This window comes from Bradyrhizobium sp. UFLA01-814 (genome assembly GCF_046718885.1).
In the GTDB taxonomy this organism is placed as follows: Bacteria; Pseudomonadota; Alphaproteobacteria; order Rhizobiales; family Xanthobacteraceae; genus Bradyrhizobium; species Bradyrhizobium elkanii.
The window spans coordinates 1-56,474 of the sequence record NZ_JAQOSR010000015.1; the positions used below are offsets into that span (position 1 = coordinate 1).

Consider the following 56,474-nt stretch of genomic DNA (forward strand, 5'->3'; position numbering starts at 1 on the left):
CAGGGAATAAGGCTTGCCCATCCATGCCGGCCTCCTATCCAGCCAGCATGGTGAATCAGAAACACACTGATTTGGGAATCCCAAATCGATTCAACCTAAACCCATCCCGCTTTAGGCGAAGGCGGAAAATCCCGCGCCAGGGAATATCGATCACCCCGGCCCTTGTAGGTCCTCATCCTGAGGAGCCGCGAAGCGGCGTCTCGAAGGATGTGGCCCGAGTGGGGCCTCATGGTTCGAGACGCGCGAAGACGCGCTCCTCACCATGAGGGAACGAAGCGCGTCAGCTGACACCGAGGAAATCGCGCTTGCCGATCTCGACGCCGTTGTGGCGCAGGATGTCGTGCGCGGTCACGGCGTGGAAGTAGAAGTTCGGGAACGAGAACGCGCTGAGGAATTGCTGGCCCTTCAGGGTCATGGTGCGATCGGGGCCGATCGGGAAGGTGACGTCCCGCGCGTCGGCGCCGTCGAACTGCGCCGGCTTGAACGACTTCACATAGTCGATGGTCTTGGCGAGCCGCTGCTTCAGTTCACTGATGCTCTTCTCGGTGTCGGGCGTCGACGGCACCTCGTTATGGGTCAGCCGCGCGCAGCCGCGTGCGGCGTGATCGCAGACCAGCTGCACCTGCTTGGTCAGCGGCAGCATGTCGGGATAGAGCCGCGATCCCAGCAGCACCTCGGGCGCGATCTTCTTCGCCTCGCAATGCGCCTCGGCCTTGGTCAGCTCGCCGGTGAGGCTGTTGAGGATCTGCAGGTAGGCGGGGACGACGGCGTCATGAAAGGACATGTGATGCTCCCTGTTCTGATGAAATCCGGATGTTACCGAACGGCGATGCTGCAAGTGGGGCGGCAAGGGGAAGAATACAACTGCGGGAGGCTGTAACACTTGGTCAAATATTTCGCGCAGCACCTGTCTTGGACCCGTCATCCTGAGGTGCGAGCGCAGCGAGCCTCGAAGGATGTACGGCCCGGCTGGTGGCCGTCGACCCTTCGAGGCTCGCTCCGCTCGCACCTCAGGGTGACGGATCGTACGAGGTCGCGTAGCCCGGATGGAGCGCAGCGCAATCCGGGGAGGCGCATCGGGGCTTGTCCCGGATTTCGCTGCGCTGCATCCGGGTTACGGAAAATGGGCGTTTGCTCTACCGCATCTCCGGTGCCGCGGCATCGGCGGCCGGCTGAGTGCGGGGCCCGCCGCGCATCCGCGCCAGGAGCTCCGCGGTCGGCCAGGAATCCGCCGGCAGGCCGTATTTCATCTGCATCGCCTTCACCGCGCTGCGGCTTGCCTGTCCGAGCACGCCGTCGATCTTGCCGACGTCGTAGCCGGCGCGCGCGAGCAGTCCCTGCAGCTCCTTGATCTCGCCAAACGGCAGTTGCGCGACCGGTGCGTGCGGCCGCTGCATCGGCGGCGCGCCCGCGATGCGGCCGGCGAGATAGCCGGCGGTGGTGGAATAGATCAGCGAGTTGTTCCACTCGGTGTAGGCGGCGAAGTTCGCATAGGCGAGGAACGCCGGACCCATCCGGCCCATCGGCAGCAGCAGCGAGGCCGGCATCTCGTCATTCGGCAATGGCTTGCCGTCGGTCGAGCTGACACCAAGCGACGCCCATTTCGAGCGCGGCAACTTGATGGTGAGATCGGCCTGGTCCCACGGGAAGTTTGCCGCCTGCGGCACGCGCACCTCCTGCAGCCACGGCTCGCCGCGCCGCCACTTCAATCCGGTGGCGATGTAGTTGGCGGTTGAGCCGATCACGTCGGGGCCGCTTTGCAGGAGATTGCGGTGGCCATCGCCGTCATAGTCGACCGCGTAGTTGAAATAGTGCGTCGGCAAGAATTGCGTCTGGCCGAGCTCGCCGGCCCATGAGCCGATCATCTCGTCGGGCGTCAGGTCGCCGCGCTCGATGATCTTCAGCGCGGCGATGGTCTCGCCCTGGAACATCTCGGAGCGGCGGCAATCATAGGCCAGCGACACCAGCGATTTCAGCGTCGGCAAATTGCCCATCTGGACGCCGAAATCGCTCTCCAGCCCCCAGAACGCGGCAATCACCGCCGGCGGCACGCCATACTCCTTCTCGGCGCGCGCGAACGCGGCGGCATAGGTCCGGATGTATTGCTGGCCCTGCTGCATGCGATAGTTCGCGGCCATGCGGCCGGCGAACTGGGTGAATATCTGCCCGAACACGCGCTGGCCGCGGTCGCGGTTGACGATGCCCTGGTCGTAGATCAGGTAGGGCGCGGCCTCCGCGATCGTGCGCTGCGAGACGCCGGCGGCGACCGCCTTCTGCTTCAGCTCGGCGAGGAAGCGATCGAAGTTTTGCCCGTTGTGGCAAGACGCAGCCCTCGGCGAGGCGACGGCGGCAGGGCGCGGCCTGACTGGCGCGGGATTCAAGGGGCTGGGCAGCGGCTGCTGCGCCGAGGCGAGGGTAGAGAGCGCCAGCGCCCCCGCGATCGCTGCGATCATGATCGGGGCGCGGAGGGGAGAGGCTGGCATCGATGTCACCGGCTGGAAAGAAGGGAAACTGAAGCCCAATCTGCATACACCAGGGCGACACCGGGCAACAACGGGGGTGCCGCTCTTAGACCAATTGGGCTGAGGTAGGTTGAGCCGCCGCCGCTATGATCGGCCGGTGATTCGCGGGCAGGGGTGTCGGCGGATCGATTACGCCCGGAGGGACCCATGTGGAGTTTTCTCGAGCGTCTCTTGGATTCGTCAACGTTTTCGCCGCACGGCATCTGCCTGTTGTGGGAACCGGAGCTGATCTGGCTCCACGTGATTTCAGACGCGATCATTGCCGCTTCGTATTTCTCGATCCCGTTTGCGCTGGCGATCCTCGTCTCCAAGCGGCGCGATTTCCAGTTCGGCTGGATGGCCTGGCCGTTCGCCGCGTTCATCCTCGCCTGCGGCCTCACCCACGTGTTCTCGATCTACACGCTGTGGGTGCCGATCTACGGTCTCGAGGGCCTGCTCAAGGCGCTCACCGCTGTCGCCTCGATCTTCACCGCCGTGCTGCTCTGGCCGCTGATCCCGCGGATCCTCGCGATCCCGACCGAAGAGCAGTTGCGCGAGGCGCATGTCGCGCTCGCCGAGGAGGGACGGCAGCGCCAGCGCTCGGAATTCCTGCTCGAGCGTTTCCGCGAGGCCGAGGCCAATGAGAGCAAGATCCGCCAGGCGCAGAAGATGGAAGCGGTCGGCCAGCTCACCGGCGGCATCGCGCACGACTTCAACAACATCCTCACCGTCATCACCGGCACCATCGACATCCTGGCCGACGCTGTCACCCACAACCGCCAACTCACCGAGATCACCTCGCTGATCCGCGACGCCGCCGAGCGCGGCGCATCGCTGACGCGGCATCTGCTCGCCTTCGCGCGCAAGCAGCCGCTGCAGCCGAGCGACGTCGACGTCAACGCGTTGATGGTCGACACCATCGAGCTGCTGCGGCCGACCATCGGCGACCGTGTCGACATCGATTTTCACTCCGCACCCGATCTGCCGCGCGCACTGGTCGATGGCAACCAGCTCGTCACCGCGATCATCAACCTTGCGCTCAACGCGCGCGACGCGATGCCGAAGGGCGGCCGGCTGACGATCGAGACCCGCACCGCCGAGCTCAAGCCATCAGACGTGAACGGCCATGACGGGCTTGCCGCCGGCGATTATGTCGCGATCGCGCTGACCGACAACGGCCGGGGCATTGCGGAAGCCGACCTGGCCAAGGTGTTCGAGCCGTTCTTCACCACCAAGGACGTCGGCAAGGGCACCGGGCTCGGGCTGAGCATGGTCTACGGCTTCGTCAGGCAATCCAACGGCCACGTCGTGCTCGACAGCGAGGTCGGCCGCGGCACCAGGGTGATGCTCTATCTGCCGCGCGCGGCGGTGGTCTCGCCGGCAGCAGTGCCCGAGCGGCGGCAGCCGGACGCGCGCGGCGCGCGGGAAATCGTGCTTGTCGTCGAGGACGACAAGCTGGTGCGCTCTTATGTGCTGACCCAGATCGAGAGCCTCGGCTACACCACGCTGTCGGCCAATGATGGCCGCGAAGCCCTTGCCGTGCTCGACAGCGGCGCGCCGATCGATCTCTTGTTCACCGACGTCATCATGCCGGGCGCGATGAACGGGCGCGACCTTGCCACCGAAGCGCGGAAGCGCCGCCCGGGTCTCCGCGTCCTCTTCACGTCGGGCTATACCGATGACGCCATCGACCAGGACGGCAAGCTCGAACAGGGCATCCTGTTCCTGGCAAAACCCTACAGCCGCGCCGAGCTCGCCCGCATGTTGCGCATCGCACTGCGCGAGGAGGAGACGGTGATCGCGCAGGAGCCGGCGGCGTAGCGCGCTTCCGTAACCGGCGGCGTAGGCACGATCTCGTAGCCCGGATGAGCGAAACGATATCCGGGGCGGTGCCCCCGCATATCGCTTCGCTCATGCGGGCTACGAACGGCGCCGCACATGACCAATCATTAACCCCCGCCGCGTCGCTGCGACGCACTGGTTCCCCTTGCGGCTTCAGCGTCAAAATCCCTACCTGAGCGGCGTCAGTTGTGGCAGCATTCCGCTCGCCGTGAGGGAACAACGATGAACTATTTCCGCACCGCGCTCCTGCTTGCCGGCCTCACCGCCCTGTTCATGGGGGTCGGCTATCTGATCGGCGGCGGCACCGGCGCCGTGATCGCGCTGATGGTCGCGGCTGCGACAAATCTGTTCGCCTACTGGAATTCCGATCGCATGGTGCTGTCGATGTACGGCGCCCATCAGGTCGATGCGGGCTCGGCGCCCGAACTCTACAATCTCGTCGCCGAGTTGGCGCAGCGCGCCGCGCTCCCGATGCCGCGCGTGTTCCTGATGGACGAGGCGCAGCCCAATGCGTTCGCGACCGGCCGCAATCCGGAGAACGCGGCGGTCGCCGTCACCACGGGCTTGATGCAGCAGCTCAGCCGCGAGGAGCTTGCCGGCGTGATCGCGCATGAGCTTGCGCATATCAAGCATCACGACACGCTGACCATGACGATCACGGCGACGATCGCCGGTGCGATCTCGATGCTGGCGCAGTTCGGCATGTTCTTCGGCGGCAACCGCAACAACAACGGCCCCGGCATCGTCGGCTCGATCGCGATGATGATCCTGGCGCCGCTCGGCGCCATGCTGGTGCAGATGGCGATCAGCCGCACCCGCGAATACGCCGCCGACAATTACGGCGCGCGCATCGTCGGCCAGCCGATGTGGTTGGCCTCGGCGCTCGCGAAAATCGAGAACGCCGCGCATCAGGTGCCGAACATGGAGGCCGAGCGCAATCCGGCCACCGCGCACATGTTCATCATCAACCCGCTGTCGGGCCACGGCGTCGACAACCTGTTCGCGACCCACCCCTCGACCGCGAACCGCATCGCCGCGCTGCAGCAGCTCGCCGCTGAGCTCGGCACCCAAACCGCGCCGCGGCCGGCCGGCGGAAGCTATCCGCCGCGCAGCCCATGGGGTGGATCCGGCCAGCGCGGGCCGTGGGGGTAGGCGAGGTGAGGTGGGATTGAACGGCAGCCGCGAAGGCGGTGTGCTCCCTCGCCCCGTTCTTACGGGGAGAGGGTTGGGGTGAGGGGCTGTCTCCGCAGATGCGGCGATAGCTGCATTCGCGGAAGCTCCCCCTCACCCGGAACGCATCTAGCGATGCGTTCCGACCTCTCCCCGCACGCGGGCGAGGTGAAGTGGAGCCGCTGCTACGCGCTCGCGGCGTCCAGCCGTTCGACCTGGTCCTTGCTCAACTCAAGTTTGGTCGCCGCGACCAGCGTTGCGACCTGCTCGGGCCTGGTGGCGCTGGCAATCGGCGCGGTGACGGAGGGTTTTGCCATCAGCCAGGCGAGCGCGACCGCGGCCGGCTCAGCGCGGGTTTCCGCGGCGACCTCGTCGAGACCGACCAGGATGCGCATGCCGCGCGGGTTCATGTATTTTGGAATGCTGCGTGCACCGCGCGGGCTCTTGGCGAAGTCGCTCTCCGAGCGATATTTGCCGGTCAAAAACCCTGCGGCGAGCGAGAAGAACGTGATCACGCCGACGTCGTTCGCCTCGCAGACGCGTTGCAGCGCGCCTTCGTAGCTCGAGCGCTCGGCGAGGCTGTATTCGGGCTGCATGCTCTCGTAGCGCGGCAACCCATTTGCCTTGGCAATGTCGAGCGCACTTTGGAGCCGCTCCGCCGAGAAGTTCGAGGCGCCGATCGCCCTGACCTTGCCGGCCTTGATCAGTCTCTCGTAGGCCGCGAGCGTCTCTTCCTGCGGTGTCGTCTCATCGTCCTTGTGGGACTGGTAGAGATCGATGAAATCGGTCTGCAGCCGCCGCAGCGAATCCTCGACGGCGCGCGCGATGTAGTCCGGCTTCAGCCCGACATTGCCGTCTCCCATGTCCATGCCGACCTTGGTGGCGAGGATGACGCGGTTGCGGTTGCCGCGCGCCTTGATCCATTTGCCGATGATGGTCTCGGATTCGCCGCCGCTGTGGCCCGGCACCCAGCGTGAATAGACATCCGCCGTATCCAGGAATGTCAGCCCCTGATCGAGCACGGTGTCGAGCAGGCGAAACGACGACGTCTCGTCCACGGTCCAGCCGAATACATTGCAGCCGAAGCACAGGGGAGGAACAGTGAGGCCGGAGCGGCCGAGCGCGCGATGCTTCATGAGTTTTCTTTCGCTCGTTCTTGGTGGCGGGCGCCGGACACTGAGGCAGATCGCCCTTGTTTGCAAGGCGTTGGTGCCTGTCGCGTGATGTGAGGCAAAGGGTGCGGGTGAGGTCCGGGTTGGTCGTGGACATACCATGCTCGCTCGTGTGTCAGGCAGGCTGCCCTACGGTGCCACCTCGATAGAGCGCGATTTCATTTGCCGGATATTTGATGTAGATTGCGCAGTGAGCTGCCACCGGTTGCGCCGAAATCCGGAGAATGAGCGGCAGCGCGACTGGCCATCGGCAGGCCATTTCTTCCCATTTTTCAGTACGAAATGCTCTGCCCGGGCCGCGTGCCTGGGTGAATGTTTTTTCATTCCAACCAAATGGAGCGATTGCCATGCATTTCTGCTTCTCTGGTGAATACACCCCGCGTTCCCTGAACAACATCATGGAAAACCCGACGACCAATCGATACGAGGCCGCGAAGAAGTTGATCGAGGCCGCCGGCGGAAAGCTGATTTCGATGTACAGCACGGCGACCGATGGTCCCGGCGTGATGGTGATCTTCGACGTGCCGGATCCGAGCTTCGCGCCTGCGGTCAGCGGCGTGGTCGTCGCGGCCGGCGCCATGCAGAATGTGAGGCTGATCCGGCTCTTTACCCAGGACGAGATCAAGGTGGTGCGTCAGCACGCGACCAAGCTCAAGGCCGCCTACACGCCGCCCGGCGGCTAGCAGACCGAGCGATCCAAAACGGCGCAGATCGATCTGACGCTGTTGTCTCTCTCGCGCGGCGGCGCTTTCCGGCGCGCCGCGCGAAGGCGAGGGCCGTTGCGCGCCACAGATCCGGGGCGCGGTCGACGGATGGGCAGTCGCTCAGGCGGATGTCCTGCGCGCATGCCGGCTCGCAAGCCCCGGCTGGTTGTGCCGTCGCATGACGTCCGCCGCCTCGCTCGGCCTCCGCTTCGGCAAGACGAGCGCAGCACGCGTTAAGGCGCGATGAGATCAGGGCGTGTACTCATGAATTCTTCGCGTCCGCTTTGATCTCGGAAGCTGACGTTGAGGCCGACATCGCCGTATGTCGGCCTTGGGCCAATAAGCAACATCCAAAGAAGTTCAGTTGACTACGTGCGGGCCTCAAAGTTCATGTTGAACGGCGTCTCGGTCGCGCGACCGAACTACTTAGAGCCCGCCCCTATAACGCATGCTCGCATGTCCAGCCCTTCTTAGCGGACGACTAGCAAATGCGACAGGGGATGCGAAGTATCGCCTTGGCCGACCAGCGCCGCTTGGGGATGGAAAAATCACACCCCCCGCTTCTTCAGACCGAGCCCCTCGAACTGCGTCTTCTGCTCGTCACTCAGGTTCCAACGGAAATCGTCGACCGCGTCGTTCACGCTGATGATCGCCTCTCTCATCGCTTCCAACCGCGCCTTTGCGGCCTTAAGGCGGGCCGGCGGGGTGAGCGCGTCCTTTGGCGGGCATGGGTTTAAGGCTTCCATGGTGCCCATCGTGGTATCCTGCACCACTTCGAGCGCGGCCCGTTGCGTATCGTTCAGTTTCAGGCTGGCGACGATGTCGTCGAGGGGCCATTGCTGGGCGACGAGCTGGCGGTATTGCTTTTCGGCCTGTTGCTCGTCTTGCGGTTCACGGCTCGCCTGGCAGGCGGCGTCCTGCATCTCCTTCAGCTTCGCGGCCGCAGCGTTAGCGCGGCGGTCGCGTTCGGGCGTGTTGAGCTGGGCCTTCTGTTCATCGCTTAGGAGATCGTAGAATTTTTGAAATGGCGGCATAACGGTCGCAACTGCGCTCAGCATCGCGTTGACGCGGCTCTGCATGGCCGCGAGTCGCTCCAGCGCGGTGGTTGCGGTCTGTGCTGGACAGGAAGCGCGGATGGTGTTGCCGGCGGAAATCCAGGCGCTCGCGAGCTCGTCGAAGGCTGCGCGCTGCGCCTCGTTCGCCGCGACCGCCAGGCCGATCCGCTCGAGGGGAAGGCCGGTCGTCTCGGCGGTGTCGCCGCTACAGAATTCCTGCACCGAGGGCGCTTTGCGATGCCGCCTCCCGGCGGGGCGCTCGGCCGCAAACGCTGAGAGATCGCTCGCAGCGTAAGGCGAGAAGATCGCGGCGTAGAGATCGCCGTAGCCATAGGCCCAGAAGCCGCTGCCATCATTGAGAAGTACGTAGTCATAGAGATCGCTATAGGCAAACGGCCAGAAGAGCGGACCGACCCAGCCGTATGAACCGTCGGAGTGCTGCCACCAGCCTTGCGCAGCTCGGCCGCCCTGCCAGCCGGCCAGCGCGGCGACGGCAGTGAGCTGCGCGCGCTCACTCGGGCCGATCGACTCGGCGGCGGGGCGAAGATCTTGCGGTCTTAGAGCAGCCATGCGGACGCGGCTGTGGCGCGCCGCCATGCGTGCGTGGCGGAGACCTGCGACCGACAGCACGCCGGCCATCGCGAAGCGCGCGACACTCACGGGGCCGCCAACGCGCAGGCGGAAACCCGCGTCGGCCGCGCTCGGCAGCGCTCCCAGAACGCCAATTGCAACGCCGGCCGCAGCCATTCCAAGGCGGGACTTTGACATGATCTCTCCCTCGGTCTCTCCCTTGGCGGCCCAGGCCACATCGCGTCACAAATATGACTCGCAGCGGAACCGAAAGTTCCTCCCGCCGTTTTCATTGGGTGAACCTGCGGTCAGGTCACGACGTCAACGGATTAGTCGCGTCGAGTACACGCGCTGGGTCGAATCGTCATCGCGCTTTAGTTTGGTGTGTGATTCGCGCAAACGCGTTGTCGCGAGGGAAAGCCGCTTCGCACTTTTCCGGATCCTGCTTTAGCGCACGTCGTCCTCGGTCGAATCCTCCTCCGTTTTCGGCGGCCAGGCGCCGCGCCGGACCAGCGCCTCGTGCAGGCGATGTGCACGCTGTTCGTCGCGCCCGATGGCTGCAAAGGTGGTCGAGGGCGCGATCAGCAAGGACGGCTGGTGCAGGGCCTTTGCCGCGATGGATTGAGCCTTGGCTCACAACTCCCGCGCATTCGAGAACGCGAACGAAGACACCCGCCGCGTGGTCTCGTCCAGGATCAGGGTGCGCGTGATCGGCGGCTCGGCGCGCTGGCTGCAATTCTCGCGCTCGCAAAGCCGGCAGTTGACGCCGATCGGGGTGCCCTCGACCTTTTCCAGATCCATGCCGGTGGCATAGACGAGTTTTGCCGCATGACGGATCTCGCAGCCGAGCCCGATCGCAAAGCGCGGCTGCGGCTGCGGGTAGGGCGCCACCGGCCGGCGCACCATCTGCGCGATCGAGAAGTAGCGCGTGCCATCCGGCAATTCGATCACCTGGCTGAGCAGGCGATCCGGCATGTCGAAGGTCGAGTGCACGTTCCAGAGCGGGCAGGTGCCGCCGAACTTGGAGAACGGGAAGGTGCCCGAGGAAAACCGCTTCGACACGTTGCCGGCATTGTCGACGCGGAGCAGGAAGAACGGCACGCCGCGCGCGTTCGGCCGTTGCAGCGTGGTGAGGCGGTGGCAGACCTGCTCGAAGCCGGCGTTGAAGCGCTGCGCCAGCACATGGACGTCGTAGCTCAAGGCTTCAGCTGCGGAATGAAACGCCTGATAGGGCATCATCGCGGCGGCTGCGAAGTAATTGGCGAGCGTGATGCGGTAGAGCCGGCGCGCGGTGTCGTCGAGCGGGCCGGCGCGGCTGACGATGGCGTCGATCGCGGCGCCGCACTCGACAAAGCCGATCTGCAGCGCAAGCTGGAAGCTGCGGCCGGAGCTGTCGACCAGTTCGGAGATCAAGAGCTGCCGGCGGTGCCGATCGAAGCGGCGCAGCGTCTCGCGCATCACGTCGACCGGCATCACGCGGGTCAGGATCGAATGTCTTTCGCGCAAGCGCGTAGTCAGCGCCGTGAACAGGCCTTCGGTCGGCACGTTGAGCTCGTCGCGCAAATTCTCCGCGGCGGTCTCGAGCTCCGGAAAATAGTTGCGGTTGGCCTCGATCAGGTCGCGCACCCGCTCGATCGGATTGGCGTCGAATTGCGAGCCTTCGCGGTCGGCCATCTGCGCCGCCACCAGCGTCTCGCCGCGGCGCGCCTCGGTGTAGGCGGCGTAGAGCCGCTGCAGCGCATGCGTCACGCCGGGGCAGAGCTCGGCGAGGTCGCGCAGCTCCTGCTTCGGCAGGTCGATCTGGCGGAACAGGGGATCGGAGAATATCTCGTTGAGTTCCGCGAAGAAGCGATCCTCGTCAGCGGTGGCGAGGTCGCGCAAATCGAGGTCGTAGGTCTCAGCCAGCCGCAGCAGGATCTGCGCCGTCACCGGGCGCTGGTTGCGCTCGATCAGGTTGATGTAGGAGGGCGAGATGCCGAGCCCCTCGGCGATCTGGGTCTGCGACAGCCCCAATTGCTGGCGGATCCGCCGGAAGCGCGGACCGACGAACAGCTTCTTTCCGGACTCACCGGGCATGGCAGGCTTTCTGACCTATTTTGTGACAAAATTCACAAATCGACATTTATTACAAGTTCAGATGTTACATGACATCACCAATAAAAAACAAGGCATCTATACGAACTTCGCGTTTTCGCGTTTACCTCCTGACACGCAGTCCGCAATGCTCTGTCAAGAATGTCGATCCGGCGAGCAGGTTGCGGGGATCAGGTGCAGGCGGCTGGACAAAGGCAGCCCGATTTTTTGAAGGAGACTGACGATGAGCAAGGGCAGCAATTTCTGGGTGATCGGCGGCGAGTTCGGGTCGATGAACTTCCACAAGCTGGTCGAAGGCTCAGCCCAGGTCCGCGGTCCGTTCAAGACCCGCAAGGAAGCCGAAGAGTGCTGGAAGGAAGTCTCGGAAGAGAGCCGCCACAAGGCTGGCGTGCGCTTCTCCATCGTCGAGGAGCCGTCGCGGGTTTCGGCCTGAACGAGCATGATCGGGAAAAGTGGGAACCGGTTTTCCCTCGCGACTAACGCAAGCGTTTGCGCGGAGATCATGCTCAAACAAGAGATGACGTCGCGATACGCAATCGCATCCTAACGCAGCTAAGAAAACGTCCAAGGACGGCGGCCCCATCCGGTTTCATCCGGGTGGGGTCGACCGCTTTTGGGACAGCGTCAGGTCTTTGATCTGGGGATAAGTGGCGGTCTAAGTGCTTGGGAACCAACGCCCTTTGCGGACATCTTGGTTGCTGATAGGTTAATGCGCAGGAAACCCGTCACCACGAGACCGCAAGGCATGTCCGATCCGCAGAACACCGGCAGCGAGGCGCGCGAGATGCGGCCGACGCTGCGAGAGGCGCTGCGGCGGGCGCGGATCGAGGCGGCCGATCGCACCGGTGTCGTCGTCGAGTTGCGCGACGCCGAGGTGGCGCGGCTCGAGATCCTCAACGATGCGCTCGATCCGCTGTTCGCGCAGGTGCCGGACAAGGTCGATCTGTTCGACCGCGGCATCAGCCAGGGCGAGACGCCGCGGCTGTGGATCGACGTCGTCGCGCATGTGTTGATGGGGCGCGACAAGCGGATCTACCGCTTCGTGCAGGACACGAGGTTCGGCCGCATCGTGCTCGCCGAATCGCATGACGTCGCCGCGATCGTCGATGCCGTCACTGATTATGTCGCGCGCCGCCTGATCGAGCGCGAGCATGCGATGGTGGCAACGCCGCTTCCGGTTGCCGAGCCGCCGGCGCCGCCGCCCGTCCCGGTGGTGGCGCCGAAGCGCCGCGGCGGGATCGGCATGTTCGTGTTCGGCTTCGTCATGGGCGCGCTCGCGCTGTTCGGTCTCGCGCTGTTTGCGAGCTTGCAAAACTTCTAGCCGCTCAACGGGCGGGGGCATCGTGGTCATAACACCCGCCTCGGCATTTTTCGGCGTCCTGGCGGCCGCCGCGGTGGTCGGCAGCGCCGTGCTGTTCGGCAAGTGGCAGACATTGCGGCGCGCCGAATACATCCGCACCTTTCACTGGCCCGCGGGCCTGTTGGCGCGGCTCGAGAAGCGTCACCCCGGCTTCACCCGCAAGGACAGCGCGCTGGTCTCGCGCGGCCTGCGGCAGTTCTTGCTCGCCTATCTGATGAGCGGCAAGCGTTACGTCTCGATGCCCTCGCAAGCGGCCGACGACCTCTGGCACGAATTCATTCTCTACACCCGCGAGTATGATGCGTTCTGCCGCCGCGCCTTCGGCAGCTTCCTGCATCACACCCCCGCGGTCGTTCTGGTGAAGGAGCGGCGCAGGAGCAATGAGGGGCTGCGGCGGGTTTGGTGGTATTGCTGCAAATACGAGAACATCGATCCGGTCAGGCCGACCCGGCTGCCGCTGCTGTTTGCGCTCGACGCCAAGCTGAACATCGCGAACGGCTTCATCTATCACACCGACTGCGAGGCGCTGCGCCGCAGCGGCATCGGCGGTAGCAGTCCCTATTGCGGCGGCGATTTCTCCGACGCGTCGATCGACGGATCGTCAGCGGGTTTCGGCGATGCCGGCAGCGACGGGAGTGGTGGCAGCGATGGCGGTGACGGCGGCGGCGATGGTGGCGGCGGTGACAGCGGAGGCGGCTGCGGCGGTGGGTGTGGCGGCGGCGGGGGCGGCGATTAGGACAGTCGTACTTGCTTCAATTCGCGAATGCCGTCGTGATCGCCGAGGCCGCGCACGGTCTGCTCGCAGCGCCAGGCATTGCCGTCACGCTCGATCAAGAACAAATTGTAGGCCGCCGCCGGATAGTGCTTGCGCGCAAGCGCCGATGCCGACGGCACGCCGATCGCCGGGATCTTCCGCTCCGGGCCGTCGAACCACATCGTCGAATGGATGTGGTCGTGGCCATGCAGCACCAGCTCGACGCCGTGGCGCCTGAGCAGCGCGAGCAGCTGATGCGAATCGGTCAGGCGCTTGGCGCGGCCGTCGGAGTGCAGCGGGTGATGCACCAGGAGGACGCGGAAGGCGTCCTCCCGCGACAGCTGCGCGAGGATCGCATCAAGCGCATCGAGCTGGGGATGGCCGAGCCAGCCGGTCGCCATCAGCGGTGGCGTCGGCACCGCCGAGGAGACGCCGATCAGCGCCAGCGGCCCGCGACGGCGCACGAACGGAAAATGCGTTGCCGCGCCATCGGCGTCGCCGCGCAGATAGTCGCCGAAGTGACTGACGAAGCGATGCCGGGTCGCGCGCACATAGGCGTCGTGGTTGCCGGGGATCACGGTGACATCGGCAGGCGAACCCACGCCCTCCAGCCATTGCCGGGCCGGATTGAACTCGGCATCCAGCGCCAGATTGACGAGGTCGCCGGTCACGGCGATATGGTCCGGCTGCTGCGCCTGCATGTCCGACACCAGCGCGTCGAGCACGTCGCGGCGGTGATATTTGTGACGGTTGCGCGTCCAGTTCAGGTAGCCGAAGGCGCGCTTGCCGGCCAGATCGCGCAGCCGAGCCGCCGGCAGCGGCGGCAAATGCGGGTCCGACAGATGCGCGAGGCGGAACGCCGCCATCATGCGATTCCCTTCGGATTGTCCGCGAAAAGTGGCCGGCAGCCGGTCATGTCGTGCTATCCCGAACGTCCTGCCCTGTATTGGCAAGAGCTGCGCAGGCGCGCAAGGATCAAAGCACGGATCAAACACGATGATGTCGAGGGTTCAGTGACGGTCCTGCTCGATTTACGCAAGCGCTACGAGCCGCAGATCAGGTGGGTGTTTCATTTCTACTGGCGGCTGGTCCGCAGCATGACGCTCGGGGTCCGCGCCGTCGTGCTCGATGCCGACAACAGGGTGTTCCTGGTCAAGCATAGCTACGTCCATGGCTGGTATCTGCCCGGCGGCGGGGTCGAGGTCGGCGAAAGCTTTATCGAGTCGCTGCGGCGCGAATTGGAGGAGGAGGGGCGGATCGAGCTCAAGGGCGAGCCGGTGCTGCACGGCATCTTCCACAACAGCCACGTTTCGCCGCGCGATCATGTTGCGGTCTACGTCGTCAGGAACTACCGGCAGGACCGCCTGCCGGAGCCGAATCGCGAGATCGTGGCCTGCGGCTTCTTCGATCCGGCTGATCTGCCTGACGAGACCACCCCCGGCACGCGGCTGCGGATCGCGGAGGTGCTCGAAGGCAGGCCGCCGACGGCGACATGGCGGTGATGGACCGCGCCCGCGCCAGATGCTATCCCGCGCCCCACAATGACCGAATTGTCCCTGACCATCTTGCCCGAGACCCCGAAAGACGCCCAGGCGATCGAGCGCCTGCACGAGCGCACCTTCGGGCCCGGCCGCTTCGTGCTCAGCGCCTACCGGCTGCGTGAGCATGTCGATCATCTGCTCGATGTCTCCTTCACGGCGCGGATCGGCACGCTGCTGGTCGGCTCGGTGCGCCAGCTGCCGATCACGATCGGCGATACGCCGGCGCTGATGCTTGGGCCGCTAACGGTCGAGCCGCCGTTTCGCAGCCGCGGCGTCGGCCGTGCGCTGCTCGAGCGTGCGATCAACGACGCCCGCGCCAAGGGCCACCGGCTGATCGTGCTGGTCGGCGACGAGCCATACTACGCGCGGGTCGGCTTCAAGCCGGTCCCGAAGGGGCAAATGACCATGCCCGGTCCGGTCGATTACAGTCGCCTGCTTGTCATGGAACTGGTCGACGGCGCGGCCGAGGGCGTGTCCGGACCGATCCAGCCTGACTGGAGCAAGGCGATCTGACGTTCTCGCGAGCGTCGCCGGAACTGTTGCGCGCTATCGGAAACTAAAGCACAGTTGAGGCAAGCGCCGGGACAAGACCGGCGCATGTCATATCAACAGGGAGAGTGCGCGTCATGATCAAGGTCAGTGTGATGTATCCGAACAATCCAGGCGCACGCTTTGATCACGACTATTATCGCGACAAGCACATGCCGCTGGTGAAGGCGCGCCTCGGCGACGCATGCAAATACTACACCGTCGACAAGGGGCTCGCCGGCGGCGCCCCAGGGCAACCCGCAACCTATGTCGGAATGTGCCACATCTTCTGCGACTCGGTTGAGGCCTTCGCGGCCGGCATGGGCAAGCACGCCCAGGAGATCATGGGCGACATCCCGAACTACACCGATCAGCAACCGGTGATCCAGATCAGCGAAGTCGTCGTCGGCCACTGATCGTCGACGCGGGCGGCAAGGCTCACACGCTCGTCCATCGGACATGTTCGTAGCCCGGATGAAGCGAAGCGAAATCCGGGATCGGCAACCGCGGACACAGTGTTCCCGGATTGCGCTGTTCCCGGATTGCGCTGCGCTCCATCCGGGCTACGCGATAAATCCCTCTGCCGCGAACGGCAGAGGGACCCGCTTGGCTCAGAACTTCAGGTTGGCGAACGCTCGCACGCCGAGGCCCGGCATCAGCACCTCGTCCTTGGTGTAGGAGACGGAGTTGCGGATGTTCTGGTTGAGCAGATTGTTGCCGACCAGACCAAGCGTCATCTCGCGCGCGCCGATCCATGACGAATTCAGCTTGGTGTTGTAGGTGATCTCCGCGTTGAGGAGATTGTAGCCCGCGGTCGGAGTCTCTCCGATGACAGCGATGTCGTTCTGCGCGAAGGCGTGCACCAGATTGATGCGGGTCAGCCAGTTGCTGTCGCGCCAATAGAAACCGCCGCCGAGCCGCACCGGTGGAATCCGCGGCACGTTGCTGCCGTCGGTGAAGGTGGCGCGCACCACGTCGAACTGGTTCTCGATGCCCCAGATGCCGCCGTTGAGCGGGCCGATGTCGAACTGGCTCTGGAATTCGGCGCCGCGGAAGATCGCGTCACGCTGCGAATAAACCGCCTGCCGCGCCTCGTTGTTGGGATCGCCATTGCCGCAGGAGTCGAAATCGTCGCCGCACATCACCCCGGTCAGGCGGCGATAGATGAAGTTGCTGAAGCGGGTGTAGTAGGCGGTGGCCTCGAAGCGGAACGGTCCGGTCGCCTTGCGCAGGCCGATCTCGACCGATTTCGCGGTCTCGATGGTCAGGTTCGGATTGCCGATGTCGAAAGTCGCGGTCGCATCATGCGCGCCGCGCGAGAACAACTCCGCAGGCTTCGGCGCGCGTTCGACATATTGCGCCGTGATGCTGCCGACGAGATCGCCGGGCAGGTTCTGCAGCAGCCCGATGCTGCCGCTGACCGGCGTGTAGGATGGATTGCGCGCGATCGAGCTCTGCGGTGCGCCGTCGGGGAGATAGTCCGCCGGGAAGTTCGGCATCGATCCGTGCAGGTCGACATGCTCGATGCGGCCGGCGATCTGCGCCTTGGTCGAATCCGTGAATTTGAACTCGTTGAACACGTAACCGGCGACCCGGTTGTTGTTGTTCGGACTCCACAGGCCGTTGAACAGCGAGGTCGGATCGTCCGGGCTCGGCGCGGTCAGTTCCTGATGCCCGGCCTGCACGCCGAACGCGGTCGTCACCGTGGCGAAGCGCGCGTTGAACGGCATCATCTGCACCTCGACGCGGGCTTCCTGCTCCTTGTTGGTGAAGGTCTGCCGCACGCCGTCGCTGAACAGGTCGGTCGGATCGGCAAGGCCGAGCTCGTTGTGGTGATAGTCGGTCGCGCCGACCCAGAACCGCACGGCGTCGATCGCTGCAGCGTCGGGCCGGTACTCGCCCTTGACGGCGATCTTGGTCTGGTGCGCGTCGATCCGGGTCTGATGATCGGCGCCGTCGATGCCGGGGATATGGTAGAGCGAGTCGTTCTGGGTGATCGCCGCGCCGATATAGCCGCCCTGGAAGAAATAGGAGGCGCCGACCGACGCGCCGTCCGACTGCGTCGCGGAGTTCGGCTGACGGCCGTTGAATGGCTGGCCGGGCACAAATAAATAAGGATAGCTGGGGATGCTGTAGTCGCTGGTGGTGCGGCCATAGACATCGGCATGCACGGCGACATTGTTGCCACCGGCGTCCAGCAGCATGCCGCCCTCGACGCCGCGATTGACCGAGCTGACCGAGGTGCGGGTCTCGACATTGAGGCAACCCGGCGCGCCGGCGTCGGCCAGCGGAGCCTTCACCGGCAATCCGTAGGACTGAAACGGCGTCGCCGCGCAGGTCGGCATCGCATCGGGAATCCGGTTGTTGGTGGCGCTGACGACGCCGCCGATCGAGGTCGAGCCGTAGCGCAGCGCGGCCGGGCCGCGCACCACTTCGATCTGGTTGGTCGAGAGCGGATCGATCGGGACGAAATGATCCTCGCCGAGATCCGACACGCCGCCGCCGCCAAGACCGTTTTCGACGATGCCGACGCGGTTGACGTCGAGGCCGCGGATGATCGGCCGGCTCGACGCGCCGGGCGCGAAGCTCGAACCGGTGATGCCGGGCTTGGAGAACAGGAGATCGCCGAGCGCGGCGGCGCCGGATCGCCGCAGTTCCTCGTTGGGTATCACGGTGACGGTGGCGAACTGATCGGTAACCACAGGCAGCACGCCCTGCTGCGGTGCCGGCGCGGGTGCCGCAGGCGCCGGTTGCACGGCCGCGGCGCGTTCGCGGTTGCGGCTCGGCGCGGCCCGGACAACATGGCTCGGCGTGCGCGTTGGCGCGGTCCGGTGCCGTTGGATCGGGCTCGGTGCCGTCACGGTGATGTCAGGGAGTTGCGTCGGCGTGTCGTCGGCCAGCGCATTGTGGCTCATCGCGCCCAGCAATAGCCAGCTCACGCTCCCGATGTGGAGTGCTCGTTTCTTCTGAAGTGTCATTGTCCCGATCCAGGCCCGTCGAAATAACGGATCGATTCCGATTTGCCCCGCTGGCGCAGGCCGCAAATGTGACGCGGCCGTCCGCTCAGGGCGTGCAGCAATCAGTCGATGTCAGGACAGGGGAGGTGCGCGGGAGTGGAAGGCCGCCGGCGCCGATTTCAGATGGGCGAATTCGGCATTGGTGGTGCGGAACAGAAGCTCGATCGCTTCCGGCAGCAACAGCACCGGCGGCGCCGTGAACAGCATGCTGCTCGCAAGCGAGATGACGGCGCAGATCGCGCAATTGTCGGCCGGATGCCGGTCGTTGTCGTGATTGGCGGGCTGTGGCGTCCCGGTCACCTGGACCGCGAGGTCCGGCGTCGCCGAGGTCCCGATATAGGCGAGATCGACCAGCGACAGCCCGGTCTGGACCGCGGGCGCCGCTTGCGCGGCCGCGATCGGATGGAAATGCCCGAACGACAGCATGAACTGGACGGCGAGCGCGAACAGCGCCAGCCGCGAGCCAGTCTTGATGTGTCGCCGGAACCACTGCATGCCGATAACGCCCACCCAATCGGGAGCGCATCAACACCCCAGCGCCCCGATGTTACATTATAACATCGGATGGCGTGCGCGATGTCAACCAGCGTTCAGACAAACCGTGTCGATGCGTTGCCTGTGTGTGCTTGATGCAACGCAGACGTGAGCCCGGCCGGGCTCAGCGTCCCTCGCGCAGCCATGTTGCCGCGAATGCGCCGAGCAACAGTAGCAGGCCGACCAGTCCGGCGAACATCGGCAGCACGCCGACACCCTTGACGACGCTGGCGTCGCGCATCTTGACGCCGAGCCAGCCGTCGCCGCGGAAGATCGAGGAGGAGCGCACCGGCACGACGCGCGGCATGTCGAGGCTCGAACCGTCGACGATGCGCCGTGCATCGCCGCCGGTCGTCTGCGCCAGCGGCTTCAGCATCTCGGTGGTCGAGGTGACCTCCGAGAATTCCTTCGGGTTGGTCGGGCCGACATTGATCAGCGCCTTCAGCGTGCCGTCGGTGGCCTGCCACAGGCCGAGCTCGTTTGCGGGCAGCGTCGCGCGCCACTCGCCGGTATCGCCGGCGGTGAGCGTCAGTTCGCGCGTGGTGCCGCTCGGCGAGGTCACGGTGACCGGCGAGACGGTGTCGGCCATGGTCTGGCGCACCACCATGAGATCCTTGCCCTGCACCTGCATGCGCAGCGCCTCTTCATCGAGGTCGGGCTGCTTCATCAGCCAGTGCGACACCCGCCGCAACAAATCGAGATGCGGGCCGCCGCCCTCGTAGCCGCGCGCCCACAGCCAGATGTGGTCGGAGAGCAGCAGCGCGACGCGGCCTTCGCCGAAGCGCGACAGCAGCAGCAGCGGCTTGCCGTCGGCGCCGGTCATGACCGGCGGATTGATCGCGTTGCGGGTATCGACGGTGCGGAAGAACCGGCTCCAATGCGGCGGCTCGGCATTCGAGCCTTCCAGCCCGCGCGTCACCGGATGGCGCTTACCGGCATCGCTCAGATGCGCGTAGAACGGCTTCTCGGTCACGCCGACCGGTTCGGCCGGCAGCACCGAGTCCAGCGGCGTGCGCCAGATGCTGGTGGTCGAGGCGTAGTCGGGGCCGGCGGACACCAGCACCGCGCCGCCGGCGCGGACGTAGCGCGCGATGTTGTCGAAATAGGCGATCGGCAGCACGCCCTGGCGGGCGTAGCGGTCGAAGATGATCAGCTGGAATTCGTTGATCTTCTGCTGGAACAGCTCGCGGGTCGGAAATGCGATCAGCGACAGCTCGTTGATCGGCGTGCCGTCCTGCTTCTCCGGCGGACGCAGAATGGTGAAGTGCACGAGATCGACGCTGGGGTCGGACTTCAAGAGGTTGCGCCAGGTGCGCTCGCCGGAATGCGGCTCGCCGGAAACCAGCAGCACGCGCAGCTTGTCGCGGACGCCGTCGATCGCGACCACGGCGCGGTTGTTGACCGGCGTCAGCTCGTTCTCGAGCGGCGAGGCCTCGATCTCGACGATGTTGGGTCCGGCGTGCTTGATGTCGATGTCGACGCTCGAGGTCTGGCCGCTGGTCAGCGTGCGCTCGTTGATCACTTCGCCGTCGCGGCGGACCGTGACCTTGGCGCGCTCGCCGGTGACGCCCTGGTCGTCGAGCCGGAAGGTGATGGTCTGGGTCTGGCCGACGATGCCGAAGCGGGGCGCGGCAGTGATCGCGATGCGGCGGTCGCGCTCGTCCTTGCGGCCAGTGATCAGTGCGTGGACCGGCGCCTGGAAGCCGAGCGCCTGGGCGTTGGCCGGAATATCGTGCACGCGGCCATCGGTGATCATGAAGGCGCCGGCGACGCGCTCGACCGGAACATCCGACAGCGCCGACGTCAGCGCGCCGAACAGTTTTGTGCCGTCGGTCTCGCCATCGGCCTGACCGGCCTCGACGACGCGGACCTCGAGGCCCTTGATCTGCTTCAGGCTGTCGACCAGCGCCTGCCGCGCCTTGTCGGTCTCCTGGTTGCGCGTGCCGAAATTCTGGCTCGGGCTCTTGTCGACCACGACGGCCGCGACCGAGGACAGCGGCTCGCGGTCCTCGCGGGTGAAGGAGGGATTGGCCAGTGCCAGCAGGATCAGCGCCAGCGCCGCGACCCGCACCGCGGCGCCCCGTGCGCGCGACACCAGGAGCAGCACGGCGATGACGACGATCGCGCCGAGCGCGAGCCACAGCACGAGCGAGGGAACCAGCGGTGTGAACGCGATGCCGTAGTTCATATCATTGTCCCAGCCGCTCGATCAAAGCAGGCGCGTGCACCTGATCGGCCTTGTAATTGCCGGTCAGCGTGTACATCACGATGTTGACGCCGGCGCGGAAGGCGAATTCGCGCTGGCGCGGCTCGCCCGGCGTCAGCGGCAGCATCGGCTGACCGTCGGGGCGGATCGCCCAGGCACCGGCGAGGTCATTCGACGTGATGATGATCGGCGAGACGCCGTCGCCGCCGCGTGCCGGGCGCTGTGCAGCCTCGTCGTCGTCCTCGCGCGGCAATGCCTCGACCCAGGTCTGGCCGGAGTTGAAGCGGCCGGGGAAGTCGCGCAGCAAATAGAACGTCTTGGTCAGCACGTGCTCGCGCGGCACCGGCTCGAGCTCGGGCACGTCGAGGGTCGACAGCAATTCGCGCAGCGTCTGCATGCCGGGCGTTTGCGATGAGCCGCTGTCACCCGGCGGCGCTTCGACGGCGTCACGGGTATCGAAGATGACGGTGCCGCCCTGCTTCATGTAGGCGTCGATCTTGTTGATGGCGTCCTGCGGCGGCTTCGGCGCGCCCGGCACGATCGGCCAGTAGATCAAGGGGAAGAACGCCAGCTCGTCGCGCGCGGGATCGATGCCGACCGGATCGCCGGCCTCCAGCGCGGTGCGCTGTCCGAGGAACAGCGTCAGTCCGGACATCCCCGCCTTGACGATGGAATCGACGTCGGCATTGCCGGTGACGACATAGGCCAGCCGCGTTTGCGACACCGCCTTGATGGCGAAATCGTCGCTGCTCTCCGCCCGTGTCGACGACGGTGCGAACGTCACGAGTATCAAGGCGAAGGCGAGCACGGCCGGTGCCGCGCGCCGCCGGATCAGCGCGGCGAGGCCGCCGCCGAGCATGGCGACCACGATCGCATCGAGCAGGAACAGCGCCAGCGCCGTCGACAGCATGATGCCGCGCAGGTCGCGCGGCTCGGCGTTGGTGTAGCTCGCACGCGTCGCGCGCAGGGCCGAGGTGTCGAGCGGCGCGATACGATCGGCGGAGGCGAGCGTGTTGACCGCGATCGGGCTCTCGGCCGTGCCGTAGAAGCCGGGCGGATGGTCGGCGGTGCCGCGATCGCGATAGTCTGCCGACATCGGCTTGGCGCTCGAGGGCGGCGGGCCGAAGACGCCGAAGCCGTCGAGCGTGCGCAGCGGCGCAACCGTCTCGGCGTTGGGATCGCTGGCGACGCCGGGGCCGGGCTTCGAGGTATAGCCGGACATGTCGATCAGCCGGCGCAGCATCTCAACGAAGGTGCCGGACATCGGCAGATCCGACCAGCGCATGTCGGCGCCGACATGGAACAGGCTGACCACGCCCTTGCCGCGACGCTCGCCGGTGACCAGCGGCGTGCCGTCCTCCAGCGAGGCCCAGCTCTTGGTCGCGAGCACGGCGTCGGGCTCGGCCAGCACCTGGCGGTTGACGGTGATGTCCTTCGGCACGGTGAGGCCGGCGAACGGGCCGTCGGCGGCGAACGAGGCCATGTGCTGCGGCTTCTCCCAGGTCAGGCTGCCGCCGAGCGTGCGTCCGCCGCGGCGCAGCTTGACGGGAACGAGGTCGTCATCGGCCTGGGCGAGGCGGGGACCTGCGAAGCGCAACAGCACGCCGCCTTGCTCGATCCAGGCATTGAGCCGGTCGCGGATCTCCGGCGAGAGCGTGCCGACGTCGGCCATCACGATCATCGGCAGCCGCTGGTCGAGGAATTGCCCGATCACCTGCTGCGGCGCGCCGCGATCGCCGAGCCTGACGTCGGCGAATGGCGACAGCGCGCGGGAGAGATAGAAGGTTGACGCCAAGAGCGGCTGCGCGGTGTCGTTGCTCGCACCCGAGACCACGCCGATGGCGCGGCGGCGCCAGCGCCGGTCGAGCAGCTGCACGGCGCCGGCCGAATGCTCGCCAGAGATTTCGAGTCGTGCGATGTCATTGCGCAACTCGACCGGAAGATCGAAGGCGGCGTCGGTCTCGCGATCCTGCGGTCCGAATGTGTAGCGGGCCTCGCCGATCGGCGAGCCCTTGGCGTCGACCGCGCGCACCGTTCCCGCCGCGATGCCGCTCTCGGTGCGCAGCACCTTCACCGTCATCTTGGCGGCGGCGTTCTCGGCCGCGACCAGCGCCTGCGCCGACTGCGCTCCGCCCGCATAGATCGTCAGATTGCGGCTCTCGATCACCTTGCCGAGCCCCTCGGTGAATTCGCTGGCGCGGCCGGTGTCGACGCCGTCGGACAGCCAGGCGATGTCGCAATCGCCGGTCGATTTGAGGAAACGTTCCAGCGCGCTGAGGGTTTCAACCCGATCGACCGAGTAGGGCTTTGGCGCGAGCTGGCGCAGCGCGACGCGCGCGGCGCCGGCCGGCATCAGCGTGATGTCGCGCGCGGGCTCGGACAGCGGCACCAGCGCGACACCGCGACGGTCGCTGTCGGCGTTGGCGACCAGTTCGTCCGCGGCCCTGATCCGCGCATCCCAGCTCGAGGCCGCGCTCCAGCCGTCGTCGAGCAGGATCACCAGCGGCAATTTGCCGGCGGCGACGCCGGTCTGCGGATTCCAGATCGGGCCGGCGGCGGCGAAGATGACGAGCGCGGCGGCGGCGAGCCGCAGCAGCGTCAGCCACCACGGCGTGCGCGACGGCGTCTCCTCCTTGGGCGCGATGTCGAACAATAGCCGCGTCGGCGGGAATTCGATCCGGCGCGGCCGCGGCGGCATCACGCGCAAGAGCCACCACAGCACCGGCAGGCTGACCAGCCCCAGCAGCAGCAGCGGTTCGGCAAAGGAGAGGGGGAGGCCTGCGATCATGCGCTGCGTCCCGCCTTGACTGTTGAGCGGCCGCCGCCGCCCTTGCTCACCATCATGCCGGCATGCAGGAACAACAGCAGCTCGGCCGCGGAGCGGCTGGTGGTGTGGGTCGAGAACAGCCAGTCGAGCCGGTTGGTCTCATTGCGGATCTGGTCGCGATGCAGCGCGACGCGCGCGACATAGTCGCTCGCCCAGCTCTCGGCGCGGCCCGCGGTGATGACACTGCCGGCTTCCGGCTCGACGAATTCGACACGGCCGGAATAAGGGAAGGTCTCTTCGGCCGGATCGACGACCTGGATCATGGCGCCGTGCGCGCCGGAGGAGGAAAGCCCGGCCAGCATCGCCGTGATTTCTGCTATCGGCGACCAGAAATCCGACAACACGACGACTTCGGCCAGCGACGACGGCACGAAGGACGGCGGCAGGCTCGCGCGCGTCTTCTCGTCGTGCAACATCGCTTCCGCCATCTTGTCGATCACGTTGAGGCTTGCGGTCGGGTTCATCAGGCCGGGAATGCCGACGCGTTCTCCGCCCGCAACGAGCAACTCGGCGAGCGCGAAGGCTACGATCAGTCCGCGCTCCAGTTTGCTGTCGCGCGCCTCGCGCGAGGCAAAGGCCATTGAGGGCGAGCGGTCGGGCCAGATCCACACCGTGTGCGCGGCTTCCCACTCCTGCTCGCGGACATAGAGATGGTCGTCGCGTGCCGAGCGGCGCCAGTCGACGCGCTGCGACGGCTCGCCGGAGACGAAGCGGCGGTATTGCCAAAAATTTTCGCCCGAGCCGGCGCGGCGGCGGCCGTGCAGGCCATGGATGACGTTGGCGGCGACACGGCGGGCCTCAAGCACCAGACGCGGCAGCGACGCGGCGAGCGTTCGGCTTTCGCCATCGGCACGTCGAACCGCAAGGATCTCCTCGTTCTGGTGCCTGTTGTCTGCGGCCATCAACCGATCCGGGTCTTCAGTTGCTTGATCACGTCGGGAATGGTGCGGCCCTCGGCGCGTGCCGAGAAGGTCAGCGCCATGCGGTGCTTGAGCACGGGCTCGGCGAGATCGAGCACATCGTCGATCGACGGCGCGAGTCTTCCATCGAGCAATGCACGGGCACGCACCGCGAGCATCAAGGCCTGGCTGGCGCGGGGACCCGGTCCCCATGCGATCAGCTTGCCGGCCTCGCCGCCCTCGGTGCCGGGACGCGCGGCGCGGACCAGCGTCAGGATCGCCTCGACCACGGAATCGCCGACCGGCAGGCGCCGCACCAGGCGTTGCGCGGTGAGCAGCGTCTCGGCGTCCATCGACGGCGTGGCACGCGCTTCTTCGGCGCCGGTGGTTTCGAACAGGATGCGCCGCTCGGCGTCGCGATCGGGATAGTCGACGTCGATTTCCATCAGGAAGCGGTCGAGCTGCGCTTCGGGCAGCGGGTAGGTGCCTTCCTGCTCGAGTGGGTTTTGGGTCGCGAGCACGTGGAACGGCTTTGGCAAATCATGCCGCGCGCCGGCAATGGTGATGTGCTGCTCCTGCATGGCTTGCAGCAGCGCCGACTGGGTGCGCGGGCTGGCGCGGTTGATCTCGTCGGCCATCAGCAGCTGCGCGAACACCGGACCTGCGATGAAGCGAAACGAACGCTTGCCGGCCGAGCTCTCGTCGAGCACTTCGGCGCCGAGAATATCCGACGGCATCAGGTCCGGCGTGAACTGAATTCGCTTGGCATCGAGGCCGAGCGTGACGCCGAGCGTTTCGACCAGCTTGGTCTTGGCGAGGCCGGGCACGCCGATCAACAGCGCGTGGCCGCCGGACAGGATCGTCACCAGGGTGTTTTCGATCACCTGCTCCTGGCCGAAGATGACGGTGGAGACCGCTTCCTTGGCGGCCTTGATCTGCCCCGCGACCTGCTCGGCCGAACGGACGATCACATCCTCCAGTTTCTCGACGCTGTCTGCACCAGCCATTCGATCCGCTCCTTCTTGACGATGCGCGCACATTGGCGCGCCGTCATCTGTCGTCATCACCTGTCGTCATCTTGGCCCTCATGCTAAACCTGAGCGAAGGCCATGTATTCGTTGAATTAAACTATCCCCACCTTATCGGTGTTTCAGGGTATGAACGGCATCACGATGTGGCGAGAATGACATCCCGACCACATCTCAGGATATGTGCACCAAACGTGCCAGATTGAAGGTAGGAAACCTTAAGGCAAACAATGGCGAAGCAAGGGCAGAGCGATTCCGGCAGGGAAACTACGGGCCTCGGGAGCAAGGGTCTCGAAGGGCTCACCACGGCCGCCAATCAAGCTGCAACATCCGGTCCGGCCGGACGCAAGGGCCTGCCGCCGGTTCACCTGTGGAATCCGCCATTCTGCGGCGATCTCGACATGCGAATCGCGCCTGACGGCACCTGGTTCTACATGGGAACGCCGATCGGCCGCCCCGCGCTGGTGCGGCTGTTCTCCACGATCCTGAAGCGCGAGGACGGCAAGCACTTTCTCGTGACTCCGGTGGAGAAGGTCGGCATCCGCGTCGACGACGCGCCGTTCCTTGCCGTGGAAATGCAGACCGGGGAAGACGCGCGCGGCCGCCTGCTCAGGTTCCGCACCAATGTCGACGATTGGGTCGATTGCGAGAAAGGCCGCGGCCTGAGATTCGAGGCGGCCGAGGACGGCGGATTGACGCCCTATCTGCATGTCCGCGCCGATTTGTGGGCCAAGGTCACCCGCGCGCTCTATTACGATCTGGTTGACATGGGCGAGCAGCGGATGGTCGATGGTCAAGAGATGTTCGGTATCGAGTCCGGCGGCGAGTTCTTCGCGATGGCCGATGCCAGTCAGGTGAGGGACGCACTTTGAACGAGCCGTTGCTGAAGGTGGAGCCGGCGACGATCAGCTCGACGGAATTCTTCGCGCGGGCCCGCACGCGGCTCACTTTCGATGTGCCGCCGGGCCTGGTCGATCCGCATATCATTCCGCGCACCGGAGACTCCGGCAACGACCGCATGCTCGAGATCGTGGCGCAGGAGCAGCCGGTGCGGCCGGCCGCGGTGCTGATCCCGGTGGTCGATCACCCCGAGCCGACCGTGCTGTTGACGCAGCGCTCGCCCAATCTGTCGAGCCATGCCGGCCAGATCTCGTTTCCCGGCGGCAAGATCGACGCCACCGACGCCTCGCCGCTCGATGCCGCGCTGCGCGAGGCCTGCGAGGAAGTCGGGCTGAAGCGGGAATTCATCGACCCGGTCGGCTATCTCGACCTTTATGGTACCGCGTTCGGCTTCCGCATCCTGCCGACGGTCGCCAAGGTGAAGCCGGGATTCACGCTTGCGATCAACGAGGCGGAGGTGGTCGATGCGTTCGAGGTGCCGCTCGCCTTCCTGATGAATCCCGAGAATCATCAGATCCACACCAAGGAATTCCGCGGCATGGACCGGTCCTATTACGCGATGCCGTTCGCCGAGCGCTACATCTGGGGCGCGACCGCGGGCATCCTGCGGGTGTTGTATGAGCGGATCTATCTGTCATGATCCGCACGGTATTGACCGAGATCGGAATCTTTCTGGTCCCGTTCGCGGTCTATGCCATCTTCCTCATCGCGACGCGGTCCGGCGTGACGCTGCCGGCGTCATGGCCGCTCGACATGCTGGCGAAGCTGACGCTGGTGGCGCTGGTCATGGTGATCGTGAGCTTCGTGCTGCTGGCCGAATTGACCGGCGCGCCGCCGAACTCGACCTACGTTCCCGCCCATATCGAGAACGGCAAGCTGGTGCCGGGAGTTGAGAAATGAGCGAGGTGCGCCTGTTGTCCGACGCGCCATGGCTCGCTTCCGGGCCCGCGGCGCACGTGCTCGGCCTGCTCAATGCCGATGGCGAGGAAGCGCGGGTGATCGGCGGGGCCGTGCGCAACGCCTTGATGCAGATTCCGCTCGCCGATATCGACATCGCCACCACGGCGCTGCCGGAGGAGGTGATCCGCCGCGCCAAGCGGGCGGGCATCAAGAGCGTGCCGACCGGCATCGAGCACGGCACGGTGACCCTGGTCGTCGACAGCCAGCCCTTCGAGGTGACGACGCTGCGCGAGGATACCGAGACCTATGGCCGCAAGGCCAGGGTGGCGTTCGGGCGCGACTGGGTGCGCGACGCCGAGCGGCGCGACTTCACCATCAACGGCCTGTCGGTCGACGCCTCGGGCGTCGTGCACGATCACGTCGGCGGCCTCGCCGACATCGAAGCGAGGCGCGTGCGCTTCATCGGCGATCCCGCGCAGCGGATTGCCGAGGACTATCTGCGCATCCTGCGCTTCTTCCGTTTCCATGCCGCCTATGGCGCGGGCGAGGTCGATCGCGCCGGTTATCTCGCCTGCGTCAGCGGGCGCGCCGGATTGGCCGGCCTCTCGGCCGAGCGGATTCGCATGGAGATGCTCAAGCTCGTGGTCGCGAACGGCGCCGCGAGTGCAGTGGTCGCGATGAGTGACGGCGGCTTGCTGCAGCCGCTGTTCGGCGGCGTCGCCTATACCGGCCCGTTCGCGGCGATGATCGAGATCGAGCAACTGATGAAGCTCGCGCCGAGCGCGATGCGAAGGCTGGCCGCGCTGACGGTCGCCGTGACCGAGGACGCGCGGCGCATCGCCAGCCGGCTGCGGCTCTCCAACGCCGAGGCCAAGGCGCTCGATTCGATGGGGCATCGCTGGTGGCGCCTGCCCGGCATGGACGAGGCGCACGCCAAGCGCAGGCTCTACCGGCTCGACGAGGGGCCGTATCGCGACCGGTTGCTGCTCGCTTGGGCGCGCACCGGCGCGGGCCAGGATGTCGATCAATGGCGCGCGCTCGCCACGCTGCCAGAGCGCTGGCGCGCGCCTCACTTTCCCTTGAGGGCGTCGGATTTCGTCGCGCGCGGCATTGCCGAGGGACCGGCACTGGGGCATGTACTGACCTTGGCCGAGGATGCTTGGCTAGCCGCGGATTTCCCGCTGGATCCGCAGGTGTTGTCTGGCATCGCCGACCAGACCGTTTCCCGTTTCACCCGCGATCATCGGCTTTGAATTTCCTCTCCGGCTTCGCAGATATCTCGCTCCTTCAAATTCTGCTTGTCGCAGCCGTTGCGCTGTTTGCTTCCGTGATCGGTGGTCTTGCCGGCTATGGCACCGGCGCCCTGATGCCGCTGGTGCTGGTGCCGATGGTCGGTGCCGAGCCGGTCGTGCCGATCATCGCGATCTCGTCGATCTTCACCAATTCGAGCCGCTTCGTCGCCTTTGTCAGGTTTGCCGACCGCCGCAAGGCAATCATCGTGATCGCGGCGGCGCTATGCTCCACGGCGCTCGGCGCCTACGGCTATACAAGGCTGACCAGTGCCGGCGCCTCGCTCGTGATCGGGAGCATGCTGATCCTGAGCGTGCCGCTCAGGCGGCTGTTGCGCAAGCACAGCGTCAGGATCGGTGAGCGGGGCCTTGCGGCCGGTGCCGTCGGTTATGGCGTCGTGGTCGGCGGCACCGCGGGCTCGGGCGTCATCCTGCTGTCGCTGCTGATGGCGGCCGGGCTCGAAGGCGCCGCCGTGGTCGCGACCGATGCGGTGATTTCGCTGACAAGTGCCGCGGTCAAGATTTCGGTGTTCGGCTTGACCGGCGTCATCACCGCGCAGGTGCTGGCGCTTGCGCTGCTGATCGGCCTGGTCGCCATACCCGGCGCGTTCCTGGCCAAGGCCTTTGTCGAGCGGATGCCGGTGCATATCCACACCGCGATCCTCGATGCCGCCGTGGTCACCGGCGGCGTGGTGATGATTGCAAGCGCGCTGCGCGCGCTCTGACGGGAGGCGGAGGCGATGCTGCCGGCGCCTGCCAGTCAGCATCGCGCCAACGGATCTCACGCCGCCTTGCGCTTCTTCTTGCGGTCGCCGTCGTCGTCTTCGTCCTCGTCGTCTTCTTCCTCGTCGTCCTCGTCTTCGTCGTCTTCCTCTTCATCGTCCTCCGGATCGAGCTCGGTCGATTCGAGTGCGACGAGCGGCAAGGTTTCGCGAAACAGGTCGCCGTCCGTGCCCATCCACAGACACGCGACCTTGTCCTCGTCGATTTCGACGACCGTGATCGGATGGCCGCCGGACTTCAGCATGACGACATCGCCTGGTTTCAGTTCCATGATTTTCCCTCCGCGCTGGATGACGCGGACGGCAGGCTAGCGACCGGTGATGACAGTCAAATCACGGCCGGCGGCAGCTTGAATGGAATTGACGTGGAAAACGGCCGCGATGCGCTATTTGCGCGCGGCAGGAACCAGTTCGCTCAGCGAGCGGATGATGCGGTCGGGCTTGATGGTCGATCCCGGCGGCAGCCCGACACCGTGCACGTCCATCCAGATCGCATAGATGCCAAGCCGCTGCGGCGCCACGACTTCCCACTCGAGATTGTCGCCGATCATCCAGGTGTCGGATGCGGTGACGCCGAGTGCTTCCATCGCGTGCAGGTAGGCGCGCTCCTCCGGCTTGCCGAAGCCGTGCTCGCCCTCGATCTGGATGTGATCGAAGCGATGGCCGAGCGCGAAGCGCTCGACCTTGGCGCGCTGCATGTCGGCGGCGCCGTTGGTGACCAGCGCGAGCTTGATGCCGAGCGCCTTCAAGGCATCGATCGCTTCATGCGCGCCGGGGAAGACGAACATCTCCTCCTCGCGATAGGCGGTGAAGCGATCGGCGATGCGGTCGGCGAGATCGTCCGGCAGCGCGCGGTGACCGGCCGCCGCAAGCGCCGCGAAGCCGCCCTTCACGGTGAGCCGTCGCGCCTCGCCGAGCTTGATCCGCCAGATCGGCTCGGCGGTTGACCAGAATTGCCGCGCATAGGCCAACAGCGCCGTCGCGACCTGATCCGGGGGCAGGGGCGCCAGCTCCGCGGCGAACTCCGTGGTGATCGTGTTCCAGGCGATCTCGGGGCGTCCATAGGCCGACAGGATGGTGTCGTCCATGTCGATCAGCATCGCGCGCGGCAGGTTCATCACGGCCATTTCACCTCCGGCGGCAGCGACGACAGGATCGAATCCACATTGCCGCCGGTCTTCAGGCCGAAGATGGTGCCGCGATCATAGAGCAGGTTGAACTCGACATAGCGACCGCGGCGGACCAGCTGCTCGTCGCGATCCTCCGCGCTCCAGGCGGCCTCGAAATTGCGCCGCACCAGGTCGGGATAGATTTTCAGGAAGCTGCGCCCGACGTCCTGGGTGAAGGCGAGATCGGCCTCCCAGTCGCCGCTGTCGTGCCAGTCATAGAAGATGCCGCCGATGCCGCGGGCTTCCTTGCGGTGCGGCAGGTAGAAATAGTCATCGCACCATTTCTTGTACTTGTCGTAGTCGGCGACGCCGTTCGGCCCGTTGCACGCCTCCTTCATCGCGGCGTGGAAGGCGACCGTGTCGGGGTCCTCCTGGGTGCGCCTGCGGTTCAGCACCGGCGTCAGGTCGGCGCCGCCGCCGAACCAGGCCTTGGTGGTGACGACGAAGCGGGTGTTCATGTGCACGGCAGGCACGTTCGGATTGCGCAAATGCGCGATCAGCGAAATGCCCGAGGCCCAAAATCGTGGATCGTCGGCGGCACCTGGAATCTGCGCGCGGAATTCGGGCGCGAACTCGCCGTGCACGGTCGAGCAGTGCACGCCGACCTTTTCGAACAGCCGGCCCTTCATGATCGACATCACGCCGCCGCCGCCCGGCTTGCCGGTGTGGTCGGTGCGGTCCCAGGGGGTCCGCGCGAACCGGCCGGCGGCGCCGGGATAAAGCCTGGATGGGGCGTCGTCCTCGAGCTTCTCGAAGGCCGCGCAGATGTCGTTGCGCAGCGCCTCGAACCAGCCGCGCGCACGCGCCTTGCGGTCCTCGATGATGGCGGGGTCTGTTGGCAGCATGACTAACCTTGCGGGCCGAAGTAGGTGCAGCTCTCGTTGCAGCTGTCGCGATGGACGCTGACGCGGCTCAGCTTGCCTGCGTGTTGCAGCCGCTCCCAGATGAAGCGCGACAGATTCTCCAGCGTCGGCACGCCGATCGCCTCGATCTTGTTCAGGAACTTATGGTCGAGCGTCTTCTGCACCTCGGCCATCGCGCGTTCGAGCAGGCCGAGATCGATCACCATGCCGGTTTTCGGGTCGGGCGTGCCGCGCACCGTGACTTCGGCGCGGAAGGAGTGGCCGTGAATCTCCTCGCTGGCGGTGCCAAATGTCGTTCCGGACAGCGCATGCGCAGCCTCGAACCGAAACGCTTTCGTCAATTCCCACATCTCGTTCAACAATCCGATTCTGTTAGTTCATCTAATCCCGAGCGTCTTGTGCGTCTGCACGCTAAGGCGCCATTGCGGGTGCTTCAGGCAATAGGCGATCGCCCGCTCGGTATTCTCGATCACGTCGGGGCCGTCCATCGGCTGCAGCGAGAAGCGCTCGAAGGCGAGGCCCGCGAAATCCTCCGGAGTGTTCTCCACCTGCGGATAGACCAGTTTGAGCTCGTGCCCCTTGCGCACCACGAGCTCGGCTGCAGCCTTGGGACTGACGCAGATCCAGTCGAGCCCGTCGGGCGGGGCGATGGTGCCGTTGGTCTCGATCGCGATCGCAAAGCCGTGGTCGTGCAGGGCCTCGATCAGGGCCGCGTCGACCTGCAGCAGCGGCTCGCCGCCGGTCAGGACGACGTAGCGGTCGGCCTCGCCTCCGGTCCATTGCGCGGCAATGGTGCCGGCAAGCTCTTCCGCGGTCGCATAACGGCCGCCCAGCGTGCCGTCGGTGCCGACGAAATCGGTGTCGCAGAATTTGCAGACGGCGCCGGCGCGGTCCTGCTCGCGGCCGCTCCAGAGGTTGCAGCCGGCGAAGCGGCAGAACACGGAGGCCCGGCCCGCATGGGCGCCTTCGCCCTGCAGGGTGAGAAAGATCTCCTTGACCGCGTAGCTCACCAAAAATCCCTTAAGTTGCCGAACCGGCAATTCCTGAACCGGTCTGCCGCAGCGCCTCGCCGACGGCCATGGCCGCCGTGACGGCCACATTGAGCGAACGCATGGTCGGCCGGATCGGAATTACCAGCCGCGCATCCGCTGCGGCCACCACCGCGGCGGTCACCCCTGCCGTCTCGCGCCCGAACAGCAGGACATCGGAGGCCGTATACGCGAAATCAAGGTAGGATTTCGCCGCCTTGGTCGTGAACAGCACCAGCCGGCATCCGGCCTCGGCCCGCCATTCCTCGAATTTCGACCATGAGTCGTGACGCTTCAACCGCACATGGTCGAGATAGTCCATACCCGCCCGGCGGAAATTCCGATCCGAGGTGTCGAATCCCGCCGGTTCGATGATATGGGCCGCCACGTCCAGGCAGGCGCAGAGGCGCAGAATCGTCCCTGTATTCTGGGGGATGTCGGGCTGGAACAGCGCGATCTGCATGGTGCGGGCGGCCTGTGAAATCCGGATGAAATTGTCTCAATAAAACATCGCTCGGCGCGGATTTCGTGCATTGCACGTGTGCGAGCCGATAGCGGGCTTGCGCTCGTCCGGCAAGGGTGCCAATAGAACGATTCTGGACTGCTGTTCCGCCATTTGGGGTGGGGAATAGCGGTTTTCTGCCGCCGCGGGGGCCGCGGGCGCCGGCAGCCTTTCTTGGGGCGCGTCCTGCGTCTCCAGGGCGGTTCCACCGGCTGCAGAAAAGAAAGGGCTAGGAATCGTGACGACAGCGTCTTCGGCGGACCATCCGACACGCCGTGATTTTCTCTTTGTTGCAACCGGAGCTGCCGCCGCGGTCGGCGCAGCCGCCACCGTCTGGCCGCTGGTTGCCCAGATGAACCCGGATGCCGCGACGATCGCGGCCGGCGCGCCGATCGAGGTCGATCTGACGCCGATCGCCGAGGGCCAGGACGTCAAGGTCTTCTGGCGCGGCAAGCCGATCTACATCAGCCATCGCACCAAGAAGCAGATCCAGGAGGCCCAGAGCGTGGCGCTCTCGAGCCTGCCCGATCCGCAGCCCGACTCGGCCCGCGTCAAGGCCGGCCACGACCAGTGGCTGGTTGTGATTGGCATCTGCACCCATCTCGGCTGCATCCCGATCGCCCATGAAGGCAATTACGACGGCTTCTTCTGCCCCTGCCATGGCTCGCAGTACGACTCCTCCGGTCGTATCCGCCAGGGGCCGGCGCCCGCCAACCTGGCGGTGCCGCCCTACGCCTTCCTTTCCGACACCAAAATCCAGATCGGCTAAGTCCCGGCCCCTCCGGGATTTCGGCTTCCACTTGGACCCATCGCGTCGTTTTTCTTCTTCAGGATCGCATCAATGAGCGGACCATCTGATTTCCAACCGAGCAACCCCGCCTTGAAGTGGATCGAACGGCGCCTTCCGATCTTCGGCCTGATCCACTCCTCGTTCGTGGCCTATCCGACGCCGCGCAACCTGAATTACTGGTGGACCTTCGGCGCCATCCTTTCGATGATGCTGGCGCTGCAGATCCTGACCGGCGTGATCCTGGCGATGCACTACACGCCGCACGCCGACCTCGCCTTCAAGTCGGTCGAGCTGATCGTCCGCGACGTCAATTACGGCTGGCTGCTGCGCAACATGCATGCGTGCGGCGCGTCGATGTTCTTCTTCGCCGTCTACATCCATATGTTCCGCGGCCTCTATTACGGGTCGTACAAGGAGCCGCGTGAGGTGCTGTGGATCCTCGGCGTCATCATCTACCTCCTGATGATGGCGACGGGCTTCATGGGCTACGTGCTGCCGTGGGGCCAGATGAGCTTCTGGGGCGCCACCGTCATCACCAATCTGTTCTCGGCCGTGCCCTATTTCGGCGAGAGCATCGTGACCCTGCTGTGGGGCGGCTATTCGGTCGGCAACCCGACGCTGAACCGCTTCTTCTCGCTGCACTATCTGCTGCCGTTCGTGATCGCCGGCGTGGTCGTGCTGCACGTCTGGGCGCTGCACGTCGCAGGTCAGAACAACCCGGCCGGCGTCGAGGCCAAGACCGAGAAGGACACCGTTGCGTTCACGCCGTATGCGACGATCAAGGACATGTTCGGCGTATCCTGCTTCCTGATCTTCTTCGCCTGGTTCATCTTCTACATGCCGAACTATCTCGGCGACGCCGACAACTACATCCCGGCGAACCCGGGCGTGACGCCGGCGCACATCGTGCCTGAATGGTACTACCTGCCGTTCTACGCGATCCTGCGTTCGATCCCGAACAAGCTCGCCGGCGTCGTGGCGATGTTCTCGGCGATCATCATCCTGTGCTTCCTGCCCTGGCTCGACAGCGCACGGACCCGTTCGTCGAAGTATCGCCCGCTGGCCAAGCAGTTCTTCTGGATCTTCGTGGTGGTCTGCATCCTGCTCGGCTACCTCGGCTCGCAGCCGCCGGAAGGCATCTATGTGATCGCCGGCCGCATCCTGACGGTCTGCTACTTCGCCTACTTCCTGATCGTGCTGCCGCTGCTCGCCCGCATCGAGACCCCGCGTCCGGTGCCGAACTCGATCGCTGACGACGTGCTGGCGAAGAGCAAGGGCAGGGCCGCGACCGCGGCCTCTGTGATGCTCGCGATGGTGGTGGCCGGCAGCCTGCTCGTCGGCGGCACCCAGAACGCCAAGGCCGAGGAGGGTGGCAACGCGCCGCCGGCCCAGAAGTGGTCGTTCTCCGGTCCTTTCGGCACCTATGACCGTGGCTCGCTGCAGCGCGGCTTGAAGGTCTACAAGGAAGTCTGTGCCGCCTGTCACGGCCTGTCCTATGTCGCGTTCCGCAACCTCGCCGATCCCGGCGGCCCCGGCTATTCGCCGGCGCAGGCGGCGGCGTTCGCGTCCGAGTACAAGATCAAGGACGGTCCGAACGACCAGGGCGAGATGTTCGAGCGTCCGGGCCGTCCGGCGGATTACTTCCCGTCGCCGTTCCCGAACGAGCAGGCCGCGCGCGCGGCCAATGGCGGCGCGGCGCCGCCCGACCTCTCGCTGATCACCAAGGCGCGGTCCTACAAGCGCGGCTTCCCGCAGTTCGCGATCGACTTCTTCACCCAGTACCAGGAGCAGGGACCTGATTACGTCGACGCCATCCTGCAGGGCTTCGAGGACAAGGCTCCGGCAGGCGTCACGATCCCGGAGGGATCCTACTACAACAAGTACTTCCCCGGCCACGCCATCAAGATGCCGAAGCCGCTGTCCGACGGACAGGTGACCTTCGACGACGGTTCGCCGGCGACGGTCAAGCAGTACGCGCATGACGTCACCACGTTCCTGATGTGGGCCGCCGAGCCGCACATGGAGGAGCGCAAGCGGATCGGCATGCAGGTGTTCTTCTTCCTGGTCGTCTTCGCCTTCCTGATGTACTTCACCAAGCGCAAGGTCTGGGCCAACGCCCACTGATCTCGGGTACGGTATAGCGAGTTTGAAAAAGCCCCTTCGGGGGCTTTTTTGTTTGCAATCTCTCCGTCATTCCGGGGTGACGCGGTAGCATCGAACCCGGAATGACAGTGTCGTCAATTGCGTCGGCCGCCGAGTGCGGACAAGATGCCGGCCAATCAGCCGGCAAACATTGCGGAGGAACTCATGGGTACCAGCATCAGCTTCAAGCGTCCGGACGGCAAGGAAGCGTCGGGCTATCTCGCCAATGCGGCGCGCGGCAACGCACCCGGCGTCGTCGTGATCCAGGAATGGTGGGGCCTGTCGGACCAGATCAAGGGCCTGTGCGACCGCTTCGCGGTGGCCGGCTTCGATGCGCTGGCGCCAGATCTCTACAAGGGCAAGGTGGTGCCGTATCACGACACCGATGCCGCGGGCAAAGAGATGAACTCGCTCGACTTCATGGACGCCACCACGCAGACGGTGCGGGGCGCTGCGCAGTATCTCGCCAAGAACGGCGCCAAGGTCGGCCTGACCGGCTTCTGCCTCGGCGGCGCGGTGACCATCATCGGCTCGGTGCATGTGCCGGAATTGACCGCGGGCGTCGTGTTCTACGGCATCCCGCCGGAGCAGGCCGCCAAGCCCGCCGACGTCAGGATTCCGCTGCAGGCGCACTTCGCCAACAAGGACGATTGGTGCACGCCCGAGCTTGTCAGCAATTTCGAGAAGGCGATGAAGGCCGCCGGCAAGTCGCTCGAGCTGTTCCGCTACGACGCCGAGCACGCCTTCGTCAACGAGCAGCGCCAGTCGGTGCACGACCGTGAGGCGGCCGAACTCGCCTGGGGCCGCGCCACGGACTTCTTCAAGAAGCATCTGGGGTAGAGGTACGACGCGCACACGTTGTGTCGTCCCTGCGAAAGCAGGGACCCATACGCCGCGGCCGTTGTGACAGGCACTCGGGCAGTCATCTCGCCAAAATAACTACGCCCTGTGGTTATGGGTCCCTGCTCCCGTGCGCAATTGCGCACTAGGCAGGGACGACGGCGAGATCTAACTCTCCGCCTTCACCCCGTCCCACCACGGGCAGGTCCCCGACATCAGCCTGAAATTGCCTTCCATCACCTGCACCGGTGCGCGTTTGCCCTCGGCGGCGGCGCGCATCCGCATCTCGCGCGCGACGGCGCGGTCCTCCGGCGACAGCCAGACCCGCTCGTGGCCCCACAGGCTCGGGCCGTCATGCATCTCGAACGGCGTCCAGTTCGCCGGGTCGATCTCGCGGCCGCCCCAGCCGCACTCGACCATGAAGGCCGACGGCGACCTGGCGTAGAACGACGTCATCAGATCGTTGGTATGACGGCCGAGCGTGACGTTGACCCGGTCTTCCTGCTGGGCGACGTCATAGGCTTGGCCGACATCGTCGAGCGAGAACAGCTCCACCATCAGATGATGCATGCCGTTCGTGCCGGTCTCGATCAGCGCCAGCGAGTGGTGGCGGGCGTTGACGTGGAAGAAATAGGCGCGGAACGGCTTCTCGATGTAGTCGCTTAAGCCGAAGCCGAGCACGTCGACATAGAAGCTCATCACGGGGGCGATGTGCTCGACCGTCAGCACGGCGTGGCCGAGGCCGAGCGGCCCGGTACGGAAGCCGGAGATCGAGCGCCCAGGCCTGAACGGCGTGTCGTCGATCTCGGCGCCGTGAAACGCCTCGAGACGATTGCCGGCGGGATCCCGAAACGAGATCAGGCCGCGCACCCGCCTTGCGTCAGCGAGCGCCTGCGGCTCCGCGGTCACGGCGACACCGGCACGTTCCAGCCGTGCCGCCAGCGCGTCGAGGGCCGCACGGTCAGCCACCTCCCAGCCGAAGAACCGGGTGCCTTCGCCCTGGGCGCGGTCGATCACGATGCGCTGCTTGCGGTCGTCCATCCGGAACGCGAGCAACGAGTTGCCGCGCTCGACCGCCTGCAGCCCGACGAGGCCAGTGCCGAACTGCCGCCAGTCGTCGAGCGCGTCGGAGCCGAAGCCGGCATATCCGAGACCCAAAATCGTCATCTGCGCCTCCGCCATCTGTCTGTTTTTTGGGCGGCCGGCCGGCCGCCATTTCGGCAAATGCTACGCGGTTTCTTGCCCCTTCAAACCCCGAAAATGCCGCCCAGAGGGGCGTCCCGCCTTGGGGCAGGGGTGCCGGGCCATCTCTTGACACGGCCCGCGCCGGGTGGTGAGTAACGGGCATGAGCACCGTTGCCAGCCCATCCCGTCGTTGGTGGCCCACCTTCTCATAGGTGGCCGGTGCGTTTTCTTTTTTCACAAACGTCGAAGGTCGCCATCGCAGTGCGACCGATGGTTAGTTTATTTGCCCTTCGTTTGTCCTGTGTGGCGCTCTCTCGGCAAGTCTCGTAAGAGGATCACATGAACAGGACAGTCTTCTCCCTGCCGGCCAAGAGCGAATACCTGACCAATGGCGGCCTTGCGGTCGCGCGCGTGGTCGAGCAGTTCACCGGCGGCGCCAACCGCCTCGACGATTTGATCGCGCTGCTGGACCGCCGCCGCGGCGTGGTGCTGTCCTCGGGCACGACGGTACCGGGCCGCTACGAGAGCTTTGACCTCGGCTTTGCCGATCCGCCGCTGGTGCTGGAGACGTCAGGCACCAACTTCTCGTTGCAGGCGCTGAACCCGCGCGGCGAGGTCCTGATCGCTTTCCTCGGCGACGTGCTGCGCGAGCCCTGCGTCGTGATATCGGAGCGGACCCCAACACGGCTCGCCGGCCATATCATCCGCGGCGCCGCGCCGGTCGAAGAAGACCAGCGTACCCGCCGCGCCAGCGTGATGTCGCTGGTGCGCGACATGGTGGCGGCGTTCACCTCCAATGCCGATCCGCTGCTCGGCCTGTTCGGCGCCTTCGCCTACGACCTCGTGTTCCAGATCGAGGACCTCGTGCAGAAGCGGACCCGCGAGGCCGACCAGCGCGACATCGTGCTCTACGTGCCGGACCGGCTGCTGGCTTATGACCGCGCCACCGGCCGCGGCGTGGCGCTCACTTACGAGTTCGCGTGGAAGGGCAAATCCACCGCCGGCCAGTCGCAGGAGACCGCGCCGAGCCTCTACGCCAGGAACGGCCGGCAGGGCTTTGCCGATCACGCTCCCGGCGAATATCAGGCGACCGTCGAGGTCGCGCGCGCGGCGTTTGCCCGCGGCGACCTGTTCGAGGCGGTGCCCGGGCAGCTGTTCGCCGAGCCTTGCGAGCGCTCGCCGGCGGAAGTGTTCCAGCGGCTCTGCCGCATCAACCCGTCGCCCTATGGCGCGTTGATGAATCTCGGCGACGGCGAATTCCTGGTCTCCGCGTCGCCGGAGATGTTCGTGCGCTCCGACGGCCGCCGGGTCGAGACCTGCCCGATCTCGGGCACCATCGCACGCGGCTCGGACTCGATCGGCGATGCCGAGCAGATCCGTAAGCTCCTGAACTCGGAGAAGGACGAGTTCGAGCTCAACATGTGCACCGACGTCGACCGCAACGACAAGGCGCGCGTCTGCGTGCCCGGCACCATCAAGGTGCTGGCGCGGCGTCAGATCGAGACCTACTCGAAGCTGTTCCACACCGTCGATCACGTCGAGGGCATGCTGCGGCCGGGCTTCGATTCGCTCGACGCCTTCCTGACCCATGCCTGGGCCGTGACGGTGACCGGCGCGCCGAAACTGTGGGCGATGCAGTTCGTCGAGGATCACGAGCGGTCGCCGCGGCGCTGGTATGCCGGCGCGATCGGCTGCGTCAATTTCGACGGCAGCATCAACACCGGGCTCACCATCCGCACCATCCGCATGAAGGACGGTCTCGCCGAGGTGCGCGTCGGCGCGACCTGCCTGTTCGATTCAGATCCCGCCGCCGAAGACCGCGAGTGCCAGGTCAAGGCCGCGGCGCTGTTCCAGGCGCTGCGCGGCGATCCGCCGAAGCCGCTGTCGGATTTCGCGCCCGACGCCACCGGCTCCGGCAAGAACGTGCTCTTGATCGATCACGACGACAGCTTCGTGCACATGCTGGCCGATTACTTCCGCCAGGTCGGCGCCAACGTCACCGTGGTCAGGCATATCCATGCCCAGGACATGCTCAAGAAGAAGGGCTGGGACCTCCTGGTGCTGTCGCCCGGACCGGGTCGGCCGGAGGATTTTGGTATCGCGAAGACCATCGATACCGCGCTCGAGAAGCAGCTGCCGATCTTCGGCGTCTGCCTCGGCGTGCAGGCGATCGGCGAGTATTTCGGCGGCCAGCTCGGCCAGCTCGGTCAGCCCGCGCATGGCCGTCCGTCGCGCGTCCAGGTGCGCGGTGGCCGGCTGATGCGCAACCTGCCCAACGAGATCGTGATCGGCCGCTACCACTCGCTGTTTGTCGAGCGCGACAGCGTGCCCGAGGTGCTAGCGGTGACCGCGACCACCGAGGACGGCGTCGCGATGGTGATCGAGCACAAGACCCTGCCGGTCGGCGGCGTGCAATTCCATCCGGAGTCGCTGATGTCGCTCGGCAACGAGGTGGGCCTGCGCATTGTCGAGAATGCATTCCGGCTTAATCCGCCGGCCAATTGAGGATTGCGAGACCAATGACCTTCGACCACGACATCAAGGCGACCGTTCGCACCATCCCGGACTACCCGAAGAAGGGCATCCTGTTTCGCGACATCACGACGCTGCTCGCGGATGCGAGGGCCTTCCGCCGCGCGGTCGACGAGCTGGTGCATCCCTGGGCGGGGGCGAAGGTCGACAAGGTTGCGGGCATCGAGGCCCGCGGCTTCATCCTCGGCGGCGCGGTGGCGCATCAGCTTTCCGCCGGCTTCGTGCCGATCCGCAAGAAGGGCAAGCTTCCGCACACCACGGTGCGGATCGCGTACTCGCTGGAATACGGCATCGACGAGATGGAGATGCATGCCGACGCCGTGCAGCCGGGCGAGCGCGTGATCCTGGTCGACGATCTGATCGCGACCGGCGGCACTGCGGAGGGCGCGGTGAAGCTGCTGCGCCAGATCGGCGCCAATGTGGTCGCGGCCTGCTTCATCGTCGACCTCCCCGATCTCGGCGGCGCCGCCAAGCTGCGCGCGATGGACGTTCCGGTGCGCACGCTGATGGCGTTCGAGGGGCATTAGCGCCACTCTCTCCACATAGTCGTCCCGGCGAAGGCCGGGACCCATAACCACCAATAGTGGTTATGAAGACCGCTGCAGCCCCAGCCTTCACCAAACGCACTGCGGTGGTTATGGGTCCCGCCTCGCGCTTCGCTTGGCCGGGACGACAGTTACGACCTCTGCAACTGCACGCTCAATTCAAGATCGCGGAACGTGGTGTAATTCCGCCGGATCCATTGATGCAGCTCGGTCGATGAATCCTTTTCCTGGCGCAGATAGCCGGTGAAGGAGAAGTTCAACCGGTCGATATAGGTCTTCAGGAACACCGGCAGCGCGCGGAAGCGCAGCACCCGGCTGGCGGTCATGGCAGGCGGCAACTCGCCGCGCACCACGAACTCGTTATCGATGACGATCAGCGCATTCGGCGGGATCATGCCGCGCAGTGTCTGGTAGGCGCGCACCGAGGCGCGGTCGGTATCGGCGACGTACAGGATCACCGGTGCGACGCGGCGGCGCAGCGCCTCCTTCATCAGCCCGATCTCGTCGCACATTCTGAAGAATTCGTCGAAGGCGTGGTAGCCGAGGTCGATCACCTTGCCGATGCCGTCATTGGCGATGACGCGGTCCATCAGCTGCATCTTGCCGTAGGTGTCGATCACGTCAGCGGTTTCGGTGATCCGCGGCAGGTAGTCGAGCAGCGACGGCTCCTTCAGATTGATGTCGTAGCAGACCACGTCGCCGTTCTTGAGCAACAGGAATTCGCCGAGCAGCCGCGCGATCAGCGTCTTGCCGACCTGCGGGCGGGGCGAGCAGATGATGTAAACGGGCGTGGACGACATCGCCCGCTATATCAGGCCAAATTTTCGCCTAATCCAGCCCCATCAAGGTCGAAGGTCTGACTATTTTTCGCCTTTGGCCGACTTGGCGCCGACCAAGTCGGTCAGCTTGATCCGGTCGAACTCGCTCCAGACATTGGCGAGCCAGTGCCGGACATAGCCGCGCAGCACGAAGGAGTAGTTCGCGGCCTCGTCTTCCTTGCCCTTGTTGGCGACGAATTTCAGGAACGGAACCGAGGAAACCTCAACCTGCTCATACGCCATTTCGTTGAGCTTCGGGATCGTGAGGTCGGTCGCATCCTTGATGCGGTGGAAGTAGGAGTTGTAGGTCGCCTGGTCCCATTGGAAGAACTGGGTGTCGTTGATGAAGTTCTTCACCAGGAAATACTTCGCGCCGCTCATGAAGTTGGCGGTTTCGGCGATCTCGTCCAGCGAGGCGATCGACGGGCCGAGGATATGGAACACGGCGAAGGTGATCTGGCCGGAGCGCGCCGCGTCGAGGAAGCCGATATCGCGCAGCGAGGCCAGCGCGGGCGACAACAGGCCGGCGCGGACGTCGATCACGGTGACCGAGGGCCCCGAGTTCAGCGTATCGAAGATCTTCATCTGGTCCGCGGTCGTCGTCATGTCGACGATCTCGGTGATGTCAGGATGGAAGCGCTTCAGCGTGCCGCGCGGCGATTCGGTGTCGAACGCCCGGGTCTGCACGTTATTGGCACTGAAATAGTCCAGGAGCGTCCGCGAGACGGTGGTCTTGCCGACCCCGCCCTTGTCGGCGCCCACCACGATCACAACCGGCTTTGCCATGGAAGTCCCTTAAAGCGCGCTCCCGACCGCGATGGCGATCGGCAAGTCCCCACACTGCTTTGGGCGCGAACATGGCAGAAACGAGGGAGAATTCAATTCCTTAAGGCGCCCACGATGGGTTTGGTGGGAATTTCCTTAATGGACTGAGTAGGCTAGGGCGCGATTAGCGGTGTCGTCCCCAAGGGCCTGGAGAGGACCCAATGGTCCCTGCGTGGGGTTGTTGCCCGGCAGCGCTGGCGGATTGTTCGCCGGTGCACGCGGCTTGTCGCCCCACGGGCCATGGGTGACCGGCGGAGGCTGGTCGCCCGCCGCGGATGGCTCATCCTGCGGCTCCGTCTCGTCCGGCAGCGCCAGCGGTCCGGGATCGTGGCCGCCGGCGTATTTCACCAGGGCATCGACTCGGGACTTCACCGAGGGATGGGTGGCGAACAGGTCGGCAAACCCCTCGCGCGGATTGTCGACGCAGAGTTCCATCACGGCCGAGGTGGCGTCCGGCAGTTCGCCGCGGTTCTCGATCTTGCGCAGCGCCGAGATCATCGCGTCGGGGTTCTTGGTCAGCTCCACCGATCCGGCATCGGCGAGGAATTCGCGCGAGCGCGACAGCGCGAGCTTGACCACTTGCGACAGCAGCCAGGCCAGCACGATCAACGCGACCGCGATGATGATCACGACGATCGCGCCGCCGCCCGAGCCCTTGCTGTCGCGGTCCGAGGAGGATGACGAGGAGCGAGAGGATGAAGACGACCAGCCGCCTCCGCCGCCGCTCGAATTCCACGACAGGTTTGTGAACAGGCGGAAGAACAGCTCGCCGAAGAAGCCGACCACGCCGGCGATGATCACGGCGATCACCATCAGCTGTACGTCGCCGTTCTTGATATGGGTGAGCTCGTGGCCGAGCACGGCCTCGATCTCCTTGTCGTTCAGCGCGTTCAACAGGCCGGTGGTGACCGTGATGGCGTATTGGCTCCGGTTCAATCCGGTCGCGAACGCATTCAGCGCCGGGCTGTCCATCACCTTCAGCTTCGGCATCGGGATGCCGCGCGAGATGCAGAGATTTTCCAGCAGGTTGTAGAGCCGCGGCTCTTGCTGCCGCGTCACGCTCTCGCCGCCGGTGACGGCGTCGATCATCTTCTGGTGGAAGAAATAGGCGATCACGATCCAGGCCACCGCCGCGATCGTCGCCCACGGCAAGGCCGAGACCAGGTCGCGCGAGGCCCGCGTCAGGTAATAGTCGACGGTGCGGCCGCTATCGATCATCACCTCCGCGACCAGCGCGCCGGCATAGACCAGCACGTAGATCAGCAGGAACAGGCCGGCAAGCAGCAGCATCGAACGAAACTTGTTCGATGCGATATGCGTGTAGAGACCATAGGCGGCCATGACGGAGCAGCCTCTCGCCGGCGCGCGTTGCGCCTCAGAACTTCACGCTGGGCGCCGCCTCGACCTCCGTGCGGCTGGCGCCGAGGTCGAAGAAATCCTTGCGGGTGAAGCCGAACATGCCGGCGAACAGCGCGGCCGGCATCTGCTGGATGCCGGTGTTGTATTCCTGGACCGCGTTGTTGAAGAAGCGGCGGCTGGCGGCGATCTTGTTCTCGAGATCGGAAAGCTCGGAGGCGAGCTGCTGGAAGTTGGCGTTGGCCTTGAGGTCCGGATAGGCCTCCGACAGCGCGATCAGCCGGCCGAGCGCGCCGGAGAGCTGGTTCTCCGCCGCCGAGACCTGGGCCGGACCCTGCGCCGACATCGCCGAATTGCGCGCCTTGATGACGTCGTCGAGCGTGCCGCGCTCATGTGCGGCGTAGCCCTTCACCGTCTCGACCAGATTCGGGATCAGGTCGTGGCGCTGCTTGAGTTGCACGTCGATGTCGGCAAAGGCCTGTCCGACCCGCTGGCTGAGCGCCACGAGGCGGTTGTAGGCGCCGAACGCAAACAGCACGAGAAGCACGATGACGCCGATAACGATCCAGCTGGTCGACATGACGGGGCAGCTCCTGATGGACGAGACGGCGGCACCGTAGCCCAAGATCGGGGCGCAGGGCAGCCCGCCGCGGAAAGGTGGGCAAGCGTTAGTCGAAGGTTGGCCGACATCGGTTCAACATATTCCGTCGTCCCGGCGAAAGCCGGGACCCATACGCCGCGGCCCGCGGAAGGGGCACAAGCGGCGACGGCTTCACTCACAACAAACCTCGGTGGTTATATGTCCCGGCTTTCGCCGGGACGACGAGATACCGCATCGCCCCAGCGCCAGCGCCGGGCGCTTGCGTATTCGGCCCTGGAGCGACGCGGGATCCTCGCAACCGATACGCCCTCGGGCGTGCACAGCTTGGCCGCAACCTCGACCTTGCCGACGTCCGGCTGCGCCAGCACGCGCGATGGCCTGTTCTCAACGCGCGCGCGGCTCAGCGCGACATAGGCGAAGCGCTCGTCCTCAAACGGAACGTCGGCGCCCTTGACCTGCTTGTGCGCGCGGGAGCGCTGCAGGCGCTGCGAGAAGTGGCACCAGTCCGGCGCGACCAGCGGACAGCCGCCGTCATGCGGGCAGGGTGCCACGACATGCGCCCCGGCGGCGATCAGGCGTGCGCGCAATGCGATGATCCGCGCATAGCCGGCGGGCGTGCCGGGCTCGACGACCAGCAGCGTGTCGCCGGTCTTCGCCCACAGCGCATCGGCCAGTGCCGCGCGCTCGGCTTCGCTCAATTCGCCGATCATGTAGCTGGCGACGACGAGGTCGGCAGCTTCGGCCTTGTCGAGCAGCGCACGCGCCTGGCCGAGTTCGTAGCTGGTGTCGTGCAGGCGAATGCTGCCGTGAAACAGCTCCTCGGCCAATGACCGCAGCGCGCTGTTGGCGTCGAGCAGGCTGAATTCCCGCAGCGACGTGAACGCCTCCGCAGCGGCCCAGGTCGCGGTGCCCGGACCGGCACCGACATCGAGCAGGCGTGCCGGCGCGAAGTCCGGCCTGATCTCCGTCAGCGCATTGAGGCTCGCCACCACGGCGGCATAGGTCGCCGGCATCCGCGCCAACGCATAGGCCAGCGCATCGGTCGCGGTCCTGATCGTCGAGGAGCCGCCGCCTTCGCGATAGGTCTGCGAGATCACCGCCGCGCGGCCGGCGGCGTCGCTGCGCGACAGGCCTTCGAGGCGGGCGTTGAGGGCTGCTCTGAGTTCGGCGGGGAGATCGGGCGAAGTCATGTGACGGACTATCCCACGTCATTGCGAGCGGAGCGAAGCAATCCATAGCGCCGCGTGCTGAGGTATGGATTGCTTCGTCGCTATCGCTCCTCGCAATGACGATGCGTAGGCGCAGGTATCACGAAATGACGTCGACGCGCAGGTGCTACGCCTACGCCACGTTCTGGTCGAGGATGTCCACCGCGCCCTGCAGGTCGACCGACACCAGCTGCGACACGCCGCGCTCGGCCATGGTGACGCCGAACAGCCGGTTCATCCGCGCCATCGTGATCGGATTGTGCGTGATGATGATGAAGCGTGTCTCGGTCGAGCCGGTCATCTCGTTCAGCAGGGTGCAGAACCGTTCGACGTTGTGGTCGTCGAGCGGCGCGTCGACCTCGTCCAGCACGCAGATCGGCGACGGGTTGGTCAGGAACACCGCGAAGATCAGCGCGAGCGCCGTCAGCGCCTGCTCACCGCCCGAGAGCAGCGAGAGCGTCTGCGGCTTCTTGCCGGGCGGCTTGGCGATGATCTCGAGGCCGGCCTCGAGCGGATCGTCGCTCTCGATCAGATGCAGTGCGGCCTCGCCGCCGCCGAACAGCTCGGTGAACAGCCGCTTGAAGTGGTTGTTGACGGTCTCGAACGAGGTCAGCAGGCGCTCGCGTGCTTCGCGGTTGAGGCTCTGGATGCCCTGCCGCAGCCGCTTGATCGCTTCGACGAGATCGTCGCGTTCGGTTGTCAGCGCGGTGTGCTGGGTCTCGACTTCCTTGAGCTCTTCCTCGGCGCGCAAATTGACGGCGCCAAGCCGCTCGCGGTCGCGGCGCAGTTTTTCGAGCTCTTCCTCGACCTGCGCGACCGGCGGCAGCTCCTGCCCGGGCTCGATCTCGGCCATGCCGACGACCGCGCTGGGCTCGACCTCGAGCATGTCGTGGATCTCGCGCTCGATGTCGGAGAGGCGGCGGCGGGTGCCTTCCATGCGCTCCTCGGCGCGCGCGGTGGCTTCGCGGGACGAGGAGAGCGCTTCGAGCGAGGCCTTGGCGAGGCGATCGGTTTCCGCCATCGCGGCTTCCGCGGTCGCCAGCGCGTCGGCGGCGATGCGGCGATCGCCCTCGGCGTGCTCGATCTCCGTGATCAGCGCGCTGCGCTTCTCGGCGAACACTTCCGGCGCATTGGCGAGTTCCTCGCGCTCGGCCGACACTTCGGCGATGCGCGCCTCGACGGTCTCGACCTGCGAAGCGGCGCTGGTCTTGCGGTTCTGCCACTCATTGCGCTCGGCAACGATCGCCTGCACGCGGCGGTCGGCGAGCTCGGCCTCGCGGGCGAGCGCCTGCGCCTCGGCGCGGACTTGCGCCGCGGCACGGCGCTGATTGTCGATCTCGGCGCGAACCGCCGCGAGCTGGGCCTCGGTCTCGACGCCCGGCGGCAGTTCGGCGAGCGCGGCAGCCGCGCTCTCATGCGCGGCTTCGGCCTCGGCGCGGTCGGCGGCGACGCGGCTGTGCGCCTCGGTCAGCGCCGATTTGCGCGCCGCGTGGCGGTTGATCTCGCGCTCGGTGGCGGCATGGCGTTCGCGCGCGGCGTCGGCCTCGCGGCGGGTGGCGCGCACGGCTTCGCGCGAGGCGCCCTCGGCGGCGGACGCCGAGCGCAATTCTTCTTCGGCCGTCTCCAGCGCCTGGCGCTTGGCGGCGGCGTCGATGCGGGCCTGTTCCAGCTCGTGCTCGATGTCGACCAGGCGGGCGCGCTCGGCGAGGCGGCGGGCGGCGCCGGTCGGCGCATGCGCGTCGGCGACAAAGCCGTCCCAGCGCCAGACGTCGCCTTCGAGCGACACCAGCCGCTGGCCGGTCTTCAGCTGCGACACCAGCGCGGCGCCGCGTTCCTTGGCGATGACGCCGATCTGGGCCAGGCGGCGTGCCAGTTCCGGCGGCGCCTGGACATGGTCGGCCAGCCGCTCGACGCCATCGGGTAGCGCCGGATCTTCGCCGGCCACGCCGATATTGGTCCAGCGCATCGGCGCGGAGGAATCCACCGGCGCATCGAGGTCGTCGCCGAGCACCGCGCCGATCGCCTTCTCATAGCCCTTGGCGACGGTGATGCCGTCGATGATCGGCGGCCACAGGTTCTTGGTCTCGCTGGTGACGAGCTTGGAGATGGTGCGGGCTTCGGTCTCCAGCCGCTGCACGCGCTTCTCGGCTTCGGTGAGCGGATTGCGCGAGGCTTCCAGCGTCTGCCGCGCGGCGGCGTGATGCGCCTCGCTGGTCTGCACGGCGGCCTCGGACTCGGCAAGCGTCTGCTGCGCCATCTCCATGGCGGCGGCGAGCGCGTCGATGTCGCCGAGATTGCCGGTCTCCTGCGCGAGCTTGGTTTCCTCGGCCTGGACGTTGGCGATCTCCTGATCGAGCCGGGCCAGCCGCTCGCGATGCGTACGCACGCCGGCTTCGAGCTGGTTACGCTTGGCGGTGAGATCGGCGAGCTGCGTGGTCAGCTCGGAGAACTGACGCTCGGTCGCGGCCAGAATCTCCTCGGCCTCGGCGACGCGCTCGTCGACGCCGGAGCGCTTCTCGACGCGCGACTTGATCTCTTCCTTGAGCTCGGCGTCTTCGGTGTCGAGCCGCTGCAGCGCGATGTCGGCATCCGAAGTCTGCTGCTGCTCGCGCGCGATGTCCTGGGCGAACTGGGTGAGGCGGCGATCGAGCTCGCCGACGCGCTCCTTGGCGCGCTGCTCCTCGCGGTCGAGCATCTCGCGCGCGTTGGTCAGGCGCTGCAGGCCGGCGGCGGCGCGCGCTTCGGCATCGCGCAGCGCCGGCAATTCGGCGGCGCGGATCGCCTGGATGCGGGCGGATTCGGCCTGCTCGCGGGTGCGCTCGGCCATCTCGCGCACGGAGATATCATGGGTCTGCGCGGCGTCGTTGACGTCGGCATTGGCCTCGATCCAGCGCAGATGGAACAGCATCGCCTCGGACTTACGCACCTTGGCCGCGACTTCGCGGTAGCGGATCGCCTGGCGCGCCTGCTTCTTCAGGCCTTCCATCTGGCCGGTGAGCTGGCCGATCACGTCCTCGACGCGGGTGAGATTGGTTTCGGCCGCCTTGAGCCGCAGTTCCGCCTCGTGACGGCGGGCATGCAGGCCCGCCACGCCGGCGGCGTCTTCCAGCACGCGGCGGCGCTGCTCGGGCTTGGCCTGGATGATCTCGCCGATCTTGCCCTGGTGGACCAGCGCCGGCGAACGCGCGCCGGTGGCGGCGTCGGCGAACAGGATCTGCACGTCGCGGGCGCGGACGTCGCGGCCGTTGATGCGGTAGACCGAGCCGGCCTCGCGCTCGATGCGGCGAGAGATTTCCAAGTGCTGGCTGTCGTTCACCGCGGCCGGCGCCGAGCGATCGGAATTGTCGATCGTCATCACGACTTCGGCGTGGTTGCGCGCCGGACGGTTGCCCGAACCGGCGAAGATCACCGCATCCATGTCGGCGGCACGCAGCGACTTGTGCGAGGTCTCACCCATCGCCCAGCGCAGCGCTTCGACGAGATTGGATTTGCCGCAGCCGTTCGGTCCGACGACGCCGGTCAGGCCCGGCTCGATCATGAAATCGGTGGGTTCAACGAACGACTTGAAACCGTGCAGGCGGAGGCGCGTGAGCTTCATGTACACAAATCTCGTTTGGCCGGGCGCGAATCTCCCTGCCGTGACAATACCATGGAAGGCAATGTCGGTGTGTGGGTGAGTTGCTGCGTGCAGCTCTCATGAGCGGCGACAATGGCGATGCCCGTGCGTCAGGGCAACCGCTTGACCAAGCTTTTCCCAAGGGATTTGCAGGGGTTTTGTGGCCTCTGCATGTCCTCGGAGATTCGCATCACGCGAATCAGGTTTTCAACAACGAAATAATGCGACGGCCGCATGCCGTGATCGCAAATCATCCACAATTATCGTGCCCCGACTCAAAAGCGGGGCACGACGACGTCAGGCTCAACGACGCGCAATCAGCTCTTCAGCAGCGGATCGATGTGCTTGCTGAACTCCTCGAACGAGGTCTCGCCCTTCAGCATTTCGCCGTTGACGAAGAAGGTCGGCGTCGAGTTCACCTTCAGCACCTCGTTGGCGTATTTCTGGTCGGCCGCGATCTTGTCGAGCAGCTTCTGATCCTTCAGGCAGTCCTCGACCTGCTGCTGGGTGAGGCCGGCCTGCTTGCCGATCCGCGTCAGTGTCTCGGTGGTGTTCTTCACCACCCAGTCGTTCTGCTGGCGGAACAACAGGTCGATCACGGCAAAATACTTCGGCGCGTCGTCCTTGGCGATACAGCGCGCCAGCATCGAGCCGGCGGCGGCCTTGATGTCGAGCGGGAATTCGCGGAACACGTAGCGGACCTTGCCGGGGTCGATGTAGGTCGACTTGATCTTCGGGAACACGGTCTCGTTGAAATTGGCGCAGTGCGGGCAGGTCATCGAGGCGTATTCGACGATCGTCACCTTGGCGTCCTGCGGGCCGAGCCCCATGTCCGGCAGCGACTGAGGCTTGGCGACCTCGGCGGCGGTCTGCGCGAACGCGTCGGTGATCAGGCGCAGCGGCGACAGGCCGGCGAGGGCGGCAAGCCCGGTCAGCGAGAGAGCGGTGGTGAAAGCGCGGCGCGTGATGATCAAGGTCAGCTCCCGGATTGGCGCATTCACGCCACAATGAAGGGGTCCCGAAAAGGAAGCCTTCGCTAGCTTGAAACGGCCATTGTGGCAATGCCGCGGTCTCGCGGCCGGCCTGCCGAAAAGCGTCAATTTCGCTTGATCAAGGCACCCAAACGGGCCAGCGCCGCGCGCAGATCGTCGTCCTCGACGGCCGCAAGGTTGGCCGCCTCCCGGGCCACGGTTTTGGCGTCCGGCGGGCGCGGCCGGACCGGCCGGCTGCGGCGCGAGAGTGGCGCCTGCCGGATGGTCAGGCGGCCGACCGCGTGCCAGCCGAAGAAGCGGTTCACCCGTTCCAGGATGACGTCGGAGGAGTGCTGAATCTCCAGCGCCATCGGGCCTTCGACCCGCAGCACCAGTGTCGCCGGCTCCTGCGGCTGCCCCTCCACCGGTCGCGGCCACTGCATCTTCAGCGGCTCGCAATAGGCAGCAATCCGCTCGCCCGCGATCTCGGTCCAGCGCGTCACCAGTTCGCGCGCGGCAAAGCCCTGCTTGGCGTAGGCGTCGGTGAAGACGTCGCTGAGCAGGATCGACAGGGGCTTTGCGCTGATCGGACCGGGTTTGGACATCAGGGGGTTATAGGACAGCCGTCGGTCCTGGACAAAGAAAGACGTGGATGCCCGGGTCAAGCCCGGGCATGACGCGGCGGGATTTGCCTTAAGATACGTCCATGAGTTCTCGTGCAGCCGCCAAAGCCAAGTCGACCGAAGACGCCGCCGACCGCCCGGCGCGGCTGCTCGCCTGGTATGACCGGCATCGCCGGACGCTGCCGTGGCGCGCGGCCGCGGGGGAGCGGGCCGATCCGTACCGTGTGTGGTTGTCGGAGATCATGCTGCAGCAGACCACAGTGCGGGCGGTCGGGCCGTATTTCGAGAAATTCGTGTCACGCTGGCCCGACGTGACGGCGCTCGGGCGTGCCTCGCTCGACGACGTCTTAAGGATGTGGGCCGGGCTAGGCTATTATTCGCGGGCGCGCAATTTGCACGCCTGCGCGGTCGCGGTGATGGGCGACCACAGCGGTGTGTTTCCGGACACCGAGGACGGCCTGCGCGCGCTGCCCGGCATCGGGCCGTACACCGCGGCCGCGATCGCCGCTATCGCCTTCGACCGCCGCACGATGCCGGTCGACGGCAACATCGAGCGCGTGGTCAGTCGGCTCTACGCCATCGAGGAGGCGCTGCCGCAGGCCAAGCCGCTGATCAAGGAGATGGCGGCGACATTGCTCGGCCCGTCCCGCGCCGGCGACAGTGCCCAGGCGCTGATGGATTTGGGCGCCACGATCTGCACGCCGAAGAAGCCGGCCTGCGCATTGTGTCCGCTGAATGACGACTGCGCGGCGCGCACGCGCGGCGACCAGGAAACGTTCCCGCGCAAGGCACCGAAGAAGAGCGGCACCTTGCGCCGCGGCGCGGCTTTCGTGGTGACGCGGGGCGGCGAACTCCTGGTGCGCTCGCGCGCGGAAAAAGGCCTGCTCGGTGGCATGACCGAGGTGCCGGGATCGCAATGGCTTGCCGGGCAGGACGACGCGGCGGCACTGGCCCAGGCGCCGGAACTGAAGGGCGTCACGCGCTGGCACCGCAAGGCGGGCGTCGTCAGCCACGTGTTCACGCACTTCCCGCTTGAGCTCGTCGTCTACACCGCCAGCGTTCCGCCGCGGAGCCGCGCGCCGGATGGCATGCGCTGGGTGCCGGTGGCGACGCTGGACGGCGAGGCGTTTCCGAACGTGATACGCAAGGTCATCGCGCATGGGCTCGATCTCTGACGATGACAGCCTGCTGACACCATGTTGGCAGCAGGGCTTCGCTATCACTTCCGCCACAACGGAGGCCCGCCATGATCGCAACCGCGCTCGACCACATCCCGATGCCATCAGTCGCAAAATTGCTCGGCTGGCGTCTCGTTGACGCACGTCCGCACGAGGGCTGGATCAAAATGGCCTTCGACGGCAAGCAGGAGTTTTGCAATCCGGCCGGCTTCATCCAGGGCGGCATGCTCTCGGCAATGCTCGACGACACGATGGGGCCGGCGGTGTTTGTGATGACCGAGGGCCGGCTCTTCACCACGACCATCACGATGACCGTGAATTTTCTCGCGCCGGCAAAGCCCGGACCGATCACCGGCGAGGCGACGGTGACCCAGCTCGGCAAGACCATCGCCTTTGTCGAGGGAAGGCTGACTTCAGCCGACGGCACGCTGCTCGCGACCGCGAGCAGCAGCATCCGCCTGGTGGAAGCTGCGCGGGCGTTACGGTAATGCCGCGCGAAACTTAGATCCGTCACCCTGAGGTACGAGCGGAGCGAGCCTCGAAGGGGCGACGGCCACCATCCAGGCCGTCCATGCTTCGAGACGCGCGTTCCGCGCTCCTCAGCATGACGGAATAGATCCTCGCTTAGTCCATGCCGCGCTCGCTTTGGCAAATCCGTCATGCTGAGGTGCTCGCGTAGCGAGCCTCGAAGCATGCACGGCCACCGGCCGGGCCGTGCACCCTTCGAGACGCCGCTTCGCGGCTCCTCAGGGTGACGGTGATAGATCGTGCGCCGCGCTACAACTCAAGCCCGCCCGCTGCACGATCGGCGGCTTGGCGTTCAGTCCCTCGACCTGGAAGCCGGCGACGCGCTTGTAGTTGGCGGCGATGTCTTCCAGCTCCTGCTGCGACAGCACGTCGGTGACGACCTTGAAGCCGTCAGGCGCGCGCTCCTCGACCAGCTGCATCACCTGCTCCGGGCCGTTGCGGCGGTTCAGCATCACGAGGTCCGTGGTCGCGGGCCGCCGTTCGGCCTCATAGGCCGCGAGCGCCGCCTGCGTCGGGCCATGCGCCAGAATCTCGCGCGTCAGCACGCGCGCATCCAAAATCGCCTGCGAGGCGCCGTTGGAGCCGATCGGATACATCGGATGCGCGGCGTCGCCCATCAGCGTGATGCGGCCGAAGGTCCATTGCGGGATCGGATCGCGATCGACCAGCGGATATTCGTAGGCATGCGGGCAGTTCCGGATCAGGCCGGGGACATCGAGCCAGTCGAAATTCCAGCTCTCGAACCACGGTAGGAACTCGTCGAGCTTGGCGGTCCGGTTGTAGTCTTCGCGGCGCCATTGATAGGTCGGCGGCATGTGCCGCTCGGCGACCCAGTTGATGTCGAACTTGCCGTCGGGGCCTGCCTCCTTCGAGATCGGGTAGCAGACGAATTTCAGGATCTCGTGGCCGGCCATGATCATGGTGCGGCCGGTCAGGAAGGCATCGCCACGGGTGATGCCGCGCCATAGGATGCGGCCGTTCCAGATTGGCGGCCCCTCCTGCGGATAGAGCTTCTCGCGCACCGCCGAATGGATGCCGTCGGCGGCGATCAGCACCGCGCCGTCATAGCTGCCGGCGGGCTTGCCGGTGGCGCGGTCGATGAAATCGGCGCGGACGCCGTCGGCGGTCTCGGTCCAGCCGGTGAGGTGATGGCTGGTGAGGATGTTCTGAGCTCCCAGCCGTTCGGTTGCAGCGTCGAGCAGCAGCTGTTGCAGCCGGCCGCGATGGATCGAGAACTGCGGCCATTTGTAGCCGGCCTCGAGCCCGCGCGGCTCGCTCCAGATCGGCTTGCCGTGTTTGGAGAAATAAGCGAGCTCGCGCGTGCGCACCGCAGAAGCGTCGAGCACATCGTGCAGGCCGAGTTCGATCAGTTCGCGCACCGCATGCGGCAGCACGTTGATGCCGACGCCGAGCGGCCTCAACTCGGGCACGCTCTCGAAGATGCGGGCCCGCACGCCGATCTGGTGCAGGCTGAGCGCCAGCGTCAGCCCGCCAATTCCGCCACCTGCAATGAGCACAGTCATGAAAAATCCCTCAATTGGCATGGTCATCGCACGACGGCACCGCCGTGGGCAAGGTCCGCGGCGCGCGCGGGGTGGACGGCCGATGGCGCTGCCGTTAACCTCCGCGCCGTCAAAACAAGAACCAGAGCCGGGTTCGCAACGAACCGACAACGCTCGGAGAGGACTGCAACATGCTCAAGCTCTATTTTGCTCCCGGCACCTGCGCGCTGGCGTCCCACATCGCGCTGGCCGAGGCCGGCGCGCCCTACACGACCGAGAAGATCGACTTCAAGACCAACCAGCAGAACAGCCCGGAATACCTGAAGATCAATCCGAAGGGCCGCGTGCCGACGCTGGTGACCGATCGCGGCGTGCTGACCGAGACGCCGGCGATGCTGGCCTACATCGCGCAGAGCTTTCCGCAGGCGAAGCTCGCGCCCGACGACGCCTTCGAATTCGCCACGCTGCAGGCCTTCAACTCCTATCTGTGCTCGACGGTGCATATCTGCCACGCCCACAAGATGCGCGGTGCGCGCTGGGCGACGCAGGAGACGTCGTTCGCCGACATGAAGGCGATGGTCCCGAAGACCATGGGCGCCTGCTTCAACCTGATCGAGCGCGACATGCTGAAGGGCCCGTGGGTGATGGGCGAGACCTACACCGTCGGCGATGCCTATCTCTACACGCTGACCCTGTGGCTCGACGGCGATGGGGTCGACATCACAACGCTGCCCAAGGTGAAGGCGCATCGCGCGGCGATGGAGAGCCGCCCGGCGGTGCAGAAGGTGCTGGCCGAGCAGAAGACGTAAGGCCCAAAAATTCGGTGTCGTCTCGGGCAAGCGCAGCGCGACCCGGGACCCATAACCACCAACGATCGTTGTTACGCGACGTTGGGGCCGCAGCTCACTCTCACAACGCAACCCTGTGGTTATGGGTCCCGGCTTTCGCCGGGACGACGGGGGATAGAGCGCGCCGCTATGCCTTCCTTCCCTCCAGCTCGCGTCCCGTCTCCAGCATCAGCTTGCGCAGCCAGATCGAGCCCGGATCCATCTGCGCCCGTGTCGGATAGAACATGTGCTGCTCGTCGATCCCTGGATCGAGCGGCGGCGTCACCGTCATCAGCGACAATTGCTTCGACAGCGCCGAGATCAGCCGGCGCGGCACGAAGGCGACGAGGTCGGTGCGTGCGGTGACGTGCAGCGCCTCGATATAGCCCGGCACCACCAGCGCGATCCGCCGCTCGATGCCCTTGGCGCGCAGCCAGGTGTCGATCAGGTCCTCGTTCTGGCCGCGGATGATCACGGCGACATGGCGGGCGGCGAGGAATGCTTCGCGCTTCTTCAGCTTCGTGCCGGCGGGGTGGCCGCGCCGGACCGCGAGCGCATCGCTGTCGGTGTAGAGCCGCTGCCGGTGAAAGCCCTTGAAGGAGTCGCCGATCGAGATCACGAGATCGATGGTGCGGGCGAATTCGGGCGTGAAGATCGCAGGTCCCCGCCACGGCACCACGTCGATAGTGACGTTCGGCGCGATCAGCGTCACTTTCTCCATCAGCGGCGGCATCAGGAGCTCGACCGCGAGGTCGGGCATCATCAGGCGAAAGTGCCGGTCGCTGCGCGCGGCGTCGAAATCGTCGGAGACGAACAGCGCGCGCACCTGGTCGAGCGCATGGGCCAGCGGCGAGCGCAGCGCCTGCGCCCGTGGCGTCAGCTCCATCCGCGCGCCGTTGCGCACCAAAAGCGGATCGCCGATCAGGTCGCGCAGCCGCTGCAGCGCGTGGCTGGTCGCCGGCTGCGACAGATTGAGCCGCATCGCGGCGCGGCTGACATTGGCTTCGCGCAGCAGGGCGTCGAGCGCGACCAGCAGATTGAGGTCAAGCGAATTCAAATTCATCAGGTGAATATATATCATACTTCCTATCGATTGGAAGAATGCGCGCAGGCGCCGCAGGATCGGGGGCAAGGCGTTTTCACGCGAGCCGA

52 protein-coding genes and 1 pseudogene are annotated in these 56,474 nt (G+C 65.9%); 22 read left to right on the forward strand and 31 right to left on the reverse strand.

Translation table 11 applies throughout. The features are described 5' to 3' along the window. Positions 1-280: 280 nt before the first annotated feature. Together PMN64_RS07100 and PMN64_RS07105 are read right to left on the reverse strand one after the other, a co-directional pair. Complete coding sequence (locus PMN64_RS07100) at positions 281-784, reverse strand: DUF1993 family protein (RefSeq protein ID WP_411780206.1); 504 nt, start codon at positions 782-784, stop codon at positions 281-283. Between the two features lie 352 nt (positions 785-1,136). Beyond that, positions 1,137-2,453, reverse strand: coding sequence for a lytic murein transglycosylase (locus tag PMN64_RS07105; protein WP_411780234.1), 1,317 nt, complete (start codon positions 2,451-2,453; stop codon positions 1,137-1,139). Between the two features lie 240 nt (positions 2,454-2,693). Here PMN64_RS07105 and PMN64_RS07110 point away from each other — a divergent pair, with 240 nt between their 5' ends. Together PMN64_RS07110 and htpX are read left to right on the forward strand one after the other, a co-directional pair. Further along, a complete protein-coding gene (locus PMN64_RS07110) occupies positions 2,694-4,322 on the forward strand; it encodes an ATP-binding protein (protein ID WP_411780207.1) in 1,629 nt (542 codons plus the stop codon). A gap of 243 nt (positions 4,323-4,565) precedes the next feature. Next, complete coding sequence (gene htpX / locus PMN64_RS07115) at positions 4,566-5,495, forward strand: zinc metalloprotease HtpX (protein WP_411780208.1); 930 nt, start codon at positions 4,566-4,568, stop codon at positions 5,493-5,495. Between the two features lie 203 nt (positions 5,496-5,698). Here htpX and PMN64_RS07120 read toward each other — a convergent pair whose 3' ends face one another. Together PMN64_RS07120 and PMN64_RS07125 are read right to left on the reverse strand one after the other, a co-directional pair. Next, positions 5,699-6,649: an aldo/keto reductase gene (locus tag PMN64_RS07120; RefSeq protein WP_411780209.1), complete on the reverse strand. Its 951-nt coding sequence runs from the start codon at positions 6,647-6,649 to the stop codon at positions 5,699-5,701. Between the two features lie 151 nt (positions 6,650-6,800). Next, on the reverse strand, positions 6,801-7,034 hold the full coding sequence (locus PMN64_RS07125) for a hypothetical protein (protein WP_411780210.1): 234 nt from the start codon (positions 7,032-7,034) through the stop codon (positions 6,801-6,803). Here PMN64_RS07125 and PMN64_RS07130 point away from each other — a divergent pair. Continuing rightward, positions 7,033-7,368, forward strand: a complete 336-nt coding sequence (locus PMN64_RS07130) for a GYD domain-containing protein (RefSeq protein WP_028338617.1) — start codon at positions 7,033-7,035, stop codon at positions 7,366-7,368. The two genes, PMN64_RS07125 and PMN64_RS07130, sit on opposite strands and share 2 nt — an antisense overlap. Before the next feature lie 569 nt (positions 7,369-7,937). Here the strand turns inward: PMN64_RS07130 and PMN64_RS07135 are convergent. From PMN64_RS07135 to PMN64_RS07145, 3 genes are all read right to left on the reverse strand, one after another. After that, positions 7,938-9,191: a Spy/CpxP family protein refolding chaperone gene (locus tag PMN64_RS07135; protein ID WP_304500379.1), complete on the reverse strand. Its 1,254-nt coding sequence runs from the start codon at positions 9,189-9,191 to the stop codon at positions 7,938-7,940. A gap of 270 nt (positions 9,192-9,461) precedes the next feature. Further along, positions 9,462-9,602, reverse strand: coding sequence for a hypothetical protein (locus tag PMN64_RS07140; RefSeq protein WP_304496910.1), 141 nt, complete (start codon positions 9,600-9,602; stop codon positions 9,462-9,464). Between the two features lie 45 nt (positions 9,603-9,647). Further along, positions 9,648-11,090 (reverse strand): short-chain fatty acyl-CoA regulator family protein, encoded by a 1,443-nt coding sequence (locus tag PMN64_RS07145; RefSeq protein ID WP_253591127.1) that lies wholly within the window; start codon positions 11,088-11,090, stop codon positions 9,648-9,650. A 241-nt stretch (positions 11,091-11,331) separates the two neighbouring features. Between PMN64_RS07145 and PMN64_RS07150 the strand changes: the two genes are divergently transcribed. The 3 genes from PMN64_RS07150 to PMN64_RS07160 all read left to right on the forward strand — a co-directional run bounded on the left by PMN64_RS07150 (position 11,332) and on the right by PMN64_RS07160 (position 13,204). Then, complete coding sequence (locus PMN64_RS07150; RefSeq protein ID WP_016839740.1) at positions 11,332-11,541, forward strand: hypothetical protein; 210 nt, start codon at positions 11,332-11,334, stop codon at positions 11,539-11,541. A 312-nt stretch (positions 11,542-11,853) separates the two neighbouring features. Then, positions 11,854-12,429, forward strand: coding sequence for a hypothetical protein (locus PMN64_RS07155; protein WP_411780235.1), 576 nt, complete (start codon positions 11,854-11,856; stop codon positions 12,427-12,429). A 22-nt stretch (positions 12,430-12,451) separates the two neighbouring features. Continuing rightward, positions 12,452-13,204 (forward strand): glycine-rich domain-containing protein, encoded by a 753-nt coding sequence (locus PMN64_RS07160; protein ID WP_304496909.1) that lies wholly within the window; start codon positions 12,452-12,454, stop codon positions 13,202-13,204. On the opposite strand, the gene PMN64_RS07165 is transcribed toward PMN64_RS07160, so the two are convergent. Then, complete coding sequence (locus PMN64_RS07165; protein ID WP_304500377.1) at positions 13,201-14,088, reverse strand: metallophosphoesterase family protein; 888 nt, start codon at positions 14,086-14,088, stop codon at positions 13,201-13,203. The two genes, PMN64_RS07160 and PMN64_RS07165, sit on opposite strands and share 4 nt — an antisense overlap. A 147-nt stretch (positions 14,089-14,235) precedes the next feature. Here PMN64_RS07165 and PMN64_RS07170 point away from each other — a divergent pair, with 147 nt between their 5' ends. The 3 genes from PMN64_RS07170 to PMN64_RS07180 all read left to right on the forward strand — a co-directional run bounded on the left by PMN64_RS07170 (position 14,236) and on the right by PMN64_RS07180 (position 15,707). Next, complete coding sequence (locus PMN64_RS07170; RefSeq protein WP_212057488.1) at positions 14,236-14,724, forward strand: NUDIX domain-containing protein; 489 nt, start codon at positions 14,236-14,238, stop codon at positions 14,722-14,724. 39 nt (positions 14,725-14,763) lie between these two features. Then, on the forward strand, positions 14,764-15,276 hold the full coding sequence (locus PMN64_RS07175; protein ID WP_028338623.1) for a GNAT family N-acetyltransferase: 513 nt from the start codon (positions 14,764-14,766) through the stop codon (positions 15,274-15,276). A 113-nt stretch (positions 15,277-15,389) separates the two neighbouring features. Further along, complete coding sequence (locus PMN64_RS07180) at positions 15,390-15,707, forward strand: EthD family reductase (protein ID WP_225158578.1); 318 nt, start codon at positions 15,390-15,392, stop codon at positions 15,705-15,707. Between the two features lie 195 nt (positions 15,708-15,902). Here the strand turns inward: PMN64_RS07180 and PMN64_RS07185 are convergent, their stop codons facing one another. The 6 genes from PMN64_RS07185 to PMN64_RS07210 form a co-directional block, all read right to left on the reverse strand. Continuing rightward, positions 15,903-18,269, reverse strand: coding sequence for a TonB-dependent receptor (locus tag PMN64_RS07185; RefSeq protein WP_411780211.1), 2,367 nt, complete (start codon positions 18,267-18,269; stop codon positions 15,903-15,905). A 111-nt stretch (positions 18,270-18,380) separates the two neighbouring features. Continuing rightward, positions 18,381-18,803 carry a DUF2946 family protein gene (locus PMN64_RS07190; RefSeq protein ID WP_028338626.1) on the reverse strand — a complete coding sequence of 141 codons (423 nt, stop codon included), beginning with the start codon at positions 18,801-18,803 and terminating at the stop codon, positions 18,381-18,383. A 163-nt stretch (positions 18,804-18,966) separates the two neighbouring features. Further along, the gene (locus PMN64_RS07195; RefSeq protein ID WP_411780212.1) at positions 18,967-21,030 is read right to left on the reverse strand and encodes a hypothetical protein; all 2,064 of its coding nucleotides are present in this window, start codon (positions 21,028-21,030) and stop codon (positions 18,967-18,969) included. A gap of 1 nt (position 21,031) precedes the next feature. Next, positions 21,032-23,833 (reverse strand): DUF4159 domain-containing protein, encoded by a 2,802-nt coding sequence (locus PMN64_RS07200; protein WP_411780236.1) that lies wholly within the window; start codon positions 23,831-23,833, stop codon positions 21,032-21,034. Then, complete coding sequence (locus PMN64_RS07205; protein ID WP_411780213.1) at positions 23,833-24,777, reverse strand: DUF58 domain-containing protein; 945 nt, start codon at positions 24,775-24,777, stop codon at positions 23,833-23,835. Before PMN64_RS07205 ends, PMN64_RS07200 begins: the two co-directional genes overlap by 1 nt. Beyond that, positions 24,777-25,781, reverse strand: coding sequence for an AAA family ATPase (locus PMN64_RS07210; RefSeq protein WP_028338630.1), 1,005 nt, complete (start codon positions 25,779-25,781; stop codon positions 24,777-24,779). Before PMN64_RS07210 ends, PMN64_RS07205 begins: the two co-directional genes overlap by 1 nt. A gap of 251 nt (positions 25,782-26,032) precedes the next feature. Between PMN64_RS07210 and PMN64_RS07215 the strand changes: the two genes are divergently transcribed. From PMN64_RS07215 to PMN64_RS07235, 5 genes are read left to right on the forward strand one after another with little or no spacing between them, the layout of a single operon-like run. Next, positions 26,033-26,674, forward strand: coding sequence for a DUF1285 domain-containing protein (locus PMN64_RS07215; RefSeq protein ID WP_411780214.1), 642 nt, complete (start codon positions 26,033-26,035; stop codon positions 26,672-26,674). Between the two features lie 32 nt (positions 26,675-26,706). Further along, positions 26,707-27,342, forward strand: coding sequence for a CoA pyrophosphatase (locus PMN64_RS07220; protein WP_371852161.1), 636 nt, complete (start codon positions 26,707-26,709; stop codon positions 27,340-27,342). Next, complete coding sequence (locus PMN64_RS07225) at positions 27,339-27,602, forward strand: DUF6111 family protein (protein WP_028338631.1); 264 nt, start codon at positions 27,339-27,341, stop codon at positions 27,600-27,602. The genes PMN64_RS07220 and PMN64_RS07225 overlap by 4 nt, the downstream gene beginning before the upstream one ends. Beyond that, a complete protein-coding gene (locus tag PMN64_RS07230) occupies positions 27,599-28,855 on the forward strand; it encodes a CCA tRNA nucleotidyltransferase (RefSeq protein ID WP_028338632.1) in 1,257 nt (418 codons plus the stop codon). The genes PMN64_RS07225 and PMN64_RS07230 overlap by 4 nt, the downstream gene beginning before the upstream one ends. Next, positions 28,852-29,616 carry a TSUP family transporter gene (locus PMN64_RS07235; protein WP_028338633.1) on the forward strand — a complete coding sequence of 255 codons (765 nt, stop codon included), beginning with the start codon at positions 28,852-28,854 and terminating at the stop codon, positions 29,614-29,616. The genes PMN64_RS07230 and PMN64_RS07235 overlap by 4 nt, the downstream gene beginning before the upstream one ends. Positions 29,617-29,672: 56 nt before the next feature. Here the strand turns inward: PMN64_RS07235 and PMN64_RS07240 are convergent, their stop codons facing one another. The 6 genes from PMN64_RS07240 to PMN64_RS07265 all read right to left on the reverse strand — a co-directional run bounded on the left by PMN64_RS07240 (position 29,673) and on the right by PMN64_RS07265 (position 33,196). Continuing rightward, positions 29,673-29,945, reverse strand: coding sequence for a DUF2158 domain-containing protein (locus tag PMN64_RS07240; protein WP_304496903.1), 273 nt, complete (start codon positions 29,943-29,945; stop codon positions 29,673-29,675). Between the two features lie 114 nt (positions 29,946-30,059). Next, on the reverse strand, positions 30,060-30,800 hold the full coding sequence (locus tag PMN64_RS07245; protein ID WP_028338635.1) for an HAD family hydrolase: 741 nt from the start codon (positions 30,798-30,800) through the stop codon (positions 30,060-30,062). Further along, on the reverse strand, positions 30,791-31,687 hold the full coding sequence (hemF, locus tag PMN64_RS07250) for an oxygen-dependent coproporphyrinogen oxidase (RefSeq protein ID WP_028338636.1): 897 nt from the start codon (positions 31,685-31,687) through the stop codon (positions 30,791-30,793). Before hemF ends, PMN64_RS07245 begins: the two co-directional genes overlap by 10 nt. 2 nt (positions 31,688-31,689) lie before the next feature. After that, positions 31,690-32,055 (reverse strand): 6-pyruvoyl trahydropterin synthase family protein, encoded by a 366-nt coding sequence (locus PMN64_RS07255; protein ID WP_028338637.1) that lies wholly within the window; start codon positions 32,053-32,055, stop codon positions 31,690-31,692. Positions 32,056-32,082: 27 nt separating this feature from the next. Beyond that, positions 32,083-32,715: a 7-carboxy-7-deazaguanine synthase gene (gene queE, locus PMN64_RS07260; protein WP_411780215.1), complete on the reverse strand. Its 633-nt coding sequence runs from the start codon at positions 32,713-32,715 to the stop codon at positions 32,083-32,085. A 10-nt stretch (positions 32,716-32,725) separates the two neighbouring features. After that, on the reverse strand, positions 32,726-33,196 hold the full coding sequence (locus PMN64_RS07265; protein WP_028338639.1) for a tRNA (cytidine(34)-2'-O)-methyltransferase: 471 nt from the start codon (positions 33,194-33,196) through the stop codon (positions 32,726-32,728). A 277-nt stretch (positions 33,197-33,473) separates the two neighbouring features. Here PMN64_RS07265 and petA point away from each other — a divergent pair, with 277 nt between their 5' ends. From petA to PMN64_RS07280, 3 genes are all read left to right on the forward strand, one after another. Further along, positions 33,474-34,004, forward strand: a complete 531-nt coding sequence (gene petA / locus PMN64_RS07270) for a ubiquinol-cytochrome c reductase iron-sulfur subunit (protein WP_028338640.1) — start codon at positions 33,474-33,476, stop codon at positions 34,002-34,004. Between the two features lie 72 nt (positions 34,005-34,076). Then, positions 34,077-36,149 (forward strand): cytochrome c1, encoded by a 2,073-nt coding sequence (locus PMN64_RS07275; RefSeq protein WP_026193258.1) that lies wholly within the window; start codon positions 34,077-34,079, stop codon positions 36,147-36,149. Positions 36,150-36,332: 183 nt separating this feature from the next. Beyond that, a complete protein-coding gene (locus PMN64_RS07280; protein ID WP_026193257.1) occupies positions 36,333-37,007 on the forward strand; it encodes a dienelactone hydrolase family protein in 675 nt (224 codons plus the stop codon). A 168-nt stretch (positions 37,008-37,175) separates the two neighbouring features. Here the strand turns inward: PMN64_RS07280 and PMN64_RS07285 are convergent, their stop codons facing one another. Further along, positions 37,176-38,174 carry a VOC family protein gene (locus PMN64_RS07285; protein WP_411780216.1) on the reverse strand — a complete coding sequence of 333 codons (999 nt, stop codon included), beginning with the start codon at positions 38,172-38,174 and terminating at the stop codon, positions 37,176-37,178. A 357-nt stretch (positions 38,175-38,531) separates the two neighbouring features. Between PMN64_RS07285 and PMN64_RS07290 the strand changes: the two genes are divergently transcribed. Both PMN64_RS07290 and PMN64_RS07295 read left to right on the forward strand, forming a co-directional pair. Next, positions 38,532-40,697, forward strand: a complete 2,166-nt coding sequence (locus tag PMN64_RS07290; protein WP_411780217.1) for an anthranilate synthase component I — start codon at positions 38,532-38,534, stop codon at positions 40,695-40,697. Positions 40,698-40,711: 14 nt separating this feature from the next. Continuing rightward, a complete protein-coding gene (locus PMN64_RS07295) occupies positions 40,712-41,251 on the forward strand; it encodes an adenine phosphoribosyltransferase (protein WP_018273383.1) in 540 nt (179 codons plus the stop codon). 149 nt (positions 41,252-41,400) lie between these two features. Here the strand turns inward: PMN64_RS07295 and PMN64_RS07300 are convergent, their stop codons facing one another. From PMN64_RS07300 to PMN64_RS07335, 8 genes and pseudogenes are all read right to left on the reverse strand, one after another. Continuing rightward, positions 41,401-42,069: a hypothetical protein gene (locus PMN64_RS07300; protein WP_411780218.1), complete on the reverse strand. Its 669-nt coding sequence runs from the start codon at positions 42,067-42,069 to the stop codon at positions 41,401-41,403. A gap of 60 nt (positions 42,070-42,129) precedes the next feature. Continuing rightward, on the reverse strand, positions 42,130-42,873 hold the full coding sequence (locus PMN64_RS07305) for a hypothetical protein (protein ID WP_028338646.1): 744 nt from the start codon (positions 42,871-42,873) through the stop codon (positions 42,130-42,132). 163 nt (positions 42,874-43,036) lie between these two features. Further along, a pseudogene (locus PMN64_RS07310) lies at positions 43,037-44,253 on the reverse strand (M48 family metalloprotease). Positions 44,254-44,287: 34 nt separating this feature from the next. Continuing rightward, positions 44,288-44,848 (reverse strand): LemA family protein, encoded by a 561-nt coding sequence (locus PMN64_RS07315; protein ID WP_016839704.1) that lies wholly within the window; start codon positions 44,846-44,848, stop codon positions 44,288-44,290. A 215-nt stretch (positions 44,849-45,063) separates the two neighbouring features. Then, positions 45,064-46,059, reverse strand: a complete 996-nt coding sequence (locus tag PMN64_RS07320) for a small ribosomal subunit Rsm22 family protein (RefSeq protein ID WP_411780219.1) — start codon at positions 46,057-46,059, stop codon at positions 45,064-45,066. 151 nt (positions 46,060-46,210) lie between these two features. Continuing rightward, complete coding sequence (gene smc, locus PMN64_RS07325) at positions 46,211-49,675, reverse strand: chromosome segregation protein SMC (RefSeq protein ID WP_411780220.1); 3,465 nt, start codon at positions 49,673-49,675, stop codon at positions 46,211-46,213. 335 nt (positions 49,676-50,010) lie between these two features. After that, complete coding sequence (locus PMN64_RS07330) at positions 50,011-50,667, reverse strand: DsbA family protein (RefSeq protein ID WP_028338651.1); 657 nt, start codon at positions 50,665-50,667, stop codon at positions 50,011-50,013. 122 nt (positions 50,668-50,789) lie between these two features. Continuing rightward, entirely contained in the window at positions 50,790-51,269 is a 480-nt protein-coding gene (locus PMN64_RS07335) for a DUF721 domain-containing protein (protein ID WP_304496897.1), read from the reverse strand. Between the two features lie 101 nt (positions 51,270-51,370). On the opposite strand from PMN64_RS07335, the gene mutY reads away from it, so the two are divergent. Further along, positions 51,371-52,462, forward strand: coding sequence for an A/G-specific adenine glycosylase (gene mutY, locus PMN64_RS07340; RefSeq protein ID WP_411780221.1), 1,092 nt, complete (start codon positions 51,371-51,373; stop codon positions 52,460-52,462). A 71-nt stretch (positions 52,463-52,533) separates the two neighbouring features. Further along, positions 52,534-52,953 carry a PaaI family thioesterase gene (locus PMN64_RS07345; protein ID WP_411780222.1) on the forward strand — a complete coding sequence of 140 codons (420 nt, stop codon included), beginning with the start codon at positions 52,534-52,536 and terminating at the stop codon, positions 52,951-52,953. 258 nt (positions 52,954-53,211) lie between these two features. On the opposite strand, the gene PMN64_RS07350 is transcribed toward PMN64_RS07345, so the two are convergent. Continuing rightward, a complete protein-coding gene (locus PMN64_RS07350) occupies positions 53,212-54,516 on the reverse strand; it encodes a flavin-dependent oxidoreductase (protein WP_411780223.1) in 1,305 nt (434 codons plus the stop codon). A 170-nt stretch (positions 54,517-54,686) separates the two neighbouring features. Here PMN64_RS07350 and PMN64_RS07355 point away from each other — a divergent pair, with 170 nt between their 5' ends. Further along, the gene (locus PMN64_RS07355; protein ID WP_304496894.1) at positions 54,687-55,304 is read left to right on the forward strand and encodes a glutathione S-transferase family protein; all 618 of its coding nucleotides are present in this window, start codon (positions 54,687-54,689) and stop codon (positions 55,302-55,304) included. A 166-nt stretch (positions 55,305-55,470) separates the two neighbouring features. Here the strand turns inward: PMN64_RS07355 and PMN64_RS07360 are convergent, their stop codons facing one another. After that, a complete protein-coding gene (locus PMN64_RS07360) occupies positions 55,471-56,385 on the reverse strand; it encodes a LysR family transcriptional regulator (protein WP_028342962.1) in 915 nt (304 codons plus the stop codon). Positions 56,386-56,474 lie beyond the last annotated feature (89 nt).

Coding starts and splice junctions, on each gene's coding strand:
- PMN64_RS07100 (WP_411780206.1), bottom strand. CDS start 784: ATGTCCTTTCATGACGCCGTCGTCCCCGCCTACCTGCAGATCCTCAAC.
- PMN64_RS07105 (WP_411780234.1), bottom strand. CDS start 2,453: ATGATCGCAGCGATCGCGGGGGCGCTGGCGCTCTCTACCCTCGCCTCG.
- htpX (WP_411780208.1), top strand. CDS start 4,566: ATGAACTATTTCCGCACCGCGCTCCTGCTTGCCGGCCTCACCGCCCTG.
- PMN64_RS07120 (WP_411780209.1), bottom strand. CDS start 6,649: ATGAAGCATCGCGCGCTCGGCCGCTCCGGCCTCACTGTTCCTCCCCTG.
- PMN64_RS07130 (WP_028338617.1), top strand. CDS start 7,033: ATGCATTTCTGCTTCTCTGGTGAATACACCCCGCGTTCCCTGAACAAC.
- PMN64_RS07125 (WP_411780210.1), bottom strand. CDS start 7,034: ATGGCAATCGCTCCATTTGGTTGGAATGAAAAAACATTCACCCAGGCA.
- PMN64_RS07135 (WP_304500379.1), bottom strand. CDS start 9,191: ATGGCTGCGGCCGGCGTTGCAATTGGCGTTCTGGGAGCGCTGCCGAGC.
- PMN64_RS07145 (WP_253591127.1), bottom strand. CDS start 11,090: ATGCCCGGTGAGTCCGGAAAGAAGCTGTTCGTCGGTCCGCGCTTCCGG.
- PMN64_RS07150 (WP_016839740.1), top strand. CDS start 11,332: ATGAGCAAGGGCAGCAATTTCTGGGTGATCGGCGGCGAGTTCGGGTCG.
- PMN64_RS07155 (WP_411780235.1), top strand. CDS start 11,854: ATGTCCGATCCGCAGAACACCGGCAGCGAGGCGCGCGAGATGCGGCCG.
- PMN64_RS07165 (WP_304500377.1), bottom strand. CDS start 14,088: ATGGCGGCGTTCCGCCTCGCGCATCTGTCGGACCCGCATTTGCCGCCG.
- PMN64_RS07175 (WP_028338623.1), top strand. CDS start 14,764: ATGACCGAATTGTCCCTGACCATCTTGCCCGAGACCCCGAAAGACGCC.
- PMN64_RS07180 (WP_225158578.1), top strand. CDS start 15,390: ATGATCAAGGTCAGTGTGATGTATCCGAACAATCCAGGCGCACGCTTT.
- PMN64_RS07185 (WP_411780211.1), bottom strand. CDS start 18,269: ATGACACTTCAGAAGAAACGAGCACTCCACATCGGGAGCGTGAGCTGG.
- PMN64_RS07190 (WP_028338626.1), bottom strand. CDS start 18,803: ATGCAGTGGTTCCGGCGACACATCAAGACTGGCTCGCGGCTGGCGCTG.
- PMN64_RS07195 (WP_411780212.1), bottom strand. CDS start 21,030: ATGAACTACGGCATCGCGTTCACACCGCTGGTTCCCTCGCTCGTGCTG.
- PMN64_RS07205 (WP_411780213.1), bottom strand. CDS start 24,777: ATGGCCGCAGACAACAGGCACCAGAACGAGGAGATCCTTGCGGTTCGA.
- PMN64_RS07210 (WP_028338630.1), bottom strand. CDS start 25,781: ATGGCTGGTGCAGACAGCGTCGAGAAACTGGAGGATGTGATCGTCCGT.
- PMN64_RS07215 (WP_411780214.1), top strand. CDS start 26,033: ATGGCGAAGCAAGGGCAGAGCGATTCCGGCAGGGAAACTACGGGCCTC.
- PMN64_RS07225 (WP_028338631.1), top strand. CDS start 27,339: ATGATCCGCACGGTATTGACCGAGATCGGAATCTTTCTGGTCCCGTTC.
- PMN64_RS07230 (WP_028338632.1), top strand. CDS start 27,599: ATGAGCGAGGTGCGCCTGTTGTCCGACGCGCCATGGCTCGCTTCCGGG.
- PMN64_RS07240 (WP_304496903.1), bottom strand. CDS start 29,945: ATGGAACTGAAACCAGGCGATGTCGTCATGCTGAAGTCCGGCGGCCAT.
- PMN64_RS07245 (WP_028338635.1), bottom strand. CDS start 30,800: ATGGCCGTGATGAACCTGCCGCGCGCGATGCTGATCGACATGGACGAC.
- hemF (WP_028338636.1), bottom strand. CDS start 31,687: ATGCTGCCAACAGACCCCGCCATCATCGAGGACCGCAAGGCGCGTGCG.
- PMN64_RS07255 (WP_028338637.1), bottom strand. CDS start 32,055: ATGTGGGAATTGACGAAAGCGTTTCGGTTCGAGGCTGCGCATGCGCTG.
- PMN64_RS07265 (WP_028338639.1), bottom strand. CDS start 33,196: ATGCAGATCGCGCTGTTCCAGCCCGACATCCCCCAGAATACAGGGACG.
- PMN64_RS07275 (WP_026193258.1), top strand. CDS start 34,077: ATGAGCGGACCATCTGATTTCCAACCGAGCAACCCCGCCTTGAAGTGG.
- PMN64_RS07280 (WP_026193257.1), top strand. CDS start 36,333: ATGGGTACCAGCATCAGCTTCAAGCGTCCGGACGGCAAGGAAGCGTCG.
- PMN64_RS07285 (WP_411780216.1), bottom strand. CDS start 38,174: ATGACGATTTTGGGTCTCGGATATGCCGGCTTCGGCTCCGACGCGCTC.
- PMN64_RS07290 (WP_411780217.1), top strand. CDS start 38,532: ATGAACAGGACAGTCTTCTCCCTGCCGGCCAAGAGCGAATACCTGACC.
- PMN64_RS07295 (WP_018273383.1), top strand. CDS start 40,712: ATGACCTTCGACCACGACATCAAGGCGACCGTTCGCACCATCCCGGAC.
- PMN64_RS07300 (WP_411780218.1), bottom strand. CDS start 42,069: ATGTCGTCCACGCCCGTTTACATCATCTGCTCGCCCCGCCCGCAGGTC.
- PMN64_RS07305 (WP_028338646.1), bottom strand. CDS start 42,873: ATGGCAAAGCCGGTTGTGATCGTGGTGGGCGCCGACAAGGGCGGGGTC.
- PMN64_RS07315 (WP_016839704.1), bottom strand. CDS start 44,848: ATGTCGACCAGCTGGATCGTTATCGGCGTCATCGTGCTTCTCGTGCTG.
- PMN64_RS07320 (WP_411780219.1), bottom strand. CDS start 46,059: ATGACTTCGCCCGATCTCCCCGCCGAACTCAGAGCAGCCCTCAACGCC.
- smc (WP_411780220.1), bottom strand. CDS start 49,675: ATGAAGCTCACGCGCCTCCGCCTGCACGGTTTCAAGTCGTTCGTTGAA.
- PMN64_RS07335 (WP_304496897.1), bottom strand. CDS start 51,269: ATGTCCAAACCCGGTCCGATCAGCGCAAAGCCCCTGTCGATCCTGCTC.
- mutY (WP_411780221.1), top strand. CDS start 51,371: ATGAGTTCTCGTGCAGCCGCCAAAGCCAAGTCGACCGAAGACGCCGCC.
- PMN64_RS07345 (WP_411780222.1), top strand. CDS start 52,534: ATGATCGCAACCGCGCTCGACCACATCCCGATGCCATCAGTCGCAAAA.
- PMN64_RS07350 (WP_411780223.1), bottom strand. CDS start 54,516: ATGACTGTGCTCATTGCAGGTGGCGGAATTGGCGGGCTGACGCTGGCG.
- PMN64_RS07355 (WP_304496894.1), top strand. CDS start 54,687: ATGCTCAAGCTCTATTTTGCTCCCGGCACCTGCGCGCTGGCGTCCCAC.
- PMN64_RS07360 (WP_028342962.1), bottom strand. CDS start 56,385: ATGAATTTGAATTCGCTTGACCTCAATCTGCTGGTCGCGCTCGACGCC.